The 57671-nt window shown below is 61.7% G+C and carries 52 protein-coding genes and 1 tRNA gene (1 of these 53 running past the window's edge); 24 read left to right on the top strand and 29 right to left on the bottom strand.

The genetic code is table 11. From position 1 onward, the window contains the following. A protein-coding gene (locus RG2_RS19080) for a CaiB/BaiF CoA transferase family protein (protein WP_033234307.1) crosses the window boundary here: on the bottom strand, positions 1-677 show its 5' portion. It extends 508 nt beyond the left edge of the window; the window shows 677 of its 1185 coding nt (coding positions 1-677); it begins with the start codon at positions 675-677; its stop codon lies beyond the left edge, outside the window. A gap of 20 nt (positions 678-697) precedes the next feature. Then, positions 698-2845, bottom strand: coding sequence for an acyl-CoA dehydrogenase family protein (locus tag RG2_RS19075; protein WP_033234306.1), 2148 nt, complete (start codon positions 2843-2845; stop codon positions 698-700). A gap of 435 nt (positions 2846-3280) precedes the next feature. Here RG2_RS19075 and RG2_RS19070 point away from each other — a divergent pair, with 435 nt between their 5' ends. The 6 genes from RG2_RS19070 to RG2_RS19045 are packed head-to-tail and all read left to right on the top strand — an operon-like array spanning position 3281 to position 8947. Further along, positions 3281-4795 carry a class I adenylate-forming enzyme family protein gene (locus tag RG2_RS19070; protein ID WP_033234305.1) on the top strand — a complete coding sequence of 505 codons (1515 nt, stop codon included), beginning with the start codon at positions 3281-3283 and terminating at the stop codon, positions 4793-4795. A 37-nt stretch (positions 4796-4832) separates the two neighbouring features. Then, the gene (locus RG2_RS19065; protein ID WP_033234304.1) at positions 4833-5138 is read left to right on the top strand and encodes a hypothetical protein; all 306 of its coding nucleotides are present in this window, start codon (positions 4833-4835) and stop codon (positions 5136-5138) included. 26 nt (positions 5139-5164) lie between these two features. After that, positions 5165-6283, top strand: coding sequence for a CaiB/BaiF CoA transferase family protein (locus RG2_RS19060; protein ID WP_051730480.1), 1119 nt, complete (start codon positions 5165-5167; stop codon positions 6281-6283). A 4-nt stretch (positions 6284-6287) separates the two neighbouring features. Continuing rightward, positions 6288-7388 (top strand): CaiB/BaiF CoA transferase family protein, encoded by a 1101-nt coding sequence (locus RG2_RS19055; RefSeq protein WP_255285227.1) that lies wholly within the window; start codon positions 6288-6290, stop codon positions 7386-7388. 45 nt (positions 7389-7433) lie between these two features. After that, positions 7434-8249 carry a crotonase/enoyl-CoA hydratase family protein gene (locus RG2_RS19050; protein ID WP_033234302.1) on the top strand — a complete coding sequence of 272 codons (816 nt, stop codon included), beginning with the start codon at positions 7434-7436 and terminating at the stop codon, positions 8247-8249. Further along, the gene (locus RG2_RS19045) at positions 8249-8947 is read left to right on the top strand and encodes an SDR family oxidoreductase (RefSeq protein ID WP_033234301.1); all 699 of its coding nucleotides are present in this window, start codon (positions 8249-8251) and stop codon (positions 8945-8947) included. Before RG2_RS19050 ends, RG2_RS19045 begins: the two co-directional genes overlap by 1 nt. Before the next feature lie 82 nt (positions 8948-9029). Here RG2_RS19045 and RG2_RS19040 read toward each other — a convergent pair whose 3' ends face one another. From RG2_RS19040 to RG2_RS19020, 5 genes are all read right to left on the bottom strand, one after another. Further along, the gene (locus RG2_RS19040; RefSeq protein ID WP_033234410.1) at positions 9030-9872 is read right to left on the bottom strand and encodes a 3-carboxyethylcatechol 2,3-dioxygenase; all 843 of its coding nucleotides are present in this window, start codon (positions 9870-9872) and stop codon (positions 9030-9032) included. Positions 9873-10106: 234 nt separating this feature from the next. Beyond that, positions 10107-10868, bottom strand: coding sequence for an SDR family NAD(P)-dependent oxidoreductase (locus RG2_RS19035; RefSeq protein WP_033234300.1), 762 nt, complete (start codon positions 10866-10868; stop codon positions 10107-10109). An 873-nt stretch (positions 10869-11741) separates the two neighbouring features. Beyond that, positions 11742-12017 (bottom strand): enoyl-CoA hydratase/isomerase family protein, encoded by a 276-nt coding sequence (locus tag RG2_RS32635; protein ID WP_133637971.1) that lies wholly within the window; start codon positions 12015-12017, stop codon positions 11742-11744. Positions 12018-12476: 459 nt separating this feature from the next. Then, entirely contained in the window at positions 12477-12665 is a 189-nt protein-coding gene (locus RG2_RS19025; RefSeq protein ID WP_133637972.1) for a hypothetical protein, read from the bottom strand. A gap of 133 nt (positions 12666-12798) precedes the next feature. Continuing rightward, complete coding sequence (locus RG2_RS19020; RefSeq protein WP_033234298.1) at positions 12799-13107, bottom strand: DUF6191 domain-containing protein; 309 nt, start codon at positions 13105-13107, stop codon at positions 12799-12801. A 1161-nt stretch (positions 13108-14268) separates the two neighbouring features. Between RG2_RS19020 and RG2_RS19015 the strand changes: the two genes are divergently transcribed. After that, on the top strand, positions 14269-14544 hold the full coding sequence (locus tag RG2_RS19015; RefSeq protein ID WP_051730478.1) for a hypothetical protein: 276 nt from the start codon (positions 14269-14271) through the stop codon (positions 14542-14544). Between the two features lie 335 nt (positions 14545-14879). Here RG2_RS19015 and RG2_RS19010 read toward each other — a convergent pair whose 3' ends face one another. Beyond that, the gene (locus RG2_RS19010) at positions 14880-15521 is read right to left on the bottom strand and encodes a ScbR family autoregulator-binding transcription factor (RefSeq protein WP_033234297.1); all 642 of its coding nucleotides are present in this window, start codon (positions 15519-15521) and stop codon (positions 14880-14882) included. Positions 15522-15709: 188 nt separating this feature from the next. Continuing rightward, positions 15710-16342 (bottom strand): TetR/AcrR family transcriptional regulator, encoded by a 633-nt coding sequence (locus RG2_RS19005; RefSeq protein ID WP_033234408.1) that lies wholly within the window; start codon positions 16340-16342, stop codon positions 15710-15712. 184 nt (positions 16343-16526) lie between these two features. Between RG2_RS19005 and RG2_RS19000 the strand changes: the two genes are divergently transcribed. The 5 genes from RG2_RS19000 (at position 16527) to RG2_RS18980 (ending at position 21684) form a co-directional block, all read left to right on the top strand. Further along, a tRNA-Gln gene (locus RG2_RS19000) sits at positions 16527-16597 on the top strand. 10 nt (positions 16598-16607) lie between these two features. Then, the gene (glmU, locus tag RG2_RS18995) at positions 16608-18107 is read left to right on the top strand and encodes a bifunctional UDP-N-acetylglucosamine diphosphorylase/glucosamine-1-phosphate N-acetyltransferase GlmU (protein WP_033234296.1); all 1500 of its coding nucleotides are present in this window, start codon (positions 16608-16610) and stop codon (positions 18105-18107) included. Further along, complete coding sequence (locus RG2_RS18990) at positions 18104-19084, top strand: ribose-phosphate diphosphokinase (RefSeq protein ID WP_033234295.1); 981 nt, start codon at positions 18104-18106, stop codon at positions 19082-19084. Before glmU ends, RG2_RS18990 begins: the two co-directional genes overlap by 4 nt. A gap of 249 nt (positions 19085-19333) precedes the next feature. Continuing rightward, entirely contained in the window at positions 19334-20002 is a 669-nt protein-coding gene (locus RG2_RS18985) for a hypothetical protein (RefSeq protein WP_072782650.1), read from the top strand. Positions 20003-20103: 101 nt separating this feature from the next. Next, complete coding sequence (locus tag RG2_RS18980) at positions 20104-21684, top strand: SLC13 family permease (protein ID WP_033234293.1); 1581 nt, start codon at positions 20104-20106, stop codon at positions 21682-21684. A gap of 24 nt (positions 21685-21708) precedes the next feature. Here RG2_RS18980 and RG2_RS18975 read toward each other — a convergent pair whose 3' ends face one another. The 6 genes from RG2_RS18975 to RG2_RS18950 form a co-directional block, all read right to left on the bottom strand. Then, positions 21709-22848, bottom strand: coding sequence for a PQQ-dependent sugar dehydrogenase (locus tag RG2_RS18975; RefSeq protein ID WP_051730495.1), 1140 nt, complete (start codon positions 22846-22848; stop codon positions 21709-21711). A 52-nt stretch (positions 22849-22900) separates the two neighbouring features. Then, positions 22901-23866, bottom strand: coding sequence for an L-histidine N(alpha)-methyltransferase (gene egtD, locus RG2_RS18970; protein ID WP_033234291.1), 966 nt, complete (start codon positions 23864-23866; stop codon positions 22901-22903). Continuing rightward, a complete protein-coding gene (egtC, locus tag RG2_RS18965) occupies positions 23863-24627 on the bottom strand; it encodes an ergothioneine biosynthesis protein EgtC (RefSeq protein WP_033234290.1) in 765 nt (254 codons plus the stop codon). Before egtC ends, egtD begins: the two co-directional genes overlap by 4 nt. 1 nt (position 24628) lies before the next feature. Next, the gene (gene egtB, locus RG2_RS18960) at positions 24629-25936 is read right to left on the bottom strand and encodes an ergothioneine biosynthesis protein EgtB (protein ID WP_033234289.1); all 1308 of its coding nucleotides are present in this window, start codon (positions 25934-25936) and stop codon (positions 24629-24631) included. Beyond that, positions 25936-27141, bottom strand: coding sequence for an ergothioneine biosynthesis glutamate--cysteine ligase EgtA (gene egtA / locus RG2_RS18955; RefSeq protein WP_033234288.1), 1206 nt, complete (start codon positions 27139-27141; stop codon positions 25936-25938). The genes egtB and egtA overlap by 1 nt, the downstream gene beginning before the upstream one ends. A 94-nt stretch (positions 27142-27235) precedes the next feature. Next, entirely contained in the window at positions 27236-28468 is a 1233-nt protein-coding gene (locus tag RG2_RS18950; protein ID WP_051730477.1) for an APC family permease, read from the bottom strand. Positions 28469-28524: 56 nt separating this feature from the next. Between RG2_RS18950 and RG2_RS18945 the strand changes: the two genes are divergently transcribed. The 4 genes from RG2_RS18945 to pth all read left to right on the top strand — a co-directional run bounded on the left by RG2_RS18945 (position 28525) and on the right by pth (position 32822). Further along, a complete protein-coding gene (locus RG2_RS18945) occupies positions 28525-29706 on the top strand; it encodes an aminotransferase class V-fold PLP-dependent enzyme (RefSeq protein ID WP_033234287.1) in 1182 nt (393 codons plus the stop codon). 88 nt (positions 29707-29794) lie between these two features. After that, positions 29795-31258 carry an FAD-dependent oxidoreductase gene (locus tag RG2_RS18940; protein WP_033234286.1) on the top strand — a complete coding sequence of 488 codons (1464 nt, stop codon included), beginning with the start codon at positions 29795-29797 and terminating at the stop codon, positions 31256-31258. Between the two features lie 286 nt (positions 31259-31544). Then, positions 31545-32141, top strand: coding sequence for a 50S ribosomal protein L25/general stress protein Ctc (locus RG2_RS18935; RefSeq protein WP_033234285.1), 597 nt, complete (start codon positions 31545-31547; stop codon positions 32139-32141). Positions 32142-32249: 108 nt separating this feature from the next. Next, a complete protein-coding gene (pth, locus tag RG2_RS18930) occupies positions 32250-32822 on the top strand; it encodes an aminoacyl-tRNA hydrolase (RefSeq protein ID WP_033234284.1) in 573 nt (190 codons plus the stop codon). Between the two features lie 3 nt (positions 32823-32825). Here pth and RG2_RS18925 read toward each other — a convergent pair whose 3' ends face one another. Continuing rightward, positions 32826-34460, bottom strand: coding sequence for a fatty acyl-AMP ligase (locus RG2_RS18925; RefSeq protein ID WP_033234283.1), 1635 nt, complete (start codon positions 34458-34460; stop codon positions 32826-32828). A 191-nt stretch (positions 34461-34651) separates the two neighbouring features. On the opposite strand from RG2_RS18925, the gene RG2_RS18920 reads away from it, so the two are divergent. The 3 genes from RG2_RS18920 (at position 34652) to RG2_RS18910 (ending at position 37740) form a co-directional block, all read left to right on the top strand. Then, entirely contained in the window at positions 34652-36346 is a 1695-nt protein-coding gene (locus RG2_RS18920; protein WP_033234282.1) for a peptide chain release factor 3, read from the top strand. Beyond that, positions 36346-36996, top strand: coding sequence for a nicotinamide riboside transporter PnuC (gene pnuC, locus RG2_RS18915; protein WP_033234281.1), 651 nt, complete (start codon positions 36346-36348; stop codon positions 36994-36996). Before RG2_RS18920 ends, pnuC begins: the two co-directional genes overlap by 1 nt. A gap of 153 nt (positions 36997-37149) precedes the next feature. Beyond that, positions 37150-37740: a hypothetical protein gene (locus RG2_RS18910; RefSeq protein ID WP_033234280.1), complete on the top strand. Its 591-nt coding sequence runs from the start codon at positions 37150-37152 to the stop codon at positions 37738-37740. A 9-nt stretch (positions 37741-37749) separates the two neighbouring features. Here RG2_RS18910 and RG2_RS18905 read toward each other — a convergent pair whose 3' ends face one another. The 7 genes from RG2_RS18905 to RG2_RS18875 form a co-directional block, all read right to left on the bottom strand. Beyond that, entirely contained in the window at positions 37750-38409 is a 660-nt protein-coding gene (locus tag RG2_RS18905) for a pyridoxine/pyridoxamine 5'-phosphate oxidase (protein WP_033234279.1), read from the bottom strand. After that, on the bottom strand, positions 38406-38909 hold the full coding sequence (locus RG2_RS18900; protein ID WP_033234278.1) for a nuclear transport factor 2 family protein: 504 nt from the start codon (positions 38907-38909) through the stop codon (positions 38406-38408). The genes RG2_RS18905 and RG2_RS18900 overlap by 4 nt, the downstream gene beginning before the upstream one ends. Positions 38910-39466: 557 nt before the next feature. Continuing rightward, a complete protein-coding gene (locus RG2_RS18895; protein WP_033234277.1) occupies positions 39467-40495 on the bottom strand; it encodes an ABC transporter substrate-binding protein in 1029 nt (342 codons plus the stop codon). Next, positions 40492-41340, bottom strand: coding sequence for an ABC transporter ATP-binding protein (locus tag RG2_RS18890; RefSeq protein WP_045069280.1), 849 nt, complete (start codon positions 41338-41340; stop codon positions 40492-40494). Before RG2_RS18890 ends, RG2_RS18895 begins: the two co-directional genes overlap by 4 nt. A 42-nt stretch (positions 41341-41382) precedes the next feature. Continuing rightward, complete coding sequence (gene fepG, locus RG2_RS18885; RefSeq protein WP_033234276.1) at positions 41383-42432, bottom strand: iron-enterobactin ABC transporter permease; 1050 nt, start codon at positions 42430-42432, stop codon at positions 41383-41385. After that, a complete protein-coding gene (locus RG2_RS18880; protein ID WP_045069828.1) occupies positions 42429-43511 on the bottom strand; it encodes a Fe(3+)-siderophore ABC transporter permease in 1083 nt (360 codons plus the stop codon). Before RG2_RS18880 ends, fepG begins: the two co-directional genes overlap by 4 nt. 2 nt (positions 43512-43513) lie before the next feature. Continuing rightward, positions 43514-44401, bottom strand: coding sequence for a siderophore-interacting protein (locus tag RG2_RS18875; protein ID WP_230590134.1), 888 nt, complete (start codon positions 44399-44401; stop codon positions 43514-43516). A 224-nt stretch (positions 44402-44625) separates the two neighbouring features. On the opposite strand from RG2_RS18875, the gene RG2_RS18870 reads away from it, so the two are divergent. Genes RG2_RS18870 through RG2_RS18860 form a run of 3 tightly spaced genes read left to right on the top strand, consistent with a single transcriptional unit; the run spans position 44626 to position 48534 of the window. After that, positions 44626-46287, top strand: coding sequence for an ABC transporter ATP-binding protein (locus RG2_RS18870; protein WP_230590133.1), 1662 nt, complete (start codon positions 44626-44628; stop codon positions 46285-46287). Beyond that, positions 46284-48041 carry an ABC transporter ATP-binding protein gene (locus RG2_RS18865; RefSeq protein ID WP_033234273.1) on the top strand — a complete coding sequence of 586 codons (1758 nt, stop codon included), beginning with the start codon at positions 46284-46286 and terminating at the stop codon, positions 48039-48041. Before RG2_RS18870 ends, RG2_RS18865 begins: the two co-directional genes overlap by 4 nt. A 25-nt stretch (positions 48042-48066) precedes the next feature. Further along, positions 48067-48534 carry an SRPBCC family protein gene (locus tag RG2_RS18860; RefSeq protein ID WP_033234272.1) on the top strand — a complete coding sequence of 156 codons (468 nt, stop codon included), beginning with the start codon at positions 48067-48069 and terminating at the stop codon, positions 48532-48534. A 23-nt stretch (positions 48535-48557) separates the two neighbouring features. Here the strand turns inward: RG2_RS18860 and RG2_RS18855 are convergent, their stop codons facing one another. Beyond that, a complete protein-coding gene (locus RG2_RS18855; protein ID WP_033234271.1) occupies positions 48558-49382 on the bottom strand; it encodes an AraC family transcriptional regulator in 825 nt (274 codons plus the stop codon). Between the two features lie 153 nt (positions 49383-49535). On the opposite strand from RG2_RS18855, the gene RG2_RS18850 reads away from it, so the two are divergent. Beyond that, positions 49536-51023 (top strand): acetyl-CoA acetyltransferase, encoded by a 1488-nt coding sequence (locus tag RG2_RS18850; protein ID WP_033234270.1) that lies wholly within the window; start codon positions 49536-49538, stop codon positions 51021-51023. A 47-nt stretch (positions 51024-51070) separates the two neighbouring features. Here the strand turns inward: RG2_RS18850 and RG2_RS18845 are convergent, their stop codons facing one another. Further along, positions 51071-51274, bottom strand: a complete 204-nt coding sequence (locus RG2_RS18845) for a hypothetical protein (protein ID WP_051730476.1) — start codon at positions 51272-51274, stop codon at positions 51071-51073. Between the two features lie 196 nt (positions 51275-51470). On the opposite strand from RG2_RS18845, the gene RG2_RS18840 reads away from it, so the two are divergent. Continuing rightward, positions 51471-52811: an HNH endonuclease signature motif containing protein gene (locus RG2_RS18840; protein ID WP_033234269.1), complete on the top strand. Its 1341-nt coding sequence runs from the start codon at positions 51471-51473 to the stop codon at positions 52809-52811. Positions 52812-53005: 194 nt separating this feature from the next. Here the strand turns inward: RG2_RS18840 and RG2_RS18835 are convergent, their stop codons facing one another. The 4 genes from RG2_RS18835 to RG2_RS18820 are packed head-to-tail and all read right to left on the bottom strand — an operon-like array spanning position 53006 to position 57579. After that, a complete protein-coding gene (locus RG2_RS18835) occupies positions 53006-54814 on the bottom strand; it encodes an ABC-F family ATP-binding cassette domain-containing protein (protein ID WP_033234268.1) in 1809 nt (602 codons plus the stop codon). Then, entirely contained in the window at positions 54814-55749 is a 936-nt protein-coding gene (locus RG2_RS18830; protein ID WP_033234267.1) for a 4-(cytidine 5'-diphospho)-2-C-methyl-D-erythritol kinase, read from the bottom strand. The genes RG2_RS18835 and RG2_RS18830 overlap by 1 nt, the downstream gene beginning before the upstream one ends. Positions 55750-55807: 58 nt before the next feature. After that, complete coding sequence (locus RG2_RS18825; protein WP_033234266.1) at positions 55808-56584, bottom strand: ABC transporter permease; 777 nt, start codon at positions 56582-56584, stop codon at positions 55808-55810. Between the two features lie 26 nt (positions 56585-56610). Beyond that, a complete protein-coding gene (locus RG2_RS18820; protein ID WP_033234403.1) occupies positions 56611-57579 on the bottom strand; it encodes an ABC transporter ATP-binding protein in 969 nt (322 codons plus the stop codon). Positions 57580-57671 lie beyond the last annotated feature (92 nt).

The following is a 57671-nucleotide window of genomic DNA, read 5'->3' as shown; positions in this document are numbered from 1 at the left end:
GCACCCGTCCTCTGCGGACTGTTGCCGCCATATCGCGTGTAGTAGGCGGGTGAGCCCATCCATTCTGTCAAAGCCTCGAACAACGAAACACTCACGGCCCGAGCTGTTCCGGTTGTCGCCCGCGTGTAGAGCGCAGTCAAGATTCCCGAGAACGCGAAGCTTCCCGCTGCAATGTCGGCCACCGAAATACCAGCTTTGGCAACACCTTCCGGAAATCCTGTAACGGACAACAGACCGGACTCGGCCTGAACCAACAAATCATAGGCTTTGCGGGACTGCCACGGACCGTCTGCACCGTAACCTGAGATGTCACACACGATAAGTGACGGGTGCGTCGATGCGAGATCTTCAGCGCTCAATCCCATCCGCCGAGTGGCGCCCGGTCCGAGGTTCTGAACAAAAACGTCAGCCTCCGCCAGAAGTTCCTCCAAGACGCGCAGGCCCTCTGGATCTTTCACGTCCAGGGTGAGCGACTCCTTGGACCGATTCAACCAGACGAAGTAACTCGATTGCCCGTGAACCGTCTCGTCGTAGCCGCGGGCAAAGTCACCTGCATCCGGCCGTTCGATCTTGATTACCCGCGCGCCGAGGTCTGCGAGCTGACGGGTGGCATACGGGGCCGCCACCGCTTGCTCGAGACTGACGACAGTGACTCCTGCGAGTGGTAAATCGGTCATTTTCACATCCTCTCTTCAAGTCAGCGAGTCAGCGGATCGCGCGGAAGCCCCAGCAACCGTTCGGCAATGGTGTTTCGCATAATCTCCGATGTACCACCGGCAATCGTCAAGCATCTCGTGAACAGGTACTCGTAGGTGAGTTCGGATGTCTCACCGACAATAGCCGCCGTACCTGCCAGTTTCATTCCGAGGTTTGTAATCCGTTGCGAATGCTCTGCTTTCAACAGCTTGGTTACGTTGGCCTCGGGCCCCGGACCGGAACCGATGATCGCGCGCGCAGCCTGCCTCAAGTTCAGCAGACGCAAGGTGTGCGCCTCTGCAAGCACCTCGCCCACCTCATGTTCGACGCCCGTGCGATCCGTGCTGTCAAGCAGCTTCATCAGTTCAGTACTCGTAAACTTGATCGATCCGCTGCCCCCTCCGATAGACACGCGCTCGTTTCCGAGCGTTGCGCGCGCAACCTTCCAGCCTTCACCCACACTGCCCACGACGTCTTCGTCCGGGACGAACACATCGTCGAAGAACAACTCGTTGAACAACTCGTCGCCGGTGATTTCTCGTAGCGGCCGAATCTCGACGCCGGGAGCGGTGAGCTTGATGGCCATCATGCTCACACCCGCATGCTTGGACGCCTCGGTATCGGTACGGACAGTCGCAAGACCCCACTCACATCCCAAAGCTGCACTGGTCCAGACTTTCTGACCCGTTACACGCCAGCCTCCCTCTACTTTCTTGCCGGCAGTACGCACCGCGGCGGCGTCCGAACCTGCACCCGGCTCGCTGAACAACTGACACCAGTTGGACTTTCCGCGAAGGACGGGATCAATCCACCGATCCTTCTGTGCCTCAGTTCCTTCCTGCGAGATCGTGAGGTTGACCCATCCGGTGATGCCGAGATCAGGTAAGTCAACGCCGTCGAACTCTTCCTCGATCACCAACTGCTCGATGACACCTGCCTCACGACCCCACGGCTTGCGCCAGTGTGGGACGAGATAACCACTGTCCACCAAGTAGTCTCGCTGCTCGGACTCGGGCAAGGCGCGTAGGCACTCGACGGCAGCGCGGGCCGTCTTGCGGAAATCGTCTGCCTCAGAAGGTAATTCGAACGATGCGCCTTGCGCTTCACCGGCGCGGTAAGCTGAGACGATGTCGAGGAGCGGCTCATGCCCCTCGCTGAGTACCGCCGCGATGGAATCGGCCCGCCGCAAGTACAGGTGCGCATCGTGTTCCCACGTGAATCCAATTCCTCCGTGAAGCTGAATGTTCAGCCTTGCCGTCTTCACCTGTGCGCGCGCAGCATGCGATGCAGCCACCGCCGCCGCGAACCACGCGCCGTCGATGTCTGTGGCGCGCGCAGCATCCCACGTCGCAGCGACGGTCATCTCAGCATCAATGAGCATGTTGGCGCAGTGATGCTTGACAGCTTGGAATGTGCCGATCGTGCGGCCGAATTGTTCTCTTGTCTTGGCGTATTCAGTGGCCATCTCAACGCAAGCAAGCGAACTGCCCACGGCCTCCGCTGAGGCCAGAATGCGGAAGAGTGTGGTCGCTGCGCGTGTTGCACCCTTCAATATCCGAGCAGCCGGTACCACCGCACCGCTGATCGTGACCCGCCCGATACTGCGGGTGGAGTCCAGACCCTGCTGAGTCACCACCGACACACCGTCTGCATCCGAATCGAGAACGACCATGTCATCGCCAAGCGCCAGTACCAGGACCTTGGCCTGCGGAGCCCCCAATACGGCGCGACTCTCACCACTGAGAACTCCGTCCGAATCCAGCACCAACCCGGCCGAGAGTCCGACTGCGCCGACAACACTTCCATCTGCCAATGCCGGCAACAATTCCGCGCACACCTGCTCCGAACCCGCATAGGCGAGGATCGCTGACGCCGCCATTGTCGGCAGGAAAGGACCGGGCGCGACCGCATGGCCAAGCGCCTCCAGAACCACCGCAACTTCGGGGAGGCCGAATCCGGATCCGCCGTACTGCTCCGGCAGATGGAGACCTAACCAACCTAGGTCGGCAGTGGCCGTCCAAAAATCGGGCAGGTCCACCGAGACGGACTCAAGCGTCTCACGCGCCGCCTGGAGCGCCTTCTGCCGCAAGAGGTGGGACGCTGCCACGTCGGCCAAGTCCTTGTGTTCCTCCGAGATCGCCAAAGCCATGGCGGACTACCTTTCGATTGAGCGGACCTGGATCGGCACCGCGAACTGCCTTGCATAGTCAGCCACACTAAAAATGACCTGCAATGTCAGATAGAGGCTATCCAATCATCGACACCCGCAACAGGGTGATCGGCAGATTGCTTCGAAGAACGGGCGAAACGCCAGCATTGACTTGGCGTCTACCCGAAACGAAGGCCAAGCATTCGGAAAAAAGATTCACTCACTAGTTTTGTAGACAAGATGTCAGAACATGGCTTATCGTTCTTGGAAAGTGAATCAAGTCATAGCTACACCCGTCAACACCGCCAGCTACGCCGGTGGTGAGGCGAAGCTAGGCCGATCCGACCTCGACCCTCCTGCTGTAGGCCTGCCTCCCTTGACCAGAGCTGCTCCACCTCCTCGACCCTTCGAGAAAACGCCGATCGGAAACGAACAATGAGTATTTCCCTGATCCTGGAGATGGCGGCATCCGGAAACCCGGACCGCACCGCAATCTCCGTCGACGACGCCTCGCTCACATACCAAGAATTTGCCGACCTGGTGGCCGGCGCTGGCAGTGCGCTCATCGAGTCCGGCGCGAAGAGCGTCGTGTTCCTCGGCGGATCCGGGCTGGAACTACCCACACTTCTCTTCGCCGCCGCATACGCAGGCATTCCGTTCACTCCTGTCAACTATCGGTTGAGCAGTACCGCACTGCACAATCTGATCAACCGAGTCGAGGGTGCCCTCGTCGTCGTCGACGGTGAATACGTTGCGACTGTGGGGGCTTCGTCCGCGCCGGTTATCACCACTGATGATTTCTTCGTCAAAGCACGAGCACTTGTCGAACAGCCTGCATCTGCCTCAGACGTAGATCCTGATGCTCCAGCGATCGTTCTGTTCACCAGCGGAACAACTTCCGAGCCCAAGGGCGTCGTACTCCGCCACAGTCATCTATTGAGCTACGTGATGAGCACGGTCGACTACGGTTCTGCCGAAGAATCGGACGGGGCGTTAATCAGCGTCCCTCCATACCATGTCGCGGGGATGGGCACAATTCTCACCAACATCTATGCAGGCAGGCGAATGATCTATCTGCCGCATTTCGACGCTCAGCGCTGGACCGAAGTAGCTCGCTCGCAGGGTGCGACATCAGCCATGGTCGTCCCGACAATGCTCGATCTAATTGTCGACCACCTCGAGGGAGCGGGAGCGGACATCCCTACCTTGAAGTCGTTGTCCTACGGTGGAGCTCGGATGCCCCGTCCCACCCTCGAAGCCGCGCTCCGCGCCTTCCCGAACGTCGGCTTCGTCAACGCGTACGGGCTAACCGAAACCAGCTCCACCATTGCACTACTCGGGCCCGACGATCACCGCAATGCCATCGAAAGTGACGATCCCACAGTCAAAGCTCGGCTCGGCTCCATCGGTCTGCCCGTCCCCGGTATCGAAATCGAGATTCGAGACTGCAACGACAAGCCCGTTAACACCGGCGAGCAGGGCGAACTGTGGGTACGAGGCGCACAGGTGTCCGGCGAGTACATGGGCAGCGGTTCGGTCCTCGACGCCAACGGTTGGTTCCCTACCCGCGACCTCGCGTATCTGGACAATGAGGGCTTCATCTTCGTCGTCGGACGCAATGACGACACGATCATTCGAGGTGGCGAGAACATTGCGCCTGCAGAGATCGAAGATGTGCTCATCCATCATCCCCACGTTCGCTCGGTCGCCGTCGTCGGAATTCCAGACACACGTTGGGGCCAGGCAATTGTCGCCACGGTCGTGCTCGAACCTGGTGAAGTGCCCGATCCGGAAGCTCTTCGTGAGTACGTCCGCGCACAACTGCGCGGTTCGCGTACCCCGGACCGCATTGTCTTTCGGAGTGAATTGCCGAGCACGCTAACCGGAAAGATACTGCGAAGAGACATCATCGCGGACGTACTCGCGTCACTCGAACAGACCACAGTCTAAACAGCCGAACAGTACGAACTGCTGAAAGGAACACATCATGCTGAAGACCGGAGCGCGTCTGCGAAGCCAGGCCTGCACCACCGAGGTCATTGTTGTTCGAGCTGGTAGCTCGGACGACGCTCTCAATTGCGGCGGGCATCCGATGCTCGAACTTTCGGAGTCTCCTGCCGAGGGCCTTGCAATCGCCGAAAACTTCAAGGGTGGAACACAACTCGGCAAGAGGTACATCGACGCCTCAAACACCATCGAAGTGCTCGTGACCAAGCCTGGAGAAGGTAGCGTCGCACTCGGAGACACTGCCCTCGAGCTCAAGACCGCGAAGCCACTGCCTTCGAGCGACTAGCCCCAACCGCTCGACAAGGAGACGCAGTGCCCACCGCACACCCATCAGTATCTGTTACCCCCACTCCGCAGGGACCATTGAACGGGATCCGCGTCATCGAACTGGCCGGGATGGGTCCGGGACCGCATGCGGCGATGCTTCTCGCGGATCTAGGTGCCGACGTGGTGCGGATCCAGAGATTCGGACAATTTGCCACCGCTGACAGCATTTCAAGCCAGCAGCTACGTGGCCGCACGATCGTCGAAGCCGACCTCAAGAGCAAGGAAGGCATCGATTCCGTACTGGAACTGGTTGAACGCGCAGATGTACTCATCGAGGGCTTCCGTCCTGGTGTGAGCGAGAGAATGGGACTCGGTCCCGACGTGACGCACGCACGTAATCCGCGCCTCATCTACGGACGGGTGACCGGCTGGGGTCAGAGCGGACCGCGAGCCCAAGACGTCGGGCACGACCTCAACTACATCTCACTCACGGGCCTCCTCCATGCAGTAGGTCGAGAAGGGGAACGACCAGTACCACCGCTCAACCTTTTCGGCGACTTCGGCGGCGGGTCGATGTTCCTTGTCGTGGGCATACTCTCGGCACTTGTCGAACGACAGTCATCAGGTCGAGGACAGGTGATCGATGCCGCGATGGTCGACGGAGCGCCTGCGCTGGCACACCTGTTGTGGTCCATGCGAGGTACGGGTCAATGGTCGGATCAACGCGGTACCAACATCTTCGATGGTTCGGCACCGTTCTACGACACATACGAGTGCGCGGACGGTAAGTACGTCGCCGTCGGCGCACTAGAGCCACAGTTCTATGCCGAACTGATCAGGGTTCTCGGCTTCTCCTCCGAAGAACTAGGACCGCAACGAGATCCAGAGGGGTGGCCGCGTATGCGCACACTCTTCGCTGGCGAGTTCGCATCGCGCAATCGCGATGAATGGTCGGAGATATTCTCTGGAATAGACGCCTGTGTGACCCCCGTACTCACCTTCACCGAAGCTGAACAGGATCCGCACATGGTTGACCGCGGAGTGTTCGCCGAAATCGACGGCGTCGTGCAGCCCACACCTGCACCCACATTTTCCCGTACCCCCACTGCCATACCGTCGGCCCCGCCTCGCAGAGCGGTGGCCGCGAACGCGGTGTGGAGATGATCGAGTGACGCCACCGCACGGCCCGCTGGACGGTCTACGAATCCTCGAGTTGGCAAGTATCGGACCCGGTGCGCACGCTGCCATGATCCTCGCGGACCTGGGAGCGGACGTCCTACGCGTACAACGGCCCGGAGAGCTGACAGCGGATACTGACAGTCGCAATCAACTGCACCGCGGCCGTCGAGTGGTCGAAGCAAATCTCAAGTCCACCAACGGCATAGAGCAGATCCTCGATCTCACCGAACGCGCTGACGTACTCATAGAGGGCTACCGCCCAGGAGTCACGGAACGCCTCGGTATCGGACCGACTGTGGTGCGTGATCGCAATCCCGCTCTGGTTTACGCCCGCGTTACAGGGTGGGGCCAGGATGGACCACGCGCACACAAAGCTGGCCACGACATAAATTTCCTCGCACCAACCGGAATCCTCCACTCGATGGGCCGCGCTGACGATCGCCCTATCCCGCCGTTGAACATCATCGCAGGCTTCGGCGGTGGCTCCATGTTCTTGGTAGCGGGAATCCTGTCCGCTTTGTGGGAGCGCAAAACCTCCGGGCAGGGTCAAGTAATCGACGTCTCGATGGCCGAAGGTGCCGCACTGCTGGCGCAGCATGCCTGGTCGATGCGCGCGGACGGTGGTTGGTCGGACGCACGAGGCGAGAATCTTGTAGACGGCAGCTGCCCGTTCTGGGACACCTATGAGTGTTCCGACGGCAATTTCATGGCAGTCGGAGCCTTCGAGCCCCAATTCTATGCAGACCTTCTGGACGTGCTAGACCTCGATCCCAACGTGCTTCCCGCACAGAGTGATCGAGCTCGCTGGCCAGAGTTGCGCAAGTCGATTGCAGCACAATTCCGCACCCGGAGCCGAGCCCAGTGGACAGCTGAATTCGAAGATCTCGACGCCTGTGTCACTCCCGTGCTGAGTTTCGCCGAAGCGCCTGATGACCCGCACTTCGTCGCACGCGAATCTTTCGCGAAAATCGACGGTGTCATCCAACCGCTTCCGACACCGAGATTCTCGCGTACACCGCCCCGTCAGCCGACGCCACCCTCTACCGAAGCTGTCAACGCACGAGATATCTGGCAATCACATTCGGAGTGACATGCATCCAGCTTCTCCCTCCGACCTCGATCAGAAAAGGAAACAATGACAACCACCGAATCATCCACTCCTGCAGCCCCACCCGCATTGATCGAGCGTCGCGGCAACGTCATGCTCATTACGCTCAACCGACCGGCCGCGCGCAATGCCGTCAATGCCGAGATGTGCATTCAAGTCGGTGACGCCCTCGAAATGGCCGAGAACGATCCGGAGGTTCGTGTCGTCGTGCTGACCGGAGCGGGTGACAAGGCATTTTGCGCCGGTGCCGATCTCAAAGCAATGACTCGCGGCGAAAAGGTAATTCCTGAGGGACGAGAGAAGTGGGGTCTCGCGGGCTACGTCTCCCATGCGATCAGTAAGCCCACAATCGCCGCTGTGAACGGGCCAGCTCTCGGCGGTGGAACGGAACTGGTCCTGGCGAGCGATCTCGTAGTTGCCGCAGACACCGCAATCTTCGGTCTTCCGGAGGTCAAACGCGGACTGATCGCCGGCGCCGGCGGCGCATTCCGTCTCGCTGCGAAGCTCCCTCCGACCGTGGCGATGGAACTGCTGTTGACGGGCGACTCCATCACCGCACAACGCGCACTAGATCTTCATCTGATCAACCGCGTGGTACCAGCCGAGCAGGTACTCGATACCGCCCTCGAACTCGCACAGGTTATCGCTGCGAACGCACCCCTAGCTGTGCAAGCACACAAACGAATCGCGTTGGCCCAAAGTCACAATGGAGATCGCCCCGGCGAACAGGATGGTTGGGACATGACCTCGGCCGAACTTCCCGCCATTGCATTCTCTGTTGATGCAAAGGAAGGCCCACTCGCCTTTGCCGAGAAGCGTCAGCCGGTCTGGCAGGGCAAGTAATGACGCCGACACGCACCGCCCTGGTAACCGGTGGCACAGGAGGGCTCGGATCTGCCGTCACCAAGCGCCTCCTCGCGAACGGATGGCGAGTGGTGGTTCCATGGCTCGTCCGTGAAGAACTTTCACGTCTCGACGAGCATCCCAACCTCGTTCTGGTCGAGGCCGATCTCTCCGATGAACTCGACCTGGAGAAAGCTGTCTCCATCGCCGGCGAAGAATCCTCTGCTCCCTTGTTTGCTGTGGCAAACCTGGTCGGCGGCTTCACTTCCGGTCAACGCGTGCACGAATCGCCGGTGGGCGTATTGGATTCTCAGATGAACTTGAATGTTCGGACCGCCTACACCGTGACCCAGGCTACACTCCCCTACCTGATTCGTGGCGGCGGCGGATCCGTCATTTGCATGTCGGCGGCAGCAACGCGACGGCCCTTTGCCGGAGCAGCCGCGTACATTTCCTCGAAGGCTGCGGTCGTCGCATTGGTCGAGACCCTCGCACTGGAATACATCGACGATCACATTCGCGTCAACGCACTTCTGCCGTTCGTGATCGATACGCCCGGAAACCGTACATCGATGCCGGATTCGGATCGGAAGGGATGGGCTCAGCCCTCCAGCATCGCCGAGGTTGTCGAGTTCTTGTTCTCCGATCGCGGCGCTGCGATCACCGGCGGTTCCATCCCCGTAACCGACGTGAGATGACAGAAAAACGAAACACCTGATGTAGCGGATGGCTGTGCGGGGAGAGAGACGAACAGCGTCTCTCTCCCCGCACAGCCACGCACTATCGAGAAACTGCCACCGCCATGCCTGTAATCCATTCCTCCACAGGCTGATACGCCAACAGTTCCAGTCCAACGCCGCCGCCTGCAGCAGAAGCTGCGAGCCAAGTCCGCACTTCGTTCGCGCCGGCCCCCGCATTCGAGTGCGCGTCATCGGTCAAGGCAACGAGCGCCTCGCGATCCGCAGTCCGGACGGCTTCGAGGAAGGCTGCGTCCCAGGCAGGCTTGATCTTCTTGCGAGCAGCCTCGGAGCCTTCAGCGATAATCCGAGCACGTTCTGCATCGCTTATGTCGTAGGTATCCAACTCGAGGCTCGGAGGAGAGTGGGACAGCCCGCCGGTACCGATCACCAGCACCCGACCACTCTTCGAATCAAGGAAGCGTCCGACCGCATCACCCAATGCAAGAACCCGCTCCGCTCGAGGTAGGGGTGCGGTCGCACAGTTGATCGCGACGGGAATAACCGGATAGCGGCCGAGAGCGCCCGTCAAGTCCCGCAGCGGCTGAGCAAATGCATGGTCGAGTTCGATATCCCGGCATACTGCGATGTCGATCCCCGATTCGAGGAGATGCTCGGCCAACTCCCTTGCGAGTTCCTGCGGAACGGCGAGGCCAGCAGCCTCGTGCCCCGCCTCCGCCATGATCCCGGCCGACAGCGCAACACCGAAAGTCGGCACGACGTGCCGGAAGGCGCGGCGATGGTCGCCACCGAAAAGGACAATGTAGTCAGGGTCAAACTCCTCGACAATCTGCCTCGCTCGAGACAGTCCCTCCCGGAATTCTGTTCCGTACATCCGTTCCACGTCCCGTTCCATACCCGGACTGTGGCTCGCACACACCACCATGCATTGCTGTTGTTCAATCGACACTTCCACACTCTCCTCGAGGCTAATCGGGTGGCGACGTGCCGAGCGTCAACCAACCCCACACATAAGTGACATCAACGTTAGATGCTCTTGGCCGCTGAGTCGACAGCCTCGGCCGCACCATTTCGATACGAGGAGCCACGGATCTCTAGCAGCGCAATAGTGCTGCCACACTCGACATCTGAACCGTCGAGACACGCCGGCATTGCCGATCTATCGCATCATCAAGGTGCCACCGTCCACAGGGAAGACCTGGCCTGTCATAAATCGCGAACCCTCACCCGAGAGGAAGGCGAGCACCGGCACAAAGTCCCGATCCACATCGCCGAGCCTGCCGCCGATCGGCACAGCTTGCAGCATGTGCTTGTCGTGCGCATCCAGCTGTTCCGGGGTCATGGAGGCTCGGGTCTTGTCGTACATCGGCGTCCAGATTGCAGGGGCTATGGCATTAACTGTGATGTCGTACTTTGCCCATTCCTGCGCCACTGTCCGAGTCCAAGCGACAACCGCGCCCTTGCTTGCGGAGTACGCCGCCTTGTTCGCAAGTCCTTGTACACCCGCCGCAGAAGCGAAGTTGATGATCCGACCACCAGATTCCCGAAGATGATTGAATGCTGCCTGATTGGTCAAAAATGTTCCGGTGGCATTGATCGACATGACCTTGGTCCAGGTATCGACCGCAATATCTTCCGCAGCTCCACCTGGAGCAACACCCGCGGCATGAATCAGCACATCCAGACCGCCGAGGTGCTTCACCGCTTCGGAAAATCCCTCGTCAACAGAATCTTTTCGAGAAACATCGCACGCAATAAAACGGGCCCCCGCTTCTCGCGCGATCAATGAACCCGCTTCAGCAGTCAGGTCCAACGAGACCACCTTCGCACCGAGTGACGGGAACGCCCGGACCAGCCCCTCTCCCATCCCACTTGCACCTCCGGTGATGATAACCTTCCGACCTTTTAGCAAATCTGACATTTGCGTCACCTTTTGTCGTATGAAAGCCCGTATAGATAGCCAAAATATCAGGGTTTACGAGATACGGCGAGCTACACTACGCTTCCTTCTGACTATACGTATATATATTAATTGTCAACTACCCACTGATTCCGGGAGTTGCATTTGGCATGATGTTCATCCATTCGCAGTGGGAGCCGAATCCTCGCGACTCACGAGTCAATCGACAAGGAGGCAGTCCAGACGCCACGGTCGGAGGCTCTCTTGCGGCAATCCTCCGCGAGTGTAAGAACGCTCGCCAGGGAGCTGCCGACATGGAGGTGACGCGGCCTGTCTACATACAGCGCCTAATGCGGTGTGAACGCCCACCGGGGCATCGTCGCCAAGACGTTGTCGCCGGAAGGCGCGACCACTTCTTCCTCTCACTGCGCCTCACACTGCACCGACTGAGTGACCCGTATCAAGATACTCAACCGGCAGATGTGCGGACGCGCTGGACTCGACCCGCTCCGCAAACGAATATTATTCAGCGACTGACACATTCGGAATCGGCTACGGAAAATGAGCCAGAACCCGTTTTCAACCGTCGTGAGCAATTGCCACAGTGTTCGAGAATCTGCATCGACAGCGAACTACTCGGTGTCAATCTGATCGATCAGTCCCCACTCGTATGCACGATCTGCATTGATCGCAGTGCCGGAAACAAACAAGCGATAAGCACGTCAGCACCCGATCCTACGCGGAATTGGCACTGTGCCATCGTCTCCCGCAATCAAGCCCTATTCCGGACTCCGGGAGCCGGAACACCGTACTTGGATGAGCACGGATGGCGTGCGCAAACGCCGGCACTTCGATCCCGGCACCGACACAGCTTCCGTATACTCGCACCTCGAGTCAATCGGCCAGCCTAGCCATCAAACGCGCTGCACCCGCACGGGTCCGAATCAGTTGTGCGACAGCCAGATCCGGATTAGTCCCGAATTCGTCCAGATCGCCGCCCGCTGAGACCGACGGACCGACTCCGTCGAGTAGAACCCTTTCGATCCTGGTGTCCATCAGTGCAAGTTGCAGAGCTGCCCCCAGTCCGTCGCGCACCTGTGCACCGTAGGCATTCCGCCGCTCCGGCCGGTTGAGAGTGATGTGCAACAACGCATCACGGCGATCGATCAACACAGGCTCCTGCGGCACCGGGGGCGGCAGCGGCCTCGGTCCGCGTCCGCCCAGCCACCGCCGAAAGTCAGGGGCCCAGTAGCGTCGAGTAAACCAGGGACTCAACATCGAGGGCAGCTGGAATAGACAGATTCTCACCCATCCGCAGTACCTGCGAAGCAACAACAGATGCATACGGGTTTTCGTGGAAACGTTCGAAGACAGCTGCCAATTCGGTATCGGGACTTCGACGCTCACGAACTCGCGGATGTCTGAGACCCGGTACGAAGCTACGGTGGTATCGAGTGCCTGAGCCTGTGTCGGGTTGCGGCGTCAGGAGCCTTGGTGGAACGCCCGACAACTATACGGTCGTACCCGAGAACCTTGGCCACAGCAGCCGTAGCCACAACCTCGGACATCGGCTGATCGAGCGCCCCCTCGAGAACATCTTCGGAGATAGCAAGTGAACCTGATCGACCATCATCGTCCTTCGCGCGTCTGGGCACCGGTCAGCGCGGCGTATTTTTCGAAGGTCATCGTGCCAAGTACGTCACTGTCGTCAGCGACGTTGATCCCTTCGGGTAGCGGGTAGACCCAGGAATCGGTGACAGTGCGCAGTGGCCAGCAGCCGGCTTCTTTGAACTTCAGAGGGCAATCACACTTTCTCACGCACTTCCAGGTGATCGCATCCATCAGAGACGCGGCGACCGCTCTTCCCGATTCCTGAAACGCCCGGCACATTTAGCTTGACATAAGCTGCCGCTACACCAGTGAAGACTTGAGCTCCAAGGCCTTTCGACCCTCAGCTTGGCCTCCGAAGGACGACTTTGTTGGATTCCGGATCGACGAACACCCATGGCGGATCACCGTCGGACCCGTCTTCCCGATGCATCAACGCACTCTGCCGTTGCTCGAACTCGTGATGCTTGGATCCCTGAAATAACGCAGCGACCTCTTCGAACCCAGCAGCCGAGACCGGTCGCGTCGCACGTCCACGATTCCACGGCAACACCCGGCCACCGGTGAGCCGGTTCCACAGCGTCTCGGCCGCTGCAAAGACGACGAGAAGTACCAGCAGTCCCGGTAACGACATCGCGAACACAGTTCCCATGGAGCAAAGTTTAGCGAGAGACAGCCATACCAACCAGTTTTTATGATCTGCGGCCGAAACCTGTTTCTGGCAGACCTCCCGTGATTGTTTCTGAATGCATCAGTCGCTGAGGAGTATTCGTTTTGCAGTGGAGGTCGCATCCAGCTCTCCCTCACATCTGCCGTTTGAGCATCTTTGATCCTGTCGACGGGCCTTCAACGGAGTCGGAATTGCAGGGCAAGGTCAGCCCGCCTCGGACGGTTCCACGGTCGGTGTCGAACCCTCATTCGAAGCGATGCAAGTGCGGCAGATTGTCCGGCAAGGCGGCCAATAATCCGCGTCGCCGGATCGGCCACCTGTCGACCCCGGCAAGCAGATCTTCCACGTGTTCAATTGTGCACCAACATATTTGGCGACAAATGTCCACAAAAGATACTACATGCACTGCGGTTACCTCAAGGCGTGGGCGGTTGGCGAGGACCTGCCCCCGCCTGATCTGGTTGTGGTCGGTGAAGTTGTCGGGGGCGTCGCAACATCCACGACGTAATTCGCCGCACTTTAAAGCACTTTCGGTGTACACGCTCTCGCCAAGACGATCAACCGGCGCTACAAGACCGGCTCCCGCACTTCTCGAGCCACATCCGGATGGCCCGCATGCGCCATCGATCCTGGACAGGTGCTTCTCGCCGGAAAAACCGTCGAAGCTCTTTTCGCCACCGGCTACGGCTGCGGCGAACTTCGCCGGCCACTCATGCTCGAACGTCATCAAGTCGACCCGATCAGGAGCCAACCAACTAACCTAGGGTGTTTACCGCTCGTCGGCGCTCGGTTGTCTGGATCTTCGCAGGTCCAGCACTAGCGGCGGCGGCCTTCGCGGTACTTCTAGAGTTCCGCAAAACATGCAAAACGCGGACGGCCCTTTTGCCGGGCCTTGCGGCGTAGCCACAAGTGGTGGTCGACGACGGTGCAACCAAGCCACCTCCGACTGTGCGCCGGACGTGATCAGGCCCGACTTCGAGGTTGGGTCGGCACCAACCCGCTCCAGGCACACGAAATGGCCACATCACGAAGCCTGGATTCCTGGGCAGTCGCAACACTGCTGGCGAAGACACGAAGAGAGCGCCCTGTTCGATCGTCTGGTCAGACGGGGCACGTTTTTGTGTCAGTGACGACAATGAGCATGTGAACATCGAGATTCTGCATGTGGATCAGTGCCCGAACTCCGAAGGAGCAGGCGCACGCGTGGATGAAGCGTTGGCCGACAGCGGCCTGGTCGACGTCGCAGTCACGTATCGACTGTTGACCACCAGCGACGAGGCCGCGGCGGTGCCGTTCGCAGGATCGCCAACGATCCTGATCGACGGGGTCGATGCCCTCCCCGACGCTGACAGAGTCACCGAATTGGCAAGAGGGCATCGACGGACGCACATCAGCCGATCCGAAGATCACCGGCAATGATTGCCTGAGGTGTTGCAGCAACGCCGATTATGTCTTGTCCTCAATATCATTGCGCTGTAGCAGTTTCAGCGCACGTCCTACTGCCGACTGCACCTCGGCGTCCACCACCGCGCAGCCTGGATGTGGATCATCAAGCACCTCTTGAATTTACCGAATCGGTAACTGCGGTCATGAATAGCTGCAGTTGTCCGAAGCGAAAATTCCCCGCATGTTGCGCTCGACATGATGGCAACAGCAAGCGAGACACTCTGACGACCATCTTCTTTCCAGGCTCAGTCATTCCATTTTCGCCTCGTGCGCAGGGAATTCCAGTGCGTCGCCAAGGGTAGATTAACTCAGTGGTCACTACTTAGACGCCGAGCAGCAAACTGGCGGAAGTATTCGACCTTCGATTCCGGAACGACGACCGGAAGAATGATGTTCCAGGACGTCTTCATCGACTCAGACAAATCACGCATTGTTCCCGTAGCCGAAGCTATCAATCGGACACCCGTCACCATTTGCAACAAGAAGCGCGCAATGTCCGAAGAGTCGACGTCGGATTTGAGGTCACCTTCATCGGCAGCTCTGGTGGCGAGTTCCCGGAAAATATCGAGCCAGACGTCGAACGTTGCCGGACCCGATCCACGGTAGTCACCGATTTCGACCAGCAAACGGAACGTGGCACGAACAAGTACGTCGTGTGCTGCAGTATCGACTGCCACCGACGAGACACCGATCAGCGATTCCAGTGCCGGTGTCCGGCGATCCAGCCACAATTCCGACTTGGCGTCGAAACGAGCAGACCCTTCGTCGATTACCGCGCGGGCGAGCTCTTCCTTGGAACCGAAGTGGAAGTACAGCGCCCCTTTGGTCACCTGCGATTCGGCGATGATCTCGCTCAGACTGGCGTTTGCATATCCCAGACGCAGGAAAACCCCCGCTGCACCGCGCAGTACCGAATCACGAGTGGCTTCCGCCCGCTCCTGCCTCACCATCGATCCGGCCTCCAGTCACCACACATCGAACGAATCCTCACCATTACCCGTTCACAGCGTCAAAATGGAAGGCGCTTTGCAACAAAGAACACCCCACGCAAACAAACCACATTTGCCCATCGAACGATCGTGATACAGCCAACACAGCTTAGACTGCGCTCCATACTTCGGCGACAGGCACGCCTGCGTTAACCCTCTAATTGCGGATCGGCCTCGAGATTGGTGAGGCCGTTCCAACACAGATTCACGAGGTGCGCGGCCACAACTTCCTTGGACGGAGTGCGCTCGTCGAGCCACCACGTGGCTGTGGTCGACACCATCCCAACCAGTGCCTGCGCGTACATCGTTGCAAGTCCCGGGTCGAATCCGCGCCGCGAGAAGTCTCCGGCCAACAGGTATCCCACCTGACTGATGGCGTCGTTGAGGAGACTGGAATAGGTGCCGCTCGGCGCCACGACGGACGAATCACGAACCAAGATCCTGAAGCCGTCTGTGTGTTCCTCGACGTATGTGAGCAACGCCAGCGCTACTCGCTCGACTCGAACTCTCGAGCGGTTTTGCGACAACGATGACGTGATCATCTCCAACAGTCGCGACATCTCGCGATCCACGACCACGGCGTACAAGCCCTCTTTACCGCCGAAGTGCTCGTAGACGACAGGCTTCGAGACATTCGCCCGCTGCGCGATTTCCTCGACCGAAGTTGCTTCGTATCCACGTTCGGCAAAAAGTGCCCTGGCGATCTCGATCAACTGCTGACGACGCTGTGTTCCCGTCATCCGCACCCGAGCTGCCCGTTCAGGTGCGCGATCACTGCCCATCGGATTGGGAACCGTCGCCATCATTGCCTCTCTCCCCACACGGCGGACGGTTGTCACCGCACCGCTCTCGGCAAGCCTATCGGCACTGCTCGACCCGAAAACGGAGGAGCGGTTCGACCTAGACCGGGTCGGCATGCGATTATTCTTGCGCGTAATCCGCCGCAAGGTTCGGAGAGCGTGGCAATCCGCCGTGGTGTAATGGCAGCACCTCTGATTTTGGTTCAGATAGTTCAGGTTCGAGTCCTGGCGGCGGAGCCGGTAGTTGATGATCGACAAGAGGGAGCTCAAACAAGTGCAAACCGCCGTGATCGTTCTCGCAGCGGGTGCAGGCACTCGGATGAAGTCCAAGACCCCCAAGGTGCTCCACACTCTTGCCGGCCGCACCATGCTCGCGCACTCCCTCCACGCTGCCGCGTCGTTGAATCCGACGCATTTGGTGACCGTCGTCGGCCACGATCGCGAACGGGTATCCGAAGCTGTGGCATCCGTCGCCACCGACTTGGATCGCGCGATCACCATCGCCGTTCAGGACGAGCAGAAGGGCACGGGCCACGCGGTCAGTTGTGGACTCGAAGGGCTGCCTGCAGATTTCCGCGGCACGGTACTCGTGACTGCCGCCGACGTCCCGCTCCTGGACGGCACCACCATCGCGGATCTACTCGAGCGCCACATCAGCGCGCCGGCAGCCGCGGTGACAGTCCTGACATCCACGGCGTCCGACCCCACCGGGTACGGCCGGATCCTGCGCACCACCGACGGTGAAGTCAACGCGATCGTCGAAGAAAAAGAAGCGACGGACTCGCAGCGTTCGATCACCGAGGTCAATTCCGGCGTCTACGCATTCGATGTCGAGACGCTTCGCGATGCGTTGTCGTCCCTCGACTCCAACAATGCTCAGCACGAGTTCTATCTCACCGATGTGATCATGATCGCCCGTCGCGCCGGACAGCGAGTCCGCGCTCAGCACATCGCTGATTCGGTTCTGGTCGCCGGTGCAAACGATCGCGTGCAGCTGTCGACGTTGGCACGTGAGAAGAATCGTCGAATCCTCGAGAAGTGGATGCGGGCGGGCGTCACCGTTGTCGATCCGTCAAGTACGTGGATCGATTGCGACGTCACTCTCGAGCAAGATGTGACGCTGCTTCCCGGCGTGCAGTTGGCCGGCACCACGTCAGTGGGCGAAGACGCTGTGATCGGCCCGGATACGACTCTGACCGATGTCACTGTCGGTGCAAGGGCCGTTGTCGTCCGCTCGCACGCAAGCGAGTCGACAATCGGCGACGACGCCACCGTCGGCCCCTTCGCGTACCTACGTCCGGCCACTTCCCTGGGCGCTCACGGCAAACTCGGTGCGTACGTGGAGACCAAGAACGCCGAGATCGGCGAACACTCGAAGGTTCCGCATCTTACCTACGTCGGCGACGCCACCATCGGCCATCACAGCAACATCGGAGCGTCGAGCGTCTTCGTCAATTACGACGGGGTGACCAAGCGCCGTACTGTGGTGGGGTCGCACGTGCGAACCGGCTCGGACACCATGTTCGTCGCTCCGGTTCACGTCGGGGACGGCGCGTACACCGGCGCCGGCACCGTCTTGCGATTCGACGTTCCGGCTGGGGCTCTTGCGGTCTCGGGCGGTAAGCAACGCAACATCGAGGGTTGGGTCGAGAAAAATCGACCCGGTACTCCTGCGGCCGATGCAGCAACGGCTTCGGAATCAGAGCGCACAGATCAGCAAGTACAAAAGGATGGCATGAACCAGTGACTGCGAATTGGATCGACAACCAGAAGAACTTGATGTTGTTCTCGGGTCGTGCGCATCCCGAGTTGGCTGAGCAGGTTGCGAAGGAACTCGACATCCGAGTCACCCCGCAGACTGCCCGCGATTTCGCGAACGGTGAGATCTTCGTTCGCTTCGAAGAGTCCGTGCGTGGATCGGATGCGTTTGTGCTGCAGAGCCATCCGGCGCCGCTGAACACGTGGGTGATGGAACAACTCATCATGATCGACGCCCTCAAGCGTGGATCTGCAAAGCGCATCACCGCGGTGCTGCCGTTCTACCCGTACGCCCGCCAGGACAAGAAGCACCGCGGACGCGAGCCGATCTCCGCTCGCTTGATCGCGGACCTGCTCAAGACCGCAGGCGCCGACCGGATCATCACGGTCGACCTCCACACCGATCAGATTCAGGGTTTCTTCGACGGTCCGGTCGACCACATGCACGCTCAGGGCCAGCTCGCCGAGTACGTGCGCGACAACTACGGCACCGACAACATCTGCGTCGTCTCCCCTGATGCCGGCCGCGTCAAGGTTGCCGAGAAGTGGGCAGATGCCCTCGACGGCGCGCCGCTGGCGTTCGTGCACAAGACGCGTGATCCGCTGGTCCCGAACCAGGTCAAGTCCAACCGCGTCGTCGGTGACGTCAACGGCCTCACCTGCGTGCTGATCGACGACATGATCGACACCGGCGGCACCATCGCCGGCGCCGTCAAGGTACTCAAGGACGCCGGCGCTGTCGACGTCATCATTGCCACCACCCACGGCATCTTCTCGGATCCGGCAGCCGAGCGCCTGGCTGCCTGCGGCGCCAAGGAAGTCATCACGACCAACACGCTGCCGATCCCCGAGTCGAAGCAGTTCCCGACGCTGACGATTCTGTCGATTGCACCTCTGCTCGCACGGACCATCAAGGAAGTTTTCGAGAACGGTTCTGTGACTTCACTGTTCAACGGCAGCGCATAGTCTTTCGCGTTACCGCGGGGCGGGCGCGTATCTGTGACCAGACGGTCACGGGTACGCGCCCTTCGTGTTTCACGGGGACGCTCATCTGTTGAACCAGACCGAGAGGTCTTCACGAATCCATTTGTGCGACACACAAATACCCGAGAATCGGACAATCGGCATGATCTTGGTCACGCCTCCGGGGAGAATCCCAGGTCGACGCCGAGCTGGTGTTCACCTGCCCGCAATCTTCGCCTAATGTGGCTCGTCGTGATCGACGCGCAAACCCTGGAATCTCGTTCGGCATCCCGGCCCGAATCTCATTCACCGAATTCTTCAGCTCCGACGGTCCGGCGGTGGCGCCCAGGATCCTGTGTCTGGTGTGGTGACGACAACTCCGTAGAAATGTTCCGCAACGAACCGCGCTGCGAACGGTGCCGCGAAAACGAAGGCATCATCGACGACGCCAAGCGATTCCTCGGCATGTACGGTCTGCGTCCGCTCGGCGGAACGCTGCAGTCCGACGACGACGAAGAGCGTGAATACCGCGTCACGGCACGCGAAGCTCGCCGCGTCCTCAACGAAATCCGCATGGACGTTCTCCCCGACGCTGCCGCTGTCCGCAAGGCCATCCGCCCGCGCGCGGCCACCGTTGTTGCCGACACGTCACCGGCACGCGCTTCTCGCCCCTCCAGCACGGGCACTGCGACTCGCGTTGCCGCTCCGGTGAAGACGGACACCGTCGACATCAACACGCTGCAGACGCGCGTTCTGGGGCTTCTCGATCAGCTCGGTTCCATCGACGAGCAGATCAAGGTCGCCGAACTTGCCCAGGGTCTGCCTGCTCGTGCTCGCCTGAGCGATCTCAACAAGCAGAAGGCAACCGTGCTCCGCACACTCGCTGCTCTCGAGAAGGCGCGCATCGCCGCCTCCAACTAATTCCACCGCGTCCGTCCCTTCGACCCCGCCTCCTTCCGAGACGGGGTCGTTCTGTATGCGATGCAGGGCGGTAGCCGTGGTGGGAGGTAGCTTTACGAATCGTGAATGACATCACCATCACCTTTGTCGTGCTTGCCGTGGTTGTGGCTCTGTTTGTCATAGGCAGAATTCCGGTCGGCATCATCGCGATCGGAACCGCACTGGCGCTGGCCGCAACCGGGGTGATCTCGGTGGAACAGGCACTGGCCGGATTCGGTGATCCCACAGTCATATTCATCGCCGCACTCTTTGTCGTCAGCGAAGCGCTCGACGCCACAGGAGTCACGACGTGGGCGGGCGAGAAACTTCTGACGAAGGTAGGCGATTCACGCGTTCGGTTGGTGAGCGCAATCATGTTGCTGGTCGCCGCACTGACAGCATTGATCAGTGTGAACGGTGCGGTAGCCGCATTGATCCCGATGGTGGTCGTCCTCGCGGTCCGACTCGGCCGGTCCACATCGCAACTGCTGCTCCCGCTCGCCTTTGCCGCGCATGCCGGTTCGATGCTCACGCTCACCGGCACACCGGTCAACATCATCGTCTCCGACGCCGCCGCCGACGCCGGTGTCGGCGCATTCGGCTTCTTCGACTTCACCTTGATCGGCGCGCCACTGGTTCTCGGAACCATTGCGATCGCAGTCTTTCTCGGTCCTCGCGTGTTGCCCCACCGCGCCGGGACGTCGATGTCACCGGACCTGAGCCGGCACGCCAAAACACTCGCACAGCAATACGCCGTCGCGGGCGGTTGCGATCAATCCGACGCGCCGCTGATCACCAAGGACGACGGTGTTGTCGAGGTGATCGTTCCGCCTCGTTCGGAGATCATCGGCGACAAGGTTTTCCCCGGCATGCTTACCGACAGTGGCGATCTGGTGGTTCTGGCCGCAGCGCGAGCCGGCGAGCCCTGTGGGCCTGGCGGTATCAGGCTCGCTGCCGGCGACACACTATTGCTGCAGGGCAGTTGGGACGACCTGGACACTCACACGTCCGTGGACCCGAACGTCCTTGTTGTCGACCCGCCTGCCTTGATCCGTAAGCAGGCCGCGCCGCTCGGAACCCGCGCGATCATGTCGCTGGTCGTTGTCGCCGCCATGGTGATCATGCTGACGTTCGGATTGGTCCCGTCCGCCGTCGCGGGTCTTCTTGCCGCCTGCGCGATGGTCCTGCTGCGCGTGATCAGCGTCGAACAGGCCCACCGCTCGATCTCGTGGACCACCCTCATCCTGGTCGGTGGAATGATCCCGCTTTCCACGGCAATTCAACAGACCGGCGCTGCCGAGAAACTCGCCCACGGTTTTGTCGACGTCATCGGCGGCGCCAGCCCGTACGTCGTTGTTGCCGGACTGTTCCTCGTCACCGCAACGCTCGGCCAGCTCATCAGCAACACCGCGACGGCATTGATCATCACGCCGATCGCAATTTCCGTCGCCTCCGAGCTGAACATCTCGGTGGTGCCGCTCCTGATGACCGTGACCGTCGCGGCCGCCGCGTCGTTCCTGACTCCCGTCGCAACCCCCGCCAACATGATGGTGATGGGCCCTGGCGGCTACAAGTTCGGCGACTACTGGAAGCTCGGACTCCCGATGCTCGTGTGGTTCCTCGTGGTTGCGACGGTTCTGATTCCGCTGATCTGGAGCTTCTGACACCTACTACGGCTGGTAATTCGGCTACGGAGACGGCGTCACGAGCAGCACCCGGTCGTTCTCGCCGTTGTCCGTGGTGACAAGAAGAGATCCGTTTGCCGTTGGCGTGACCGAACGCAGGCGTCCGTACTGGTCTTCCAACCCGTACGTCTGGGCGTCGACGCTGCGGCCGTCGTCGCTCAGTCGCACGAAGATCAGTTTCTTGCTCTTGAGTCCGCCGATGACGACGCTGCCGTCCCACGAACCCCATTGCGGGCCTGAGGCAAATGCCGCGCTCGCAGTTGCCAGGGTCGAGTTACCCGAACTCCATACCGCTTCGATCGCGCCCGGCACGCGGGACGGATCGGTCATCGGCACCGACTCGTCGTATGTTCCGGGCAACCGGTCCGGTCGGTAGCCGTAGTTTCCGCCGGGGGTGAGTAGATTCAGCTCGTCGTCGACGCTAGTGCCCTGCTCCACCGAATAGAGCCTGCCGGTTCCGGGTTGAACGGCCAATCCCTGAACGTTCCGGTGGCCGAGTGTGTACACGAGACTCGACGGGTTGGGGTTGCCCGCCGCCGGCGTGCCGTCCGCGTTGACGTGCAAGACCTTGCCGCCCAGCGAGTTCGGATCCTGCGGAACACTGGGCGTCGCGCTGTCACCCGTGCCGATCAACAGCGTTCCGTCTTCGGATGCAAGTATTCGGCAACCTCCGTGTCGCCCCGTCGAGACCGGGAGGCCGGACACCACGGTTCCGGTTCGCGTGAGTGCAGTCCATCCGGCGTCGACCGTCCACGAGATCACTCGAATATCCGTTACTCCCCCAGCGCTGAATCCCTGGCAGGTGTACAGGGTGCGGGACTGAGCGAAGTCGCGGGCAAGCGCGATTCCCATGAGTCCGGTCTCGGACCGAGCGTAGAGATCCGAAAGGTCTGCAGTGACGGGGCCGGTCGTGTTGTCGCTGCGGCGAACGACAAAACCTCCGGACCGTTGCCCGGTGAGAACCGTTCCGTCGGGCGCCTGCACAACATCCCAGGGATGGTCCAGTCCGTCGAGGAGGGTGGTCACCACGAGTTCCGGCAACGTGTCCTCGGTGGGGACTTCCGAACTGCTGCCAACAGATTCGAGGTTCCCGGGCGGCGGAGCCGTCTGAGCGGAGCATTGTGCCAACGGGATCGTGAGCATCACGATTGTCGCTGCAATCAGGACAGCGCGCCCGGATCCGAGTGCACCCAAGTCAGGCTCGCTCCGCACACAACAACGCGAACCGTTGATCGGCGTCGGTCCACACTTTCTGTAACCGAAAGCCCGCAGCCTCCAACTCGGCAGTGATCCCGTCGACGGTGAATTTCGCGGAGATTTCCGTGCGCAATTGCTCGCCCGCAGCGAAGGTGATGTCCAGATCCAAGTCTTCGATTCGCACCGAAAGATCGCGGAGTGCTTCCAACCGCATCTCGATCCACTGGTTCTCGGCATCCCAGAGTGCGACGTGCCTGAACGCTTCCAGCGGGAAGTTCGCACCGAGTTGCTTGTTCAACACGCTGAGCACGTTGAGGTTGAACTGCGCCGTTACTCCCGCGCTGTCGTCGTATGCGGGAACCAGCACGGCCGGATCGGTCACCAACCCCACGCCGAGGATCAAGCTCTCACTCTGGCCGAGGACCTCGGCGACACCGGCGAGGAACTCTGCGCGCTCGCCCGGAATCAGATTCCCCAGCGTGCCGCCCAAAAACGCGACCGCCCGCCTGCCGCCGCTGGGAAGATGATGCAGCGAACCGGTGAAGTCGCTGACCACTCCGATGACGTCGATACCCGGAAACTCCGCGCTGATCGCCTTTGCCGCACCTTCCAACGCAGTCACCGAAACATCTTGCGGGACATAGGTATGCAGTGAATCAGACATCGCTTCCAGCAGGAGGCGCGTCTTCTCCGAGGAACCGGAACCCAACTCGATCAGCATCTTCGGTGTAGTCAACGATGCGATCTCGCCGGCGCACTCGGCCAGCAAAGCGCGTTCCGTGCGGGTGGGGTAATACTCGGGCAGCTCGGTGATCTGCTCGAAGAGTTCACTGCCTCGGGCGTCATAGAACCACACCGGCGCAAGCCACTTCGCCTGCGCGGTCAGGCCGGAGCGAGCGTCGGACCGTAGTTGCTCGACAAGGTCGTCCGGAGTCAGAAAGATCTCGAGAATCGGGGTGCTCATCGTTCTCCCATCGGGATCGGGGTGATGATCAAATGCCCGGGGCGGGCGCAGACGAGGTGCCTGTCAGGAACTTGTTCCCACTGGGGTGAATCATCGAAGGGTTCGGACGCGACCAGTGCTTGCAACTCGTCGACGAGAACGTACAACGTATGGCCCCAGGTGCTGGCCCACAGTTCGTTCCCGTCGCCGAGCAGGAAATTCAGACGCGAACCTGGCGCCACTGCTTCGACGTCGTGAATGACGGTGGTCAAGGCGGCTTCCACCGACGTGCCCGTCAACGAAGATGCGTCCTGCAAGCGATGACGCAACAGGGCCCACAGCAGTGCCGAATCTGTTGGCGCCGACATGGTCAGCAGCGCGGCAGTCGGAACCTCCTGTGCAAGAGCGGCAACCGAACTCGGCCACCCGGTGAGGACTCCGTTGTGGCTGAATGCGTAGGTAGTGTCGACAAAGGGTGCGCATGCGCCGACTTCGACGGCCATTCCCTCGGTCGCGGACCGCACCGCGGCCAGAACCGATCCGCTGCGGATATGTGAAAGCGTTTCCTCGACAGTGGGATCCGACCAGATCGGGGTGCTACTTCGATACCGCCCCAACTGCCCGGCCGTCCACCAACTTACGCCGAAGCCATCGGCGTTGATGACTCCACCCTTGCGCATCTCACGGGGCGCCCACGACTGCTTCACCAGCGAATGGGTTCCGCCCTGCAGGAGATCTCGGACAGAGCGCGGCGGTCCGAGGTAGCCGAGATGTCGGCACATGTCAGACGTGCCCGGACAGTGTTCTGGCGCAGCGAAATCCGGAGAATATCTGACGCCGGATCGGATGATCCCAATTGCGGAAGGTGCCACGGCACGCAACGCTGTCGGTTCCGAACGAACCACCGCGCAGCATCTTGTAATCACCGCCGAAGAACACCTCGGAGTACTCACGGTATGGAAACGCGTGAAACCCCGGGTACGGATGGAAACCGGAAGACGTCCATTCCCACACGTCCCCGATCAACTGCTGCACGCCGTACGCCGACGCGCCGTCGGGATATGCCCCCGCATCAGCCGGAGACAGATGCCGTTGGCCGAGATTGGCGCGGGTCTCGTCCGGTGCGTCATCGCCCCACGGGAATCGGCGGGACCGCCCGGATTCGGGATCCCACCGCGCCGCTTTCTCCCATTCGGCTTCGGTGGGAAGTCGCTTGCCGGCCCAGGTTGCATAGGCTTCGGCTTCGAAGTAGCTGACATGCACCACCGGGCGGCGAATCGCTAGCGGTTTGTCGGTGCCGAAAGACCGCTGCCACCACGTTGATCCGTCGCGTTCCCAGAACAAGGGCGCAGTGAGCTTGGCATCGATGCGATGACGCCACCCGACCCGCGACCACAGTTCGGGCCGGGAATACCCGCCGTCGTCGATGAATTCGATGAACTCACCGTTGGTAACCGGGAATCGGTCGATGGCATAGGGGCCCAGATACACCTGGTGAGCGGTTCTCTCGTTGTCGAGAGCCCACGGTTCGTCATCGGTACCCATCACAAACGGCCCGGCGGGAACGACCACCTCGTCATGAAGGGGCTTGCGCCGCACAGCGGGAGCTGGTGTGGCCACGAGTGCCGCAGGGCCGGAACGTAATTGGTGTGTCGCGAGCATACTTTCGGCGTGTTGCTGTTCGTGCTGGGCGATCATGCCGAACGCAAACCCGCTGCGTTCGAGTGGTTTTCCGTCGAAGTTGCTGTCAGCCAGGACGTCCAACACCTTGCCTCGAACCGTACGTATGTATCGACGCGATTCGGCCGGGTCCAACAGTGGAAGCTCAGGCCGCGTGGGCCGCGAGTGTTTGAACGCGTCGTACATGTCGTCGATATCGCGCCTGACCGGTTCTCGCCCGCCCACATCGCGTACCAGCCACAGTTCCTCCTGGTTGCCGATATGGGCAAGATCCCACACCAGCGGACTCATGAGCGGCGAGTGCTGGGCGATCAACTCGGTGTCGTCGACACAATCGGTGAGCAGCAGCGAACGCGCTCGTGCCCGATCCAGGACGGTCTCGACCGCCTCCTTGGTGACCTCTGCCGACATCAGGTTCCCTCGACCGGTGCCAGGCCCCGACAACACCGCTCGGCCGCACGATCGAGGAGACGAACAAACTCGGGATCAGGCGCATACGACGCTGCGAGCGACATCAGAGATGTTGCTGCCGAACGTAATTCGACGTCCACCAGCCCGTATTCCGCGGCATCACGCCAGCGGCCCGCCGTCGATGCCGCGGCATCGCTTGCTTCCTGCATCACTGCAGGCCCGGACAGCAGCGCATCGATCGCGGCTATCGGCACGCGCCACAGATCGCCGGGTTGAGCGTCGATGTACCTCACCTCCAGATGTCCTGCCGCACGGACCGGCGGAAACATCGTGGACAGGTGGTAATCCAGATCCTCGGACGTGGGCGCACGACCTATGTCGGATTCGAGTGCCCCGTCGATCCAGTCGCCAAACGTGGCGCCCCGCGGCGCAGTCCAGTCTTCGGAACTGTTCCGGACACACATCAGCGGGACGTTCAAGGCCCACTGCGCATAATCGGCGGCATCGACGACGGGCATAGTGCGCCTGGCATCAAGTTCGAGCCACGTCCGCATCCGTTGCGACGCCCACTCACCTCGCGGAATCCCTTCCAGCTGTGGCGAACACGCAAATGCGGCGATCAGAGCCGGTCCGATGTCGCCGAGGAGTCGCCACCGCCGCGCTATAGCTTCTTGGCTTCCACCCGCATCGACGCTCACCTGCACGGCGGCGGTGTTGCACATCATGAGGGTTCCGTACGGCCCGATAGAGGCAAACTGATGTTCCATGGCGCAGTATCGGGGCAGTCGCAGCAAGCGGTGTGGTTCACGCAGCTCATCCGCCGAACCGTCGTACATCTCGATGGACTGATCGTGCAGAAGTGCACTCAACACGCGGTGGTCTTCACCCAGGTAGTCGCATACTTCGCGGGCTGACGTGCGCGGCGCCGAGGAAAGTTCGATCTGACCGCCCGGTTCGACGGTCACATAACTTCCACCCGGAAGTGGGGCGCCAGGAGATTCCGGGTCGATGCTGGTGGGCGTATGTTTACCCAGCGCGTGGGCCAGCGCTTCGAGCGACGGACGACCACCACCGGCATCCCTGGTCAGCCATTCGACCTCGGTCCCGATGAGTCGCGGCGGGCCCTGTTTGAAGCACACCCCACCGATGTATGCCTCGGCGGCGGGACGTGAGTCCAGCGTCGTTTCCAGTACTGCGGTTGCCATTCGACTTCCCCTTTGGGTATGTCTAGCGGTTCGCGGGCTCTAGCGGTTGTACCGACGATAGAGCCCGCACACACCGATTGCACCCTTTGCCGTGTTACGTGTCGCCAAATTTTTTCAGTCGTATCCACCGGTACCCACAACCCAGAAGAACAACACCTGTCCCCGCCGCAACTGCCGAAGTAGGCAGCGTGAACGCCAGGACCGCACATCCCAGCGCTCCGACAACCTGAAGCCAGCGCGGGAACATCCGATCCGCGCCGCCTTGGGTATACGCACTGACATTTGCCACTAGGTAGTACACCAGCACCCCGAACGACGAAAACCCGATCACACCACGCAGATCGACCATCGAGACCAGTGCGATCACGATCGCTCCGACAGCCAGTTCAGCGTGATGTGGCACAGAAAATTTGGGGTGAATCGCTGCGAAAGTCGGGGGCAGATCCCGTTCCCGGCCCATCGCCATCGCGGTTCTGCTCACTCCCGCGATCAGCGCCAACAGCGCACCAGCGGATGCGGCGGCTGCGCCGACGACCACAATCGATTCAGCCCACCCCCACCCGGAAAGCGCGACGGCATCCGCGAGCGGACGGGTCGACTCCGCAAGTCTCTCCTGCCCCAGAGTAACCAGAAGAACCACCGCTACCAGTGCATAGATGACTACCGCAGCTCCCAGTGCTATCAGGATTGCGCGTGGAATTGTGCGCCGAGGATCCCGGACTTCCTCCCCCAGAGTCGCGATGCGGGCGTACCCGGCAAAGGCGAAGAACAGTAACCCCGCCGATTGCAGAACCCCGTACCAGGAGCCGAAAACAACGTCAGGCATCGCACGATGAGCGCCCGGCCCCCACAGCGATACGCACAAACCCACGCCGATTGCCGTCACGGACATCGCGACGATCACTCGCGCCATCTGCGCGGTCCTGGTGACACCGCGATAGTTCACCGCGACCAGCAGCACTACTAGCGCCACGGCGACGGGCTTCCGATACGGTTCGGGTACAACGTAAGTCGCGAAGGTCAACGCCATCGCCCCGCAGCTCGCGATCTTCCCGATCACAAACGACCACCCCGCAATGAACCCGCACCACGGCCCGAGTTGCTCACGTCCGTAGACGTACGTCCCGCCTGAGGTCGGATAACGCGCGGCCAGTTGCGCCGACGACGTGGCGTTGCAGTACGCCACGAATGCCGCGATCGCCAGACCGAACATCAATCCCGTGCCGGCCGCTGCCGCTGCCGGCGCGAACACCACGAACACTCCGGCACCGATCATCGCGGCAAGGCCGATCACCACGGCGTCGAACGTCCCCAGGGTGCGGTCCATCGGTATAGCTTCGTTCACAGAGCCTTTGAACCACACCGAAGTGAACGGATGGTGCCATGTTCGATCTCACCTCGATCCGCCGCGACACCCCTGGGTGCATCGACAAGGTGTTCCTCGACAGCGCCGGATCCTCGCTACCGCCCGAACCTGTATTGACGGCGATGATCGAGCATCTGCGCCTGGAAGCCGACGTCGGCGGCTATGTCGCCGCAGATCGCCGCAGTGAGGCCTTGGCCGCGCTTCCACACTCACTGGCCCGGGTGATCGGCGCCCAGCCTTCGGATATCGCCTTGACCGACAGCGCAACCCGCGCCTGGAACGACTTTTTTGCGGCCGTGCCCTTGAGCCCGGGCGACCGCGTCCTGATCTGCGGTGTCGAATACGCCAGCAACGCCATCGCCGCGCTGGGGCGGGCGCGGTCGACCGGCGCGAAGGTCGAGGTGATTCCGAGCGATTCCGACGGCCGGATCGACCTCGACGCACTCGAAGCGATGCTCGACGACCGTGTCCGCGTCATCTCGGTTGTCCACGCCCCCACGAACAGCGGCCTGGTCAACCCGGTCCGTGAGGTTGTCGAACTGGCCGCGCGCCACGGCGCACTGGTTCTTCTCGACGCGTGCCAATCGGTCGGTCAACTGCCCATCGACGTGGCTGCCCTCGGCGTCGACGCGTTGAGCGCCACGGGCCGCAAGTGGCTTCGGGGCCCACGGGGAACGGGGTTTCTCTACGTGCGTCCCGGGCTGGCAACCGCGCTCGAACCTGCCGCGATGGACCTGCACGGAGCGGACTGGACCCACCCCGATTCCTATGTGCCCGCGCCGGATGCCACACGATTCGAACTGTGGGAAACCAGTGTCGCGGCTCGCCTTGGACTCGGCGCCGCGGCGGACTACCTCTTGGCGCTGGGGACGGAAACCGTTGCGCAGCAGATCGAATCGAGGGCGAACTATCTTCGGGCGGGCCTGGGCGCGCTGTCCGGTGTCACAGTCCAGGATCGTGGACCCATCCTCAGCGGCATCGTCTCGTTCACCCTGGACGCGGTTCCGGCCGCCGAAGTCCGCAGTCGACTTGCGACGCAGAGCATCACTGTGACTGTGAGCAGTCGCGGATCGACCCTCCTCGACATGACGGCACGCGGGCTCGACGCCGTCGTCAGAGCGTCCCCGCACTGTTTTGTCGACGAGAATGATCTGGACAGTTTTCTCGGCGCGGTACGGGATTTGAGCGTCTCCCGATGACCGGGATCACAGCGGGCAGGACACGAGCGGAGCTGCAAATCTTGACTCTCACCTGATCAGTTCATTTTTTTGCGAGAGGACGCCGCCCATGGCCGACGCCACAATTTCCCCGATTTCCGTTTCCGACATCTCTAGCTGGGACTTCGAAGCCGACGTGGTTGTCGCCGGCTACGGAATCGCCGGAGTCACCGCGGCAATCGAGGCTGCCCGCGCGGGCGCCGACGTGCTCGTGCTCGAGCGAACCGGCGGTTGGGGCGGTGCCGCGTCACTGGCCGGCGGCTTCATCTACCTGGGCGGCGGCACTGCGCTGCAGAAGGCATGCGGATTCGACGACACCGTCGACAACATGAAGACATTCATGAAAGCCGCACTCGGCCCGGGAACCGACGACGCCAAGATCGATGCCTACTGCGAAGGCAGCGTCGATCACTACAACTGGCTCGTCGACGCCGGCGTTCCGTTCAAGGAGTCGTTCTGGGGTCAGCCCGGCTGGGAACCGCCCTTCGACGACGGCCTCATGTACTCCGGCGGTGAGAACGCCGCGCCGTTCAACACGCTGGTCGATCCCGCGCCCCGTGGACACGTTCCGCAGATGTCCGAGAAGAAGACCGGCGAGCAGGGCGGCGGCTACATGCTGATGAAGCCGCTCGTCGAGACGGCCGAAAAGCTCGGCGTCCGAGCAGAATACGATTTGCGCGTCCAGACTCTGGTGGTCGACGGCCCCCGCGTGGTCGGCGTTGTCGCCAAGCGTTACGGCAAGGATGTCGCGATCCGCGCCAACAAGGGTGTTGTGCTGGCGATGGGCAGCTTTGCCTACAACAACGAGATGGTGCGCTCCAACGCGCCGCGTATCTTCGGCCATCCGGCCGCTTCCATCGAGGCGCACGACGGTCGCGCGATCCAGATCGGCCAGGCACTCGGCGCCGACACCGCGCACATGGACGCCACCGAGGTTGCGTTCTTCTGCGACCCGCAGTTGATGGTGCGCGGCATTCTCGTCAACGGCCGTGGTCAGCGATACATCCCCGAGGACACCTACCCGGGCCGCATCGGCCAGGCAACGCTGTTCCAGCAGGACAATCAGGCTTTCCTCATCATCGACGAAGCCGCATACGAGGAAGGTATCGCCGCCGAATCGTCCAGTGCGCAGTTGCGAGCGCAACCGACGTGGGTAGCGGAAACGGTCGAGGAACTCGAAGCCGAGATGGGGCTTCCCGTCGGCTCGCTGCAATCCACTGTCGATCTCTACAACCGTCACGCCGAGTCGAACTCCGACCCGGTGCTTGGCAAGAAGCCCGAGTGGGTCAAGCCGATCGTCGGCCCGTTCGCCGCGATCGACCTGCGCGGTCGCACCGGCGGCTTCACACTCGGCGGGTTGAAGACAACCGTCGATTCCGAAGTTCTGCACGTCTCCGGCGAGCCGATCCCCGGACTGTTCGCTGCGGGCCGCTGCACGTCCGGTGTCTGCGCGGGCGGCTACGCCAGCGGAACCAGCCTCGGCGACGGCAGCTTCTTCGGGCGTCGCGCCGGAATCAGCGCGGCCCGCTCCTGATGCAGCAGTGAACTGAACACAGCGGGAAGTACCGGAACTCGTGCGGCGATTCGCGGCGACGCGCGAGTTCCGGTACTGTATGGAACGTTGTCTCGGCGAGGGTGAATCGCAGCTGCTCCACTAACTGCAGGTTTTCCGTGATCGACGCGGCTACGGCTCAGCTCGAGCGTTTCGCTCCTGGCCGTGTGCGCGCCTGTCCACTTTCCGAAGGCAGAATCTGTCGCCGACAGAACCACACGTCAGTAAACCGAGCACGAACCCCGTGAGTTGTAGGAGCCGTTTCATCATGTCTGAAGAGAACAACCTCGTCGCTGTCGTCCGCACCGAATTCGGCAAGGGCGCAGCTCGCCGCGCACGCCGCGACGGCCTGGTCCCCACGGTTCTGTACGGCCACGGTGAAGACCCCAAGCACCTCAACGTCGTCGCTCGCGACTTCGCTTCCATCCTCCGCGCACACGGCACCAACGCTGTGCTGACGCTCGACATCGACGGCACGGAGCAGGTTGCACTGACCAAGTCGGTCGTCGTGCACCCCATCCGCAACTACATCGAGCACGCTGACCTCCTCGTCATCAAGAAGGGCGAGAAGGTCACGATCGACGTTCCCGTCGTCGTCACCGGTGACGCAGCTGCAGGCACCATGGTCGCTCAGGATGCCGCCACCATCTCCCTCGAGGCTGACGCGCTGCACATCCCCGAGCAGATCGAGGTTTCCGTCGAGGGCCTCGAGGCCGGCACCCAGATCCTGGCAAGCCAGCTCGAACTCCCCAAGGGCTCGACCCTGCAGGCAGATGCAGACGTGCTGATCGTCAACGTCACCGCAGCAGCTACCGAAGCTTCGGAAGAAGCAGCAGCGGCAGCGGCAGCAACCGAAGAGGCCTGATCCTCGCGTTCTCCTCGAGAACACAGCTTGTGCGCGGCGCGTCATTCCGAGTTTCGGAGTGACGCGCCGTTTGCGCGTCCACTCCCCTGTCGGTAAAGGAAATCTCCGATGAGCACAGATACAGCCCTGGTGATCGGACTCGGTAACCCCGGCCCGCAGTACGAAAAGACCCGGCACAACATCGGGTTCATGGTTGCCGGCACCCTGGCGGGCCGGATGGGCGGAAAGTTCAACGCGCACAAGAAGAGTGGGGCCGAGATCGTCGAAGGGCGCTTGGCCGGCCGACGCGTGATCCTCGGCAAGCCGCGCTCGTACATGAACCTCTCCGGTGGTGCCGTGGCCGGCCTGGCCCGGTTCTTCTCGGTTGACCCGTCGAACATCATCGTCGTTCACGACGAGCTGGATCTCGACTTCGGAACCATCCGCCTCAAGCTGGGCGGCGGCGAGGGCGGCCACAACGGCTTGCGCTCCATCTCGAGTTCACTCTCCACCAAGGACTACCTGCGTACCCGCGTCGGCATCGGCCGCCCGCCCGGCCGGATGGACCCGGCCGACTACGTACTCAAGCCGTTCTCCGCAGCCGAGCGCAAAGAACTCGATCTGGTCTGCGAAGAAGCCGCAGACGCAGTGGAGTTACTCCTCGAACTTGGACTCGAAGCAGCGCAGAATCGCCTGCACTGACCTTCACTTTCCGATCAGGGCGGCGGAGTTGGACCGTCGCAGTTTTCCCGACGACGTTTTCGGGATACTGCCGGGCCCCAGAACCGCGACGGCGCGTGGCCGCAGACCCACTTCGGAGAACACCGCCCGGATCACATCGTGCTCGATACGGGAAACTTCCTCGGGGTCCTCGAACGCGTTGGTCTCGACGGCAACTGCAAAGCTCTCTCGCTTCCGTCCGGCGTCGAGCCGAACAGCCACCGCATTTCCGGGTCGCACCCCGACCACCGTCGCGGCTGCCCGCTCGATATCGGTGGGATAGACATTGCGGCCGCCCATGATGATGACGTCCTTGACCCTCCCACACACCACGACGAGGCCCTCTTCGGTGAGGTAGCCGACGTCGCCGGTGTTGAACCAGCCGTCGGCGCCATGCGCGGATCGGCGACCTTCGGTGGTGATGTACCCGTGTGTGACGGCCTTGCCTCGAACCTCGATGATTCCGACGCCTCGAGCCGGCAGCACCTCCCCATCTCCGTCGACGACGCGGCCCTCCAAGTCCGGAACAAGTCTCCCCAGAGTCGCGAGAGCCCGCGCGTTGGGCCGGTTCGAAGGAACCGCCCGCGACATCGCATCGAGAAAATCGGGATCCACGTAGTCGACGATCGCCCCTTGACCCGGGTCTGGGATGGACACCGCCAGAGTTGTCTCGGCCATGCCGTAGGCCGGTGCGAGCGCCGTCGGGTTCAATCCGAACCGTGCCCCGGCCTTGGTGAGGGCGTCCAAGGTGTCGGGGTCGACGGGTTCTGCCCCGTTCCACATGTAGCGGACCGTGGAGAGATCCACAGCGCCGTCCTCCGCTTGCGCCAGCCGTCGAGCAAGAAGCGAGTACGCGAAATTCGGTGCGGCCGTGACCGTTCCACCGTACTTTCCCATCAGTTCCGCCCACAGGATCGGGCTGCGGAGAAAGTCCAACGGCGTGATGCTGACGACCTCGGCCCCCAATTGCATGGGAACACTGAGGAATCCGACCATTCCCATGTCGTGGAAGAGCGGGAGCCAACTCACCATGACGTCCTCGTCGATCGAGAACTTGATGCGATTGACCATCGCATACGCGTTGACGTGAAAGTTCTCGTGCGTGATCTGCACAGCTTTCGGCGAACCGGTCGAGCCTGACGTCAACTGCTGCAGAGCGATATCCGATTCCGCGGTGTCGACCGGATCGATCGCCCGACCCGTTCGCAGTTCGTCGATCGTGACCACCGTGATGCCGCTGGCTTCGAGGAGTGGTTTTGCCGCGTCGAACGGGCTCCCGACAATGACCGCCCGCGCGGCTATCATGTCGATCACCTTCTGGGTGTCCTGCGCCCACACCGCCAGATCGGTTCGCGGTGTCGGCTGGTGCAGCATGGTCACGGAAGCGCCGCGCATCCAACTCGCCTGACAGGCCGGCGCGATGTCCACCGGTTGACCGGCCAGGATTCCGACCGCGACCCCGTGATCGATCCCAGCGTCGGCCAATCCACCCGCCATCCGGCGCGCTTGCCGATGAATGTCGCTCCAGGTCTGTCGCAACGGGCTATCCGGTTCGCCCGTCACCATGCCGTGATCGCTGACAGCGGCACTCTTGTACATCTCGTCGGTGAATTTGCTCAATGCTGCTCCTCAGAACGCCTGAATACAGTGCCGAACCCGTCATGTGATCCAGCGCACACCTATCTGGATAATCAGACAAAGTTCGCCGAGTGTTACCGCAAATTCGTGGGCGAGTATCCTTTCTCTGTTGTGCGTCCGCACCCGTGCTTCATCGCGCTACGCCCACTACTCCCACTGCGAGAGGTTCTTCGTTGACTACCCCGTCCGACTCGACTGTCCCCACCGACTCGACTGTCCAGTCCGACACCGGTGCCACATCCGCTCCGGTCAGCACGAAGGGCCTCGCGGCCGAAGCTGCACGTCGTCGCACCTTTGCCGTCATCTCACACCCCGACGCCGGTAAGTCGACGCTCACCGAAGCGTTGGCCCTGCACGCAAAAAAGATCTCCGAAGCCGGCGCGGTCCACGGCAAGGCCGGACGCAAGTCGACGGTCTCGGACTGGATGGAAATGGAGAAAGCCCGCGGCATCTCCGTCAGTTCCACCGCGCTGCAGTTCAACTACCACTCGTCCGAGACCCCCGACGATCAGATCAACGTCATCAATCTCGTCGACACCCCCGGCCACTCCGACTTCTCCGAGGACACGTACCGCGTCCTGACTGCCGTCGACGCGGCTGTCATGCTCATCGACGCCGCCAAGGGCCTCGAACCGCAGACGCTCAAGCTGTTCCAGGTGTGTCGTCACCGCGGCATCCCCGTCATCACGGTTATCAACAAGTGGGACCGTCCCGGCCAGACCCCGCTCGAATTGCTGGACGAGATCAGTGAGCGCATCGGCCTCACACCTACTCCCCTGTACTGGCCCGTCGGCATCGCCGGAGACTTCCGCGGCCTGCTGCGACGCGGCGAGGACGGCGAAGCTCGCGAATACGTCCGGTTCACTCGCACCGCCGGTGGCGCAAAAATCGCTCCCGAAGAAATCATGGACGCCGACGCCGCCCTCGCCAAGGAAGGCTCCGAGTGGGAAACCGCGGCTGAGGAGAGTGAACTGCTCTCGGCTACCGGCCAGGACCACGATCAGGAAATGTTCCTTGCCGGGCAGACGTCCCCGGTGATCTTCGCGTCCGCCATGCTCAACTTCGGTGTCCGCCAGATCCTCGACACCCTGGTCGAGTTGGCGCCGCCGCCGCGTGCCCGCGACGACATCAACGGCAAGCCGCGCGAGGTCACCGATCCGTTCAGTGCAGTGATCTTCAAGGTTCAGGCCGGCATGGACACCGCGCACCGTGACCGCTTGGCGTTCATGCGCATCGTCTCGGGCGTCTTCGAACGCGGCATGGTCGTCACTCACGCGCAAACCGGCAAGCCCTTCACGACCAAGTACGCGCAGACGGTATTCGGCCGTGAACGTTCCACCGTCGAGTCTGCGTTCCCCGGCGACGTCGTCGGCCTGGTCAACGCCACCGCACTCGCACCCGGCCACACGCTGTACACCGAAAAGAAGACCGAGTTCCCGCCGATCCCGTCCTTCGCGCCGGAACACTTCTCGATCCTGCGTGCCGAGAGCGCCGGAAAGTACAAGCAGTTCCGCCGTGCCGTCGACCAACTCGATTCCGAGGGCGTCGTGCAGATTCTCCGCAACGACATCCGTGGCGACGCGTCGCCCGTCATGGCGGCTGTCGGCCCCATGCAGTTCGAGGTCGTCGCTGCTCGGATGAAGGCGGAATTCAACGTCGAAGCCAAGATGGAACCGCTCGGCTACGCACTGGCACGACGCACCGACGCCGCATCCGAGGTCGAGCTGAACCGTCAGCGCGGCGTAGAGGTCTTCACGCGCTCGGACGGTGTCCTGCTCGCCTTGGTCAGCGACAAGTGGCGCCTGCAGTACATCCAGAAGGAACTCCCCGATCTGACGCTCGAACCACTCGTCGCCGCTGCAGACTGATGAGCCTGATCGAGGCGCTGTTCGACGCCGAACTTCACATCGGCAGCGCCACGATCTTGTGGCGGGAGATCATCGGGAACACCTTCGGCATCGGCTCGGCAATTGCCGGGGCCCGGCGTTCAGTGTGGGCATGGCCTGTCGGTATCGCCGGAAATGCCTTGCTGTTCACCGTGTTCATGGGTGCGCTGTTCCATACGCCGCAGGAGCTCAACCTCTACGGCCAAGCCGGCCGCCAGTTGCTGTTCATCACCGTCAGCATCTACGGGTGGATGCAGTGGCGGCGCGGTGCACGCAGTTCCGGCGACGCAGTGTTGCCACACTGGGCGACCCGGCGCGAACGTCTGGCGATGGTCACTGTCATGGCAAGTGGCACAGTGATTTTCGCCTGGGTCTTCACGGTCCTCGGCTCGTACGGCGCGTGGGCAGAAGCCTGGATCTTCACCGGGTCGATCCTCGCCACCTACGGCATGGCCCGCGGCTGGACCGAGTTCTGGCTCATCTGGATCGGCGTCGACGCGGTGGGCGTTCCCTTACTCTTCCGCGCCGGCTACTATCCTTCGGCGATCCTCTATCTCGTTTACGCCTTCTTTGTCGTGTGGGGATTCCTGGCGTGGCTGAAGATTCAACGGCGCACTGCGGTACCCGCGTAGCGATCACTGCGGTACCCGCGTAGCGATCACTGCCGAAGGCGCGTTAGGCAAAACCGACTCCTGGTATGTTTACTGAAATTGTGCAAACCTATGGTCTGTTTACGGGCCTGTCCGACTACGGGCACCAGGAGCACACAGCATCAGGAGCGCACGATGGAAGACACGACTTCGCATGGAGCAAGTAACCCCACCGGGTCGACAAACGGGGCCACCAACGGTTCCGCACATCGACCCGCCAATGGATTACATGGTGGGCTCACCAACGGCTCCGCCAGTTCCACAGCAACAGCCAACCCTGCGCCAAGTAAGCCGACCGACGCCTTCAGCTTTGCACTTCCGACTGACAGCACTGCACTTCCGACTCACGACACTGCACTCCCCACCTACAGCACCGCAGCACACAGCAGCGGAGAGGACCCGTCCATGCCTGCCGCAACACCCACACCTTCCCGTGAATCGTCGCGCAACCTCGAGACTCGTAGCCGCACCGTTGTCCGACGCGACGCCATGGGCGTAGCCGCAGTTCGTGTTGCCGGACGCCTCACCCACACCGAACTTCTTGCCAACCAGGCATCGCCGTCCAGTGCGCATTCGTCGGATCCGACGATTGATCTGGACGAGCTACTGACCATGCTCGGCAGCTACCTGCTCTCGTCGGGGTTCGAGCATCCCGAGATTCACGCAAAGCTCGGCGGGCAGTCCATCGTCGTCAACCTCGTGTCGCCGGAGATCAGCGCGACGTAGCACGACCGGTCAGGGCCACAGGACCTCACGGAGATAATCGCCGTTTTCGGTGCGGCGATACTGCCACCGCTGGTGCCGACGGCCTTGGTCCGCTTGCCAGAACTCGACCGTTTCGGGAACCAGGCACCATGCACGCCAGTTCTCGCAGACATAGCCTGGATCTTTGTCGATGCGCGCCACGGCTTCTTCGACAACTCGGTTGTACTCGTCCGGGTCGGTCAGTACCTGACTTGTCCGGCTCGCTGCCGCCACGGCTCTCGCTGTGACGGAGCGCTCGACAAAGTCAGCGTCCCTGACCGGCCCGGTTTCGGTTTCCACTGATCCCCTGATTCGGATCTGACGCCCTTGCTCGCGCCAGTAGAACGCCAATGACGCATGCGGATTCGCTTGCAGCTCAATCCCCTTCATGGAAACCGAGCTGCCGGAAAACCAAAATCCAGCGTCCGTCACATCTTTGAGGATCAAGTAGCGGGTATCGGGGACACCGCTTTCGTCGACGGTGGACAGCGCGCACACGTGTGGTTCGCGAACACCGGCGGCTACGGCTTCACGCAGCCAGTCCACGAACAGGTCGTTCGGACGGTCGGGAAAGGTCGACGGTGCCTGCGGGGGTGTCCCGGTCAGCGCGGGCAGTCCTCGAATCCAGGACCGGATATCTTCGCCCGTCACCCTGCGGACACAGCCGGAATCGAGTTACCGTACGAGTTCGGCTGCAACATGGCCCACTTGTTCGACGTCAGCCGAAAGCTCGGCATGTCCGAGAGCGACATCACCGACTCCCAGGTCCGCTCGTAACTGGTATGCGAGATCCTCCACTTACCGTCGCTGCACAGGGCATACCTGTCGTGATAAAAAGCCGAACCGCGCATCAGCATGCCGTCCTCCGGCACCACGACGGTATCGGCGAGGCACCACACCCCGGTGGCTGTGTCACCGTCGACGTCGATCTCCGGTTGGCCACACTGATGCTCGGTGATGACATGGGAGCCGAGAGTGTTCTCGAGGAAAGACACAAAAGAATCACGGGAGTCGAAACTGAGTTGCTCACCGTAGATTGCGGTGGCGTCAACCGTCAGGGTGTCTGCGAATTCGACCCAGGATTTAGTATCCAACGAACGCGCATATCGGTACTTGAGCCGTTGGATGTGCACAATCGCTTCGAGATCCATGATCCTCGCCTCTCGTGGAGCAACCACCCGAATCAATCTGAACCATAACCCGCAACGGAATGAATCGGGCATTACCTTCTAAGTTAGTAGATAAGTCACCGGACCACACGCCTTTCGAGGCCGTCGAGCATGATCGTGATCTTGTCGTAAAGCCAAGCCTTCCCGCGACACGTCGATTCGCCGCCAACTCTCTCCAAGCCGATGTATCGGATGCATTCCTACCGTCCTGGCGCGCCTGCAGCGCCAAACGCCCACACCATCAGGCGCACAATACGATCCGTACAACCTTTCCGACTGCCGCCATCCTGTTTCGATGGCGTTGATTCATTCGCGCGCTTACCACCGGGCCGCGGGTGAGACGTTGGATACCCACTTCTACGACCGATCCAACGGTCGTCGTTACAACGATCTGATCAGCGTTCGCCACCTATGGCATGACGCGATCACGAGCAGGGCGTCATTCACGGTCTCGAGGCAATAAGGCCGGAACTAGTGGCAGCGAGTCTGGTTGTCGACTGACGGATCGATCGTGGTTGTGCGTATCTCGGGCGCCGGGGTCAGAAGCGTCCGGCAGCATCCGCCAGAACGTCGAGGAAGATCGCCGATGTGAGCGCAAATCCCTGGTTGTACCGCGCGTCCGTCGTGATCACATTGCCCGCTTGCACGACGGGTAACCGCTGCCACGTCGGCTGCGTCTTGATGACGTCAAGCGCTTCCTGGTTTCTGGCCTGCGCGATGATCACGTCGGCCGGCGCCAGAACATCGAGTTGCTCGAACGACACCTCGAACGAGTTCTCGGAATTGTTGTCGTCACGGAAGAGAACATCGAGTCCGGAGTCCAGTGCCACGCTGATCCGCAGATTTCGCTGGTGTACAACAAAACCCGTCGGCGTCTGGACGCCGAAGACCAGGTTCTTCCCACCGAGCTTGTCCTGCAACAACGGACGCAACTCGGCGAGCTTGCGCTCGTACTCGGCGATAGATGCCTCGGCGATGGCAACACGATCGAGATGACGCGCCTGCGCCAGCAACGCACCCCGCCAATCAACCGGGTGTCCCGCAATCGGTTCGATATCGTCTCCGACCACCAAGAGCGGTGCAATGGACGCCAAGCGTTCGTTGCCGTACCAGTCGCTCGAGTATCCGATATGAGTCATCACGATCAGATCGGGATCGAGGCCGAGTACCGCCTCGAAGTTCGTCGAGAAATCGCCGGCATCGTTGACGAAGCTCGCGTCCTCGATAGCGCGTCCGGGGAATTGAAACCCGGCGCTTTCATCGGGGAACCAGAAATTGCCTGACCCCACGATCGGGTAGTCCATCATCATCGCGAACTCGAGATCGACCCGGCCGTCGAGAACCACTACACGCTTGGGGCTGCGCGGAACGGCGCCGCTGAACTCGGCCCACGTGTACGGAACAGTGTCCCCGACCGCCTCGGATTCCGCATCCGAGGTTCCGCAGGCGCTCAGTGCGAGTGCCGCTGCCACACCTGCTGCGCCACCGAAGAATTGACGTCGCGAGATGCGATCGACTATCTGCGCCCACTCGAAATCGGTGACCTGCGTGTCCAAAACGAGTGTCATACCTTCACTCCTTCGATGCGTCGTTGCCGCTCCCGTCCCAGCGGGATGACCAGTGGCGTATGGGAAACCGGATCGTCGATGATGCGGCACGCCATGCCGAACACCTCCTGCACCAGTTCTTCCGTGATGATCTCGGCCGGTGGGCCTTCGGCTACAACCGCGCCGTCTTTCATGGCGATGATGTGAGTTCCGTAGCGACACGCGTGATTCAGATCGTGAAGCACTGCTACCAACGTGTGACCGTCGTTCTCGTTCAGGTCTCGGCACAGCTCCAACAATTCGATCTGATGCGCGATATCGAGGAAAGTAGTCGGCTCGTCCAGCAACACCAGTGGCGTCTGCTGCGCGAGAACCATGGCAACCCACACTCGTTGACGCTGCCCGCCTGACAGTTCGTCGACGAGTCGGGCGGACAAGTCCGTTACCTTCGTGGCCTCCATAGCAGTGATGACTGCTGCCTCATCCTCGCGCGACCACTGCCGAATCAGTTTCTGATGCGGATACCGGCCGCGCGCAACAAGATCGGCGACCTTGATGCCGTCGGGTGCGATCGACGTCTGCGGTAGCAGCCCGAGCCGACGAGCAACTTCCTTGGCTGGATACGACGTGATCGCCTTGCCGTCGAGCAGGACAGTGCCGGCGCTGGGCTTGAGCAAACGAGACAGCGCCCTCAGGAGCGTCGATTTGCCGCACGCATTCGGCCCGACGATGACGGTGAAACCGCCGTCGGGGATGTCGACGTTGAGGTTCTGCGAGATGACCCGCTTGTCGTATCCGATCGTGACGCCCTCGGCGCGCAGCCGATTTGTCTTCTGCCCGCTGGTTTCGTTCACGCTCTTCCTCATTCCTACGCCGGTCACTGCTTGCGGGGATCGCATGGGCGGGGCTCACTGCTTGCGGGCCTCACGTGCGAGGAGCCAGACGAAATAGATACCGCCGATGGACACTGTCACAACTCCGACAGGCAACTGTGTCGGGGCAAAAGCTCGCTGTGCGACCCAGTCACTGATCATCAGCAGCGCCCCACCCATTGCGGCAGAAGGCAAGAGCGTCACACCCGCACTGCCGGTCAGTCGCCGCACCAATTGTGGTGCGGCAAGGGAGACAAACCCGATGGGACCGGCCGCCGCCGTCACCATCGCAGTGAGCGCAACACCGAGAACCACCAACGACAGCCTCGTGGGTTCGGCTCGAACCCCGAGTGCCTTGGCCGCGTCGTCACCCATCTCGAGCATCTGCATCCGCCTGCCCAGCACCAAGATCAGCGGAACCAGCACAACCAGGACTACGACAACCGGCCACACCTGGGTCCATCCCAGTCCGTTCAACGAACCGGCTCCCCACACGGCGGCAGCCATCGCGTCGTCGAGTTCGGCCTTGAGAATCAACCAGGTGTTGACCGATCCCAGCATCGCGCTGATCGCGATTCCCACGATGATCAAACGGAAACCTTGCACACCGCGTTTGTACGCGAGCAGGTATACAACTGCCGCGGTGGCGATTCCGCCGACCAGCGCGCCCACCGCGATCTCGTAGTACGTTCCGCCTACCAGCAGAATGACAACAAGCGCGCCGGTGTATGCACCGGAATTGAAGCCGATGATGTCGGGGCTGCCCAACGGATTTCGGGTGAGCGACTGGAAGATCGCACCGCTCATACCCAACGCCGCACCGAGCATCAACGCCAACAACACCCGTGGCAGACGCCATTCCACGACAACCATGTGGATGCGCGCCGGTGCCTCACCGAACAACGCGCCAAGGACATCGGTGATCGGCACCTGATAGTCGCCACTGCCCAGGGCGATAACGCCGATCCCCAACCCGATGACAACAAGTACGACGCACACGGTGACGGTGCGGACGTCGACCCGAGCCGACCAGCCCTCCTTGGGTGAGCGCACCACCGTGGTGGGGCGCCCGAAATCGATACTCACAGGCCGCTCACCTTGCTTCGGCGCACCAGCAGGATCAGTACCGGAGCACCGATGAAGGCCGTGACGATGCCAACTTGAAGTTCACCGGGGCGCAGCACGATTCGTCCGACCACATCGGAGGCAAGGAGCAGGATCGGCGCGCATACCATCGTGTACGGAAGAATCCAGCGTTGATCCGGTCCGACGAACCAGCGGGCAACGTGTGGAACCATCAGTCCGACAAACCCGATGGGACCAGCAGCTGCAGTGGCCGCGCCGCACAACAGGGTCACGGCAACAACCCCGATCACACGGGTACGGGTGATGTTGGCACCGAGGGAACGCGCCAGATCGTCACCGAGAGCGACGGCGTTGAGTTGCCGCGCGAGAGCCAGCGCCAGTACGAGCCCGATCAGGATGAACGGTGTCACAGCCAGCACGATGTCCAAGGATCGACCGCTGAGAGAACCTGCGTTCCACTGACGCATCTGGTCGAATGCCGTCGGGTTGAGCAAGGTGATTCCGGACGAGATGCCGCCGAGCACCGATCCGATTGCCACGCCGGCAAGGGTGAGCCGGATCGGAGTGGCGCCGCCTCGTCCGATCGAGCCCAATGTGTACACGATGACGGTCGCGATCACCGCGCCGATGAACGCGAACCAGATGTACGACCAGATGCTGGTCAGCCCGAACACCGCGACTGCAACCACCATCGCAAATCCCGCACCGGCATTGACACCCAGAATTCCAGGGTCCGCCAATGGGTTTCGAGTCATCGCCTGAATCAGTGCACCGGCTACGCCTAACGCCATGCCCACCAGCAGGCCCAGCAGTGTGCGAGGCAATCGCAGATCACGAATGATCACGTGATCGTTGGAATCGTCATAGTTGATCAACGCGTCGACGACGGTCCCGAACGGAATGGTCTTCGATCCGACAGCGATACTCACGAGCACAACACATCCGAGAACTGCCAGGCAGACAACAAGCCCCAAGGTTCGACGCGAATTCGTTTCGACAAGTCCGGCCGGTTGCTTCTGTTTCTCCGCCAGCGATTCGTCGATCAGTTCCGCAGTCTTCTCGCTCTCGTTGACTGCGATAGTCACAAGCCTGCGCTCTCGAGCGTCTTCTCGACTTCGTCACGAATTTCCTCTTCGTCACGATCGGATTGCCACGCCGCATCCAACTGCGCCCGAATCCTCTCGTCGAGCGCTTCGTATTTCGCATTCCATACTTCGGCCTTGTACGTCCAGTAGCCGATCACCTTGTACTGCTCTGCCGGCAACTTCAGTTCATGTCGGAGATACTTGCGGATGTCACGCAGCATCGTGCTTTCCCCTGCCACCCAGACGTATCCGGGGTCGGTGGGCAGATTCAGTGCACGCACCGCGTCCGGTAGTTTCGACGGCGCAATGCCATTGCCACTGCCCACTAACCAGATGAATTCGACATCCGCGGCCGACTCGATCTGCTGCTTGTGCGACTCGTCCACCACCTCGACTATCGCCTTGGCCGACATGCCCGCAGGCAACTCTTCGATCAGGCGGCCCAATGCCGGGAGTCCGGTTGCGTCGGCAACAAACAGCTGCCAGGACGCACCGACCGGTGGCTCGTACAGACCGCGGGACTCGCCGATCGCCAGCGCGTCACCAATCGCGGCGTTCTGCGCCCAATCGCTGGCTATCCCACCGTCGTGAACCACGAAATCGACAGTCATACGGCTGGTTTCGGAATCGAACCGTCGCACCGTGTAAGGCTGGCACGGCGAAGCTTCCTCCCCTTCCGGGTATCGCCATCCGCGTGGCGCGTGCGGATCTTCTTCCGGCAGAACGAACTTACCCGTTGCGGGAACCGGGAAATGGAGGCGGAGATACTCGTCACCGACACCTGTTGATCGGAACGTGGTCAAGCCCTCCCCACCGAACACGATCCGGACCATTCCCGGGGTCACGTACTCCTTGAAGAGCACCTCGCCGAACACAAGACTCACGACAATCTCCAACATCGGTGAAACACGAAACGCACAACAACCGCACAAAGGTAAGGCAGACCTTAATTTATTGCAGAGCCGAGGCCACGTCGACAAATTCTCCGTCACAACGGGGTCAACTAGTATCGCAATTCGGCCAGTGCGCCCTATATGGCCTGTTCACGACAAGTTTTGGCATCGGCGTGACTTCATAACAAGCGCTGTCGATCCCTAGCGTGGACCGAGTGTCATCAACGCCGCTTCATCCGAGTAACGATACCGACGGTCCGCTGCTGCCTCAGGCGATCACGCCACGTCAGGTGATCACGCGTGCCATCGCAGCCGAAGGGCGCGGGCCGAAGCTGGCCGCCGCGTCAGTGGGCTTCACCGGGCACCAGGTGGCCGAAGCTCTGGTCCCGGTCGTGATCGGTGCGGTCATCGACCGCGCTGTGGCAACCAGCGACGCTGCGGCGCTCGGCAAGTGGATTCTGGTTCTCGGCATCCTGTTCACAGGCCTGCTGCTCAGCTGGAGAATTGCCGCTCGTATCGCAGACTCGGTCGCCGAGTACGGCGCTCACCGACTTCGGATGGACATCGCCAGACGCGGCCTCGATCCACACGGCATGAATCCGCGCAGGATGCCCGGTGAGGTCTATTCGATCGCCACCTCCGACGCCGGTTCCGTGGCCGGATTCACCCACACTCTCAGCACCAAACTCGGCGCTGCCTGCGGAGTGCTGACCGCAGCAATCTCGTTACTGGTCATCTCAGTGCCGCTCGGACTTCTTGTCATCCTCAGCACTCCCCCGGTGCTAGCACTGATGCAGGTCGTGAGCCGCCCACTCGAACGTCGAGCCGAAACGGATCAGTGGCAGGGCGCGCGCGCCGGGGCACTCGCTGCCGACTTGCTGGCGGGTCTACGCATTCTTTCCGGCATCGGTGCCGGAGACGCTGCGGCGCAGCGCTATCGAGGTGCCAGCCGGACATCGCTTGATGCCACCTTGCGCGCCCAGCGCTACCAAGCGATGTACTCGGCAGCCAACGTCGCCATCGCGGGCGCTTACCTTGCCGTCATCGCATACGTCGGCGGCAGAATGGCAGCGTCCGGCAGTATTTCGATCGGCGAGTTCATTGCGGTGGTGGGGTTGGCGCAGTTCCTTCGCGGACCGCTGATCGACATCATCTATTTCGGCGCCGGACTGGCCCGTGCCCGAGCGTCCGCGAATCGTGTTGCGGCGCTTATCGGGACGAGCCGCGCCGTCGCCCCCGCAAGCGATCCGGTAGCACTGAATCATTCGGAGTCTCTGACACTTCGTGACGTTGTCCTGGCCGGTTCGGCGCCGGTCGATCTGGATGTCAAGCGCGGCGAGATCGTCGGTATCACCTGCGACAACACGGCCTGGGTCGATGCTTTCATGGACGTGCTGGCGCGCCGGACAGATCCCATCGAAGGATCAATTCATCTGGGTGACAACGCTATCCACGAACTGGATATCGACGAACTTCGCACACACATCCTTGCTGCGCCGCATGACTCCGCGCTTTTCATCGGCACTGTCGGTGAGAACATCCATGCCCTGGCTCCGGTCGGCCACCGAACCGACTTCGCCATCTCCGCCGCCGCCGCAGATCAAGTGATCGAGGCTCTCCCGAACGGCCTTGCCACCGCCGTCACCGAGCAGGGCAACTCACTGTCCGGCGGCCAACGTCAACGAGTTGCGCTCGCGCGCGCGTTGGCGAGCGACGTGCCGGTACTGGTACTGCACGATCCGACCACTGCCGTCGACTCCGTCACTGAAGCGCGCATTGCCCGCGGGATATCCGAGGTTCGCAGTGCTCACGCGACAATTCTTCTCACCAGCAGCCCCGCGCTGCTCGATATCTGCGATCGGGTGATCGAACTGTGAACGACCTACTCCCCACCGCAACTCCCAAACAGGCTCGTACCGAGGCACTTCGGTTGCTGCGTCCGCACCGCCTCGCCGCGAGCGGTGCGGTGGTCACCTTGACCGCAGCCACGGCAATCGGCCTTCTCACCCCGCTGATTCTGGGCGAGATGGTAGACACCGTCACGTCTGGTGGAGCCGACATCGTCTCCAGCATCGGAACATTGACCGGGGCCTTGGTTGCCGTTGCCGTTCTGTCCTCGCTGCTGGTCGGTGCCAGCGAATATCTTCTGGCCGGGGTCGGGGAACGCGTCGTAGCGGACCTTCGCGAAGAAGTAGTCGTCCGAGTGCTCGACCTCCCCCAGAGCGATGTCGAGCGCGCCGGGCGGGGCGACCTCGTCTCCCGCATCACCGGTGACGTCCGCCTGGTAACGCAAGCCGTGTCACAGGCGTTGCCGGTGTTTGCCACCGCTGCGCTCACCATTGCGTTGACTCTTGTCGGGTTGGGCGCACTCGATTGGCGATTTGCGGTTGCTGCAGTGATTGCCGCACCGATCCAGGTACGCGCCCTGCGCTGGTACCTCACACAGTCAGCCCCCGTCTACCGACAAGAACGTGAGGCGGAAGGCGCCCGCGCACAACAGCTCCTCGACTCACTGAGTAATTCCGACACCGTCGGATCCCTACGGTTGGCGAAGCCACATCTCGAGCAGATCGAATCCCGTTCACTGACCGCGGTACAGCTCAGCCTGAAGACAACACGACTACGGACCAGGTTTTTCGGTCGTCTCAACATCGCCGAGTTCATCGGGCTCTCAGCAGTTCTGATCACGGGATTCTGGCTCGTGAAGAACGGGCATGCCACCATCGGAGCCGCCACCGCAGCGGCCCTGTTCTTCCATCGGTTGTTCGACCCCGTCGGAGCCGTTCTCAGTGTCTTCGACGAACTACAAGAGGGCACAATCGCTCTGGCTCGCCTTGTCGGCGTCACCCTGGCACCGGTACCTCCGCTTCCGGCCGATCCCCGTGAACCCGTCGACAGCTCCGCGTCGCTCGAGGACGTGACCTTCTCCTACCGCCCGGGCGACGCCCCCGTGTTGCGCGATATCGACATCACCATTCCGGCCGGTACCGTCACCGCGCTCGTGGGAGCCACCGGCGCCGGAAAGTCCACGGTGGCAAAACTTCTCGCCGGCACCTACGGGCCCACCGAGGGCTCCGTGCGAATCGGCACCGTTCCCCGAGATCAACTCTCGCGGAGCACCGCTCGGAGCGCCGTTGCGTTGGTTACCCAGGAAGTGCACGTCTTTGCAGGCACGTTGGCCGAGGATCTGCGTCTGGCCGCCCCGGCAGCAACCGACGCCGACATCGCCTCCGCCCTCGATACCGTCGGCGCCTCGGACTGGGTCGGAGCACTGCCCGAAGGCATCGAGACAGTAGTCGGTGACGGCGGGCATCGCCTCACTGCGACCCAGGCGCAACAGCTTGCACTCGCACGGATCGAACTCCTGAATCCACCCCTGCTGATTCTGGACGAGGCAACGGCAGAAGCCGGCAGCGCCGGCGCCCGCATACTCGACGACGCCGCTCTCGCGCTGACCCGTGGGCGCACCTCGATCACTGTGGCCCACCGGCTCTCACAGGCTGTCGACGCCGACAACATTCTTGTCATGGATGGCGGACGCGTCGTGGAACAGGGTTCCCACGACGAGTTGGTCAACCTCGGCGGCCGGTACGCGCAACTGTGGGAGGCATGGTCGACACCGCGGCGTTGAGAGCCTGTGGCTCTAGAATCGGACTATGGACAGGATCGACCGCGCCAGCCTGGTGATCGAGGCACCACCGACGGTCGTCTACGACGCCCTCCTCGACCGAGAGTCTCTCGAGGCTTGGTTGCCACCGGACGGTATGCGCGGGCGGATCGAGCTGTGGGATCCGCGGCCAGGTGGCGGGTTTCGAATGGTTCTCACCTATCTGGACTCCACCGACAGCCCTGGCAAGACGTCAGCCGCGACGGATGTCGTCGATGTCGGATTCGCCGAACTGGTGCCGCCGGAGCGTGTGGTGCAGCGGGCGGTGTTCGAGTCCGACGACCCGTCGTATGCCGGAACCATGACGATGACCTGGCACCTCGCTGCCGCTGTTAGCGGGACCGAGGTGACCGTCACAGCCACGGATGTGCCACCCGGCATCGATCAAGCGGTACACGAGACGGGGATCGCCTCCTCGTTGGCTAACCTGGCATCGTACGTCGAAGGGCGCGGCTGATTCAGATCAGCGGCGACCGCAGATCAGGCGCGCAGAAGCTCCTGCGGTGCATGAGAGCCACGATTCGGGTGCTTCATCATGGCGCCCGGGGTCCGGCCGGTGACCCTGCGGAAGACCGCGACAAACGCGCTCGGGGTTTCGTATCCCACGCGTCGACTGACCACTGAAACCGGAACCCCGGCTGCGAGATAGGTCAGTGCCGCTCGTACGCGCACCTGAATTCTCCACTGGGCAAAGGTCATTCCCGTTCCCTGGGTGAAGACGCGGGTCAACGTTCGGACGCTCCCGCCGGCAGTCAGTGCCCATTCGGACAGTGACCGCTGATCCGCTGGATTAGCGACCAGTGCTTGGGCGACGAACAACGCTCGCGGATCCGTCGGCATCGGAACCTCGACAGCGGCAACCTCGAGCGGTTGCAGCATGTCGAACGCCACACGCTCGGCACGACTGCGAGCCTCGTCCGGCATGTTGCGACGATGCATGTGCAGCAGAACCTCCCGCAACAAGGCACTCACCCCGAAGAGCCCGGGCACTGTGGCGGGCGCAGCGTGCGCCTCAGGGCGGAAGTAGGTGCAGAAAAACTCGGTACCCGGACCTGCCTTGACCGAATGCAGCACTCCGGCCGGCAGCCACAGGCCCGCCGACGGCGGCACCTCCCACGTGATGCCATCGGCAACAACGGTGAGCATTCCGCCAGAGTTACCCCAGATCAGCTCATGTTCCGGGTGTCGGTGCGCCGCCCACTGGCGCTGATGCGACAACTTCAATGTCACGGTGGTCATCGAATACGGATCGTCGATGACCCGAGGCCCCACGGGCACCAACATTCTCTCCGCAACAGCTGTCATGCAAACGAGTATAGGACTTTCGTTAGGCATACCTAAATAGTAATCCGAAAGTTTCTGAATGTGACCCCCTGGTTACACGTACTTATCGCAGCGCTATCGTGGCGGAACTCCCGACGTCGGGCACACACGAGAACTGGCTGAAAGAGGAACACGATGGTTGACGCATCACGGATTCCCGTCATCGTCGGCGTAGGGGATCTGCGATGGAATCCGGATGACGGGCCCCTCGAACCGCTCGACTTGATCTACAAAGCGACAATTGCCGCCCTCACGGACAGTGGAGAGCCCTCGTTCAGTAGCCACATCGACACGATCTACGCGATCAAGACCGTCAGTTGGGCATACGACAATCTCCCCGAACTTCTGGCCACCAGGCTTGGCGCCACCCCCGCGATCACCGCCACCTCACCGATCGGTGGGCACTGGCCTGCAGCACTTCTCGATCGAATCGGCGCTGCCATTGCAGACGGCACATCCTCCGTCGCGCTGCTCGTGGGCGGTGAATCACACGCCACCACAACCGCACTGCGAAAATCGGGCGTCGCTCCCGATTCTCTCGGGTGGGCCACCGAACCCGGCGGACCTCCCGGCTTCGATCCCGCCGATCTGGGCGGCGCCGAGATGCAGCGCGCGGGATTCATCGTGCCCACCCGCGTCTACCCACTGTTCGAGAACAGTTTCAGCGCATCGATCGGCCACGACGCCCAAGCGTCCCTGGACTGGTCAGCGCAGATGTATGCCGAGTTCTCAACTATCGCTGCGAAGAACTCGGCGTCGTGGACATCGGAAGTACGTACCGCAGAAGAGATCAGCACCGTCGGGCCGGGCAACCGGATGGTGTCCGAACCCTATCCTTTGATGCTCAACGCCATGCCCTTCGTGAATCAGGCTGCTGCCGTGGTGATCTGCTCCCTGGCGAGGGCCCTCGACTTCGGCATCGACCAAGACAGGCTCGTCTATCTGTGGGGCGGAGCCGGGGCCGTTGATCCGCTGGACATATTGCACAGAAATAACTTTCACAGATCCGAAGCCTTGCAGGATACCGTGGACCGCACACTCGGCAACGCCGGAGTAAGCGCCGAAGCCCTCGATATCGTGGACGCCTACAGTTGCTTTCCGATCGTGCCGAAGCTGTTGATTCACGAACTCGGACTGCCGGGTGACACCGTCCCCAGCGTCACCGGTGGTCACTCGTTCTTCGGCGGACCGCTCAACAGTTACACCCTCCATTCCTTGACCGAGGTGACACGCCGACTCCGATCAGGCGACCAACTCGCCTTGGTTCACGGCAACGGCGGATTTCTCACTTACCAACATGCCGTACTGCTCTCCGCGTCCGCACATGAACGCGGATATGTCGGAGATCCCCAGGCCCGCACCCTCACACCCCATGCACCCGACCTGGTCACCGGCTATGTCGGAAGTGCCAAGATCATCACCGCCACAGTCGAATACAACAGAATGGGCGAACCGGAAACCGGGTTCGTCATCGCTACGACGCCGGACGGCCGACGTCTCGCCGGCCACACCGGCCCCGAGAACGCCGCCGAGTTGACTCAACTCAGCGGCACCAATCCCCCAGCGGTGGATCGTCACGTTCACATCAGCGACGAGAACGGTCGACTCACCCCGAAGTTCTAGCCGCAGTCGGGTTGCCTTCGCGTTCGCGCCACCCTAGTCGAAGAACCTCACGGAAGAGGATCGGCAACCAGCCACGCCACCATGCCTCCAACATTCCACAGTGAGTCCGGGTTGTTGAGCGCCGCCATATACGTAGCCCCAGCTTGTTCGCCCGCGATCTCGCCACTTTCGCCTGACACTGTAGGAATGCGTTTGCTTTCCGCTGCCACGGCGATGCCTGCTCTCTCGACAACTTCATCTCCCACCGCCATCGCACGGCAACCTCGACTGCTTCGCTGATCGCCACGATCAGTTCCGAGACCGGGTTATCAATCTTTCTGTCCAGTAACATCATTCGGTGGCATCATGATCGCGACGACCTCTTCAACTTTGGTCGAAATGTGTCCGAAATATCCCTTGAATCGAAAATGTGTTCGAGTATACTGAGTCAAGGGTGGGGAGGCCTTGATGACTACGGTGAGCGATTTTGTTTCGGTGGAGGATGTTGTAGCCGGTTCGGCTGCGGGTGTGCGTGGCAGGTTGTGGCGGCTACGACCGGCCGAGGTTCGAGACGTTGCCGTGAGTGTGTCTGCGGAAATCCTTCGGCTGGAGGCGATTCGGGTTGCCGCCGTCGACGAGTTGGCGCTCAATCCGGACGAGCAGGTGCTCTGCTACCGCGGCGTGGGGCGGTGGTTGGCAGCGAACACGATGCTGCAGAATGCGGCCGGAAACAAGATCGCTGCCCTCGGTGCCGCGCTGCGGGGGTTCCCGGACATCGCCGGGCAGTTCGAGGCCGGGGATCTCTCGCTCGATCATGCGGCAATAATCGTCGCGTTCTGCGAATCACCACCAAAAGGAATGCCCGACAGGGCGTTACCGTCCTGCATGAAAACCCTTCTCGCTGCCGCATCCGGGGTCGAGGCGACCACCATCAAACTGCGGTACGCGATTGCGGTTTTGGAGCGGATTTTCGAGTCGGATGACACTCCGCCTGGTGAGGACGACGATCTCAATGTCTTGCGGATTTCGCCGACGCTCAACGGGCGCGTGGCGATCAAGGGCGATTTCGATGCACTCACGGGCGAAATGTTGTTATCTGCGCTCTCGGGTCTGTCGATGCCGAAACCAGCAGCGGACGGAACCCCGGATCAGCGATCAGCTGCCAAACGCACCGCCGACGCGTTCACGGAACTGATTCGCCGGTATCTCGACAACGCCATGACCGGTGTGGACGGTGGTCAGCGTCCGCATGTGAACGTGCACATCACTGCGAAAGATCTTGCCGAGCATCGGGAATGCGCCACCATGCGCAGCGATGTCGCGGCGGATTTCGATGAGCCTGACGTCGAGGATCTTGATGTCGGGTACATGCCGTGGATGGGACCACTGAGTGTGAGCCTGACGCGCATGCTTGCGTGCGATTGCATGCTCTCCACCGTCCTGATGGACGGCAACGGCGCACCGCTGGATGCGACGCCGCACAAACGCCTCGTCACACCCGAACAACGCACGGCGCTGATCGCTCGGGACAAAGGCTGCGCCTTCCCCAACTGTGATGCCGTACCCGCTTGGTGCGATGCCCACCATATAAAACCCTGGTCAGTGGGCGGTCCGACGGTGATGGACAACCTCACCCTCCTCTGCCGTAGCCACCACCGATTGATCCACAGCACCAGCGGGTTCCGCGGGATCTGGGAAGTCAAGATGGGTTCCGATCACAAACCGTGGTTCATCCCACCAGCTGCGATTGACCCGAAACAACGGCGCCGACGCTCCACCACCCGTCAAGGCCCAGTGCACCGAGACTGAAACCGGCGCTGCCGGAACTGAATACCGTGTGAGAGCCTCGCATCACCAGCTAGCCGATGCGAAGCCCACACGCATGTGCGGGTTCAAAGATCAGCGTCCCGGATCAGTGCCTATTCACGCAAAAACCCGGCATCGCAAGAAAACTCACGACACCGGGTTCGCGGGTGAATCACCGCCGATGTGGCAGATGCCCTCTAACCGTCAAGCTCCTCGAACAACTCCATCCACTGCTCTTCAGCAGCTTCCTTGTCCGCGAGAACAGTCTTGAGTTCAGCGCCGAGGCTCTGCAACTTGTCGGGGTCAGTGGCCGCATCGGCCAGCGACGCATGCAGCTTCTTCTCCCGATCGTCCAGCTTGGCGATGGAACGCTCGAGCTTCGAAAGTTCCTTACGTGCAGCGCGATCCGCTGCCCCGTCACGAACCTGCTTACTCTTGGTCGCGCCGCTGGCCGTTGATGCCACAGACGGGTTGTCGCCGTCGCCCATCGCCGCCCGTCGACGCAGGTAGTCCTCGATACCAAGGGGCAGGTTGGTGAGCTTGCCGTCACCGAAGAGCGCCCAGGTGGTGTCACAGATACGTTCGATCAGGTAACGGTCGTGCGAGATGACGACCATCGTCCCGGCCCAGCCGTCGAGCAGATCCTCGAGTTGCTGGAGCGTATCGATGTCGAGGTCGTTAGTGGGCTCGTCGAGGAGCAGCACGTTGGGCTCTGCCATGAGAACTCGCGTCAACTGCAAGCGTCGACGCTCACCACCGGAGAGATCCCCCACCGGTGTCCGCTGACGTGCCGGCGTGAAGCCCAGACGTTCCGCCAACTGACCGGCAGAAACTTCCTTGTCTCCCAAGGTGATTCGTTCAGCCACATCCTTGACCGCGTCGAGCACCCGCATATCGGTGGGCAGATCGTCGAGTTCCTGCTTGAGCCAACCGATATGCACGGTCTGGCCCTGAATACGCCGTCCCGCAGCAGGTTCCAGCTCACCGGCGAGCGTGCGCAGCAATGTCGTCTTGCCGGATCCGTTGACTCCGACGAGGCCGACGCGCTCTCCGGGAGCAAGACGCCACGTCAGATCTTCGACCAGAACGCGGCCGTCCGGAGTCTCGAGGCGAGCGTCTTCGAGTTCGATGACAACCTTGCCGAGTCGACGCTGCGCGAACGACGCCAATGCGACGGCGTCACGAGGTGCCGGGACATCGGCGATCAACGCTTCGGCGGCCTCGATGCGGTACTTCGGCTTGGACGTTCGGGCCGGCGCACCGCGGCGCAGCCACGCCAATTCCTTGCGCGCGAGGTTACGTCGACGCTCCTCGGAAGCGTCGGCCTGACGTGAGCGCTCGGCGCGGGCGAATACCCAGTCGTTGTAGCCACCCTCGTAGCTTTCGACGCCGCCGCCGACAACTTCCCAGGTTCGCGTGGCGACAGTGTCGAGGAACCAACGATCGTGGGTCACGACCACCAGGGCGCTACGACGCGATACGAGGTGCTCGGCCAGCCACTGCACGCCCTCGACGTCGAGGTGGTTGGTGGGCTCGTCGAGTACCAGCAGGTCCAGATCCTGAACGAGGGCCGCGGCCAGTGCGACGCGTCGACGCTCACCACCGGAAAGTCCGTCGACCTGCGCGTCCAATGCGGAACGCTCGCCGCCGGCACCGAGGTTGTCGATTCCGATGCCGGAAAGCACGGAGCGAATCCGGGCATTGCCTGCCCATTCATGCTGAGCGACACCCAGCGGACCCAGCACGATATCGCCGACAGTGGATCCGGGAGGCAGCACACCGCGCTGCGTCACGACCGCCATCCGCAGTCCACCGACGCGGCTGACCCGACCCGAATCAGGTTCCTCGACGCCCGCGAGTACTTCGAGCATGGTTGTCTTGCCGCCACCGTTGAGGCCGACGACGCCGATACGCTCGCCCTCCTCGACGCCCATCGACACCCCGTCGAGCAACGGCTTGACGCCGAACGACTTCGACACGTTTTCCAGATTGATCAAGTTAGCCATCAGTGCTGTCCCTTTGCCGCTTTGTCGAGTATTCGTGCTCCGGGAACGGGTCCGCTCGCCACGCGAACGGTGCGGCACACCCCCGCTCCCGCAAGTTCAGCGCTGACATCCACGGCAGACTGTGCGTCGCTGCAGAGGAAAGCGCAGGTCGGTCCTGACCCGGAGACGATGCCGGCCAGAGCGCCGGCGTCAACGCCTGCGCGCAGTGTCCGGCGCAGCGCCGGATTGAGAGACAACGCCGCCGCCTGCAGATCGTTTCCGAGTAGTGGCGCCAGTTGTCGCGGATCGCCGGTGGTGAGGGCGTGGATCAGATCGTCCGCGTCACCGAGCCGATTCGGGGTGCCCTCAGCCCGCAGCTTGTCGAGTTCGCGGAAGACGACCGGTGTGCTCAGCCCGCCCTTGGCCAGCGCCAGCACCCAGTGAAAAGTGTTTCGAGTCAGCACGGGCACAAGCTGCTCGCCGCGCCCGGTTCCCAGCGCGGTGCCGCCATGCAGCGAGAACGGGACATCGCTACCCAGCTTCGCGGCAAAGCCGTCCAGTTCACGCCGCGAGAGATCCAATTTCCAGTAGGCATTGAGCGCAACCAACGTCGCCGCTGCGTCCGCGCTGCCACCGGCCATACCGCCGGCGACGGGGATTCCCTTGTCGATGAGAATCTCGACGTCCGTCTCCACTCCGGCTTCGGCCGACAGCAGCTCTGCAGCCTTCCAGACAAGGTTGGTCCGGTCCGTGGGCACGGCGGCGGCGTCATCGCCGACAACACTGACGGACAAACCGTCGGCGGCCGACACCGTCACCGTGTCTGCCAGCGACAATGCCTGGAATACGGTGGTCAGATCGTGATAGCCGTCGTCGCGCAGGTCCCCGACAGCCAGATGCAGATTCACCTTGGACGGGGCCCGGACTACTACAGGGCGTGGAACGACGGAGAGCACAAGGTACAACAATAGGCGCTGCGAACACCTGGGCGAAAACCTACAACCGGCTGACGCCTCATTTGACGGCTCGGACACCTACTCCAAGCCCGACAACTGCCACACTCACGGCGGCGACAATTCCGGCCAGAACGCTGCCCGCCGCGAAGTCCCCGGCAAATAGTGCACGCTCCGCATCCACGACATATCCCAGCGGGTTGATATTCACGAGTACCTTCATCCAACCCGGTGCATCGTCGAGCGGAAGCATGGTCCCCGAGAGAATCAGGAGCGGGAACATCAGCGTTTGCTGCACCACCCAGAACATCCAATCCTGCTCCCGCACAGCCAGAGCCAAAGCATAGGACAGGGCCCCGAGCCCGACGCCGAATACTCCGAGCAGAACAATCCCGACTGCCGCGCCGGCAGCATTCACGTCCAATCCGAGTGGTAACGCCACGAGAATGATCAGAATCGCCTGCGCCGCAAGTGGAACCATCTCCTTGCATGCCCGACCGATCAACAACGACGAGCGTCGTAGCGGCGTCACCAACATTCTCTCGTGCGATCCCTGCTGCATTTCGATCAGGAGGTTCGAGCCTGTCATCGTCGTGCCGAAGATCGCGATCATCACCAGCACGCCGGGGATGAACCAATTCCACACGCCGTCACCGGTGCCCGGGACGCCTTTGAGCAGCGGACCGAACAATGCGAGCAGAATCAGTGGCTGAATGAGACTGAAGACAACACTGACCGGGTCACGCAACATCGGACGCAGTTCACGCCCCATCACTATCGCGCTGTCGCGAACGATGTTGCCGCGCACAGCGCGTGGGGTATCGAGTGTGAGTGTCATGGCAAAGTCCTACTTTCTCGAGTGCTCTAGGAAGCGACTGCGGCAGCGCTCTCGCGCAGGCTGCGTCCGGTCAGGGTGAGGAAGACGTCGTCGAGCGTCGGGCGGGTGATGTCGGCGGCCAGAGCGCGGGCACCCCGCGCATCCGCTTCGCGCAGAAGCACCGGGAGCGTCGAATCACCCTCGCTCGCACGAATACTCACCATGAGTCCGTCGACGGCAGTCTCCCGCACCGTGACAAGTTGCTGCGCCACCGACGCCGCAACTGCGGCAGCCTCTTCGGTCTCGAACGTCAGCGACAGATGATCGCCCGCAAGGTCCGCCTTCAGCGCGGCGGCCGTGTTGTCGGCGATCACGGTCCCCTCGTCGATGACGATGACTCGCTCCGCCATCGAATCCGCTTCTTCGAGATAGTGCGTCGTCAACACGATTGTCGTGCCCATCTCGCGCCGCAACCGGAGTATGTGATCCCACAAATTGGCCCGACTCTGCGGGTCCATGCCCGTCGTGGGCTCGTCGAGAAACAGTAGCGGTGGCCGATGTACCAGGCCGAGTGCAATATCGAGCCGTCGGCGCTGACCTCCTGACAGCGTGCTGACCTTGCGAGTTCCGAGATCCGCGAGTTCCAGATCGGTGAGAAGTTCGTCAGCCCGACCCTGTGAATCCGGCTTGGACATTCCGTAACACAGTCCCTGCGTCACCAATTCGTCGCGAACCCGCTGGTTGTGGCCGGCGCCATTGCCCTGTCCGACGTATCCGAGACGCGAACGCACCTCGCTTCGCGCATCGGACACATCAAAGCCAGCGATGCGCGCACTGCCTGAGGTCGGTTCGAGCAAAGTAGTCAACATGCGCAGCGTCGTCGACTTGCCGGCGCCGTTCGGCCCCAACAGGGCTACCAACTCCCCCTCCGCAACATCGAGCGTCACGCCTTTGACCGCTTCGACAAGGTTCTTACCCTGCGAGAAGTGCTTGGTGAGCGACTTCGTCTCGATCATCGGACTGCTGTGATTCATGATTGAGCCCCACATTTCTTCTCGATTTCCCGGATGCGGATAAACCTAGAATCAATTGAGGACCGTTACAGTCC

It is taken from the genome of Rhodococcus globerulus NBRC 14531, assembly GCF_001894805.1.
GTDB classification, from domain to species: domain Bacteria; phylum Actinomycetota; class Actinomycetes; order Mycobacteriales; family Mycobacteriaceae; genus Rhodococcus_F; species Rhodococcus_F globerula.
The sequence above is the reverse complement of the archived record's forward strand: the minus strand, read 5'-3'. Positions and strand labels throughout refer to the sequence as shown.

What these genes read in the sequence shown, in the direction of transcription:
- RG2_RS19045 (WP_033234301.1), top strand. Translation starts at nt 8,249, where the DNA reads ATGACGCCGACACGCACCGCCCTGGTAACCGGTGGCACAGGAGGGCTC.
- RG2_RS19005 (WP_033234408.1), bottom strand. Translation starts at nt 16,342, where the DNA reads ATGGGCAGTGATCGCGCACCTGAACGGGCAGCTCGGGTGCGGATGACG.
- RG2_RS18860 (WP_033234272.1), top strand. Translation starts at nt 48,067, where the DNA reads ATGGACAGGATCGACCGCGCCAGCCTGGTGATCGAGGCACCACCGACG.
- RG2_RS19050 (WP_033234302.1), top strand. Translation starts at nt 7,434, where the DNA reads ATGACAACCACCGAATCATCCACTCCTGCAGCCCCACCCGCATTGATC.
- RG2_RS18975 (WP_051730495.1), bottom strand. Translation starts at nt 22,848, where the DNA reads ATGCTCACGATCCCGTTGGCACAATGCTCCGCTCAGACGGCTCCGCCG.
- RG2_RS18825 (WP_033234266.1), bottom strand. Translation starts at nt 56,584, where the DNA reads ATGACACTCACACTCGATACCCCACGCGCTGTGCGCGGCAACATCGTT.
- RG2_RS18935 (WP_033234285.1), top strand. Translation starts at nt 31,545, where the DNA reads ATGTCTGAAGAGAACAACCTCGTCGCTGTCGTCCGCACCGAATTCGGC.
- RG2_RS19020 (WP_033234298.1), bottom strand. Translation starts at nt 13,107, where the DNA reads ATGGGAACTGTGTTCGCGATGTCGTTACCGGGACTGCTGGTACTTCTC.
- egtB (WP_033234289.1), bottom strand. Translation starts at nt 25,936, where the DNA reads ATGTCGGCAGAGGTCACCAAGGAGGCGGTCGAGACCGTCCTGGATCGG.
- RG2_RS19010 (WP_033234297.1), bottom strand. Translation starts at nt 15,521, where the DNA reads ATGGTGAGGCAGGAGCGGGCGGAAGCCACTCGTGATTCGGTACTGCGC.
- RG2_RS18940 (WP_033234286.1), top strand. Translation starts at nt 29,795, where the DNA reads ATGGCCGACGCCACAATTTCCCCGATTTCCGTTTCCGACATCTCTAGC.
- egtC (WP_033234290.1), bottom strand. Translation starts at nt 24,627, where the DNA reads ATGTGCCGACATCTCGGCTACCTCGGACCGCCGCGCTCTGTCCGAGAT.
- RG2_RS18950 (WP_051730477.1), bottom strand. Translation starts at nt 28,468, where the DNA reads ATGGACCGCACCCTGGGGACGTTCGACGCCGTGGTGATCGGCCTTGCC.
- RG2_RS19035 (WP_033234300.1), bottom strand. Translation starts at nt 10,868, where the DNA reads ATGTCAGATTTGCTAAAAGGTCGGAAGGTTATCATCACCGGAGGTGCA.
- RG2_RS18835 (WP_033234268.1), bottom strand. Translation starts at nt 54,814, where the DNA reads ATGGCTAACTTGATCAATCTGGAAAACGTGTCGAAGTCGTTCGGCGTC.
- RG2_RS19070 (WP_033234305.1), top strand. Translation starts at nt 3,281, where the DNA reads ATGAGTATTTCCCTGATCCTGGAGATGGCGGCATCCGGAAACCCGGAC.
- RG2_RS18910 (WP_033234280.1), top strand. Translation starts at nt 37,150, where the DNA reads ATGGAAGACACGACTTCGCATGGAGCAAGTAACCCCACCGGGTCGACA.
- RG2_RS18890 (WP_045069280.1), bottom strand. Translation starts at nt 41,340, where the DNA reads ATGAGGAAGAGCGTGAACGAAACCAGCGGGCAGAAGACAAATCGGCTG.
- RG2_RS18855 (WP_033234271.1), bottom strand. Translation starts at nt 49,382, where the DNA reads ATGACAGCTGTTGCGGAGAGAATGTTGGTGCCCGTGGGGCCTCGGGTC.
- RG2_RS18840 (WP_033234269.1), top strand. Translation starts at nt 51,471, where the DNA reads ATGACTACGGTGAGCGATTTTGTTTCGGTGGAGGATGTTGTAGCCGGT.
- egtD (WP_033234291.1), bottom strand. Translation starts at nt 23,866, where the DNA reads ATGAGCACCCCGATTCTCGAGATCTTTCTGACTCCGGACGACCTTGTC.
- RG2_RS18900 (WP_033234278.1), bottom strand. Translation starts at nt 38,909, where the DNA reads ATGGATCTCGAAGCGATTGTGCACATCCAACGGCTCAAGTACCGATAT.
- RG2_RS19075 (WP_033234306.1), bottom strand. Translation starts at nt 2,845, where the DNA reads ATGGCTTTGGCGATCTCGGAGGAACACAAGGACTTGGCCGACGTGGCA.
- RG2_RS18945 (WP_033234287.1), top strand. Translation starts at nt 28,525, where the DNA reads ATGTTCGATCTCACCTCGATCCGCCGCGACACCCCTGGGTGCATCGAC.
- RG2_RS19065 (WP_033234304.1), top strand. Translation starts at nt 4,833, where the DNA reads ATGCTGAAGACCGGAGCGCGTCTGCGAAGCCAGGCCTGCACCACCGAG.
- RG2_RS18850 (WP_033234270.1), top strand. Translation starts at nt 49,536, where the DNA reads ATGGTTGACGCATCACGGATTCCCGTCATCGTCGGCGTAGGGGATCTG.
- glmU (WP_033234296.1), top strand. Translation starts at nt 16,608, where the DNA reads ATGATCGACAAGAGGGAGCTCAAACAAGTGCAAACCGCCGTGATCGTT.
- RG2_RS19040 (WP_033234410.1), bottom strand. Translation starts at nt 9,872, where the DNA reads ATGGTGGTGTGTGCGAGCCACAGTCCGGGTATGGAACGGGACGTGGAA.
- pth (WP_033234284.1), top strand. Translation starts at nt 32,250, where the DNA reads ATGAGCACAGATACAGCCCTGGTGATCGGACTCGGTAACCCCGGCCCG.
- RG2_RS18820 (WP_033234403.1), bottom strand. Translation starts at nt 57,579, where the DNA reads ATGATCGAGACGAAGTCGCTCACCAAGCACTTCTCGCAGGGTAAGAAC.
- RG2_RS18845 (WP_051730476.1), bottom strand. Translation starts at nt 51,274, where the DNA reads ATGGCGGTGGGAGATGAAGTTGTCGAGAGAGCAGGCATCGCCGTGGCA.
- pnuC (WP_033234281.1), top strand. Translation starts at nt 36,346, where the DNA reads ATGAGCCTGATCGAGGCGCTGTTCGACGCCGAACTTCACATCGGCAGC.
- RG2_RS18895 (WP_033234277.1), bottom strand. Translation starts at nt 40,495, where the DNA reads ATGACACTCGTTTTGGACACGCAGGTCACCGATTTCGAGTGGGCGCAG.
- egtA (WP_033234288.1), bottom strand. Translation starts at nt 27,141, where the DNA reads ATGGCAACCGCAGTACTGGAAACGACGCTGGACTCACGTCCCGCCGCC.